The following is a 52,343-nucleotide window of genomic DNA, read 5'->3' on the forward strand; positions in this document are numbered from 1 at the left end:
GGCATGCAAGGCGCCTCGCATCGTTCGCGGGGTTGAAGTGGTAGGTAGGCGTGTCGATATGAAATTGCTGCTTGTAGATGGCCCGTGAGCACCGCTCTTTCGGAGGATCGGCTACTTCGACCAGTTCTTCAACGCCCTTCTTGTACTCAATCAGCTCCTGTTGCACCCAAGCGCGCAGCTGCTGCGCCGTCGGGCTGAGGTCGGATTTTTCGGGGTCCCACGAGAAGTAGATGCCGACGTCAACGTCATACTCCTCGCCGAGGTGGACCGGCTTGATGAGCGTGCCGTACTTGTACGACCCCTGCAGCCAGGTAGAGATGGGATAGCCCCAGGCCGTTAACCGCGCCTTAAGGTGATCGGCCATCGCATTCCACTGATCCTGCAGAAACTGCCGCTGCTCTGGCGTTGGTGTCACACGCGAGTAGAGCGTCTGCTCAGCTCCGCCGTTGAACAGTCGAGCTGCTTTCCCCATATCGGCCTCCCTGCCGTATTTTTCCTGAGCTTATCGGCTTAATCCCGCTTCCGGCCGCGCCTCAAACGCGACCGTGCACAGCTGCAAACCGAGCCCCGAGGCAATCAGCGCCGGCGGCATCGTGGAACGGTTGGTCCGAGCGACCATATCAGCCTAGCTGAGCTTGCCCCGGTCGGCGCATGGATGACTGGGATGCGGTTATTACCGGTCGCAAGACGCGCGGCGCCCACCGACCGCGAACGCTGCAAAGCCGACGTACCCCTCCATTGATTTCCTGACTGCTGCCGGTGCTCACCATCGCGATGGCGTGCATCTTCACGACCAGTGGAATACGCGGGTGGCCGAGCTATGAAGCTTGCAGCCGCTCGGCCAAGCGCCTCCCCGCACGTATGCCTTGGTCCTCAAAGTTCACGTTCACAACGACCTGGACCTCAAATGCCTTTTCGGCAATCTCTTCGGTTCGAGCAGCTATCTGCGCGAGCTCCGCATCGCTGTACTCGTAGTTGAACCGCTCGGACGCTGCCTTCAGACCTTTGGCCTCCCAGGTGTCCTCGTTGTTCCCATGCAGACGAACTAAGGCCAAGTCGGGTGTCGTCACGGCCCAGACGCCATGCGCGAAATTGCCCACCTGAGGGCCATCGACGATGACATGGGTAACGCCCAGAGCCTCCTCCCAGGCGAGCGTCTGCTCTGCCCTGCCTTCGCCTCCGAATCAACTCGTGTTGCGAAACTCAACGGCGAGCCGGAAGTCCCCCATACGGGCCACGCACTCTTCTACATGAGCGCGCCACTCGTGGGCGCTAGTGACCCACGGGGCGAACTGAAAATGGACGGCTCGGAGCTTGCCGGCCGCCTTGAGAGGCTCGATGGCCTCCTTGAATCGCTTCCAAACCTCATCAACGATGACAGGCGGTAGGTCTGCGTAGTAGTGATTCTTGCGCCTTCCGGTAAGCGCTGGCAGTTCCGTCTTGATGTCCGGCGGGAAGACCTCAGGGGGCGTTTGGTGGCCGGTGAGGAGCCTGAACGATTTGATGTTGAACCGGAAGTCCTCCGGCGTCCTCTCAGCCCACAGCGCTGAGTTCGCTGGCGTCGGTAATGCGAAGAAGCTGGAGTCAACCTCGACCATCGGGAATTGCGAGGCGTAGTACCGGAGCCGCTTTTCGGGTGTCGAGCATCCGCGTGGGTAGAACCTCTTTGTCTTGATGAGGGAAGGGTCGCTCCAAGAGGCCATGCCGATTGCGACGTTCCGGCGAGAGCCCACCAGACCCAACGTCCGGTCGTCGGGGATCGGCGCTTCAATCTCATCAAACAGGTCGTTCATGCCGTGCTCCTCACCGCGAAGGGCAAGCTGCGTTCCAGATGCGTCTCTCCCCCAAAAGGGGGATGCATTGGGGGGTGGAGAGGGGCGTATCCCCCGGCGCTCCCCCTTGGGGGTGATGGCATCGTCACAGGCGGAAGCCGAGACTGCGTCATCAACACCGGAGAGCGACATGCAGACCATCACGACCCGCACGGCCTCGCTGCTCGAGCGCATGCCTCGTTGGTTCACGATACAAGCGGTGGCAGCCCTGAAGGTCGAACATGTCGAGGGAGAGGCCCGGCGCAAAGCGGAGGCAGCCGATCGACGCCGCAGACTCGGTGACAGCAACCGCGAGTTGGAGTTCTTGTGTGCCATTGAGGTCGCGGAGTCGGACTTTGGCGAGTGGCTCGACACGGTGGCAGCCTTCAGCGCGAAGTGAGCCTATCTGCCCCCTTAGGGATGCGGCTCCCGTACATCAACCAACCGGCTACGCCGCAGCGGCAAGCTCCTGCCAGCGAAGTTCGAGCGACGATTTGTCGCTGACCAACTCCGCTTCCCGGGCCTCACGCGCACGGCGGGCCCTCAGGGACTCCTCGCGAATGGTCTTCAGTTCGGGATTTGTCGCGATGAGCCGCTGCGCTTCGCGAATGCCCGGCGCGAACTGGGGGCTCGACCTCAATTTGTGCATCAGGAACTCGCCATGGCGTTCGGGCCAGACGCGCCACCAAGCCACGATGCTCGTCGGGTCGTTGAGGTCCAGCAGCATGCGGTTCTCCTTAAGCCGACCGTCTGTGCAGGTTCCGCCGGGCGTTTCTCACGACCGACTTGTAACCGGCTCGACAGGTCCATGGGCTCGATGGTACTGTATAAAACAACAGCATACCCACCATGAACCTGCAGCACCCCTCCCAAAACACGGCCGCCGATTTCGCGGAGCCGCTGCCTGCCCACGTAGAGGCAGCTCTGTGGCGAGGAGGCGAGCTAAGGCCGCCCCCAACGGCGGTCTACGCCAGCGGATGGACGGAACTCGACGCGGAGCTTCCCGGAGGCGGCTGGCCAGGCTTGTGCGTCACCGAACTGCTTGTCGCCCAGCCGGGCATCCTCGAGTGGCGCCTGCTTGGGCCAGCGCTCAAGCCCATCGTTGCCAGGGGCGGCGAAGTTGCCGTCGTCGGGCCTGCGCGGCCGCCGGGGATGGCCGGTCTGGTTCAAGACGGCATCAACCCAGACACGTTCTGGCGCTACAACGTGGACGAGCCCGCGCGCCGGCTATGGGTGACCGAGCAGATGCTCAAGTCAAACGGCTGCGACGTGCTCCTGGCCTGGCTGCCGCAGGTTCGTAGCGAGCAACTTCGTCGCCTGCAGACCTGCGCCACCGGCTTTGAGGGCCTGTGCATTCTCGTCCGACCGGCTCACGTTCTGCGCGATTCCTCCGCTGCACCACTGCGCGTCAGCGCGACATTGGGACCAGACTGGGACTTGCGAGTCCGCATCGCGAAGCGCCGGGGTCCAACCCACGACCAAGACCTGCTACTGCCCGCGTTCTCCGGCGGCATCGCCAACGTACTGACCCCAGAGCTGCTGCAACCAAGCAGGCTCGACGACCAACCGATTCCCTCCGAGGTGCCCCATGCTGTGGGCAGCACTCAGAACGCCGCCAGCGCCCGACACACCGCCTCCCACTGATGTACAGCGCCACCTTGCCAACTGGGCCCTGCAGTTCACACCGCGGGTCGCCCTTCTGGAAGAAGCCGTTGTCATGGAGGTCGCGGCGTCCGTGCGCCTGTTCGGCGGCAAGCGATCCCTTCGCGACAGGGTCGTTGCCGAGTCCAGGGAACTGGGCTGTACTGGCGTCGCGTGGGCAGACAACAGCTTTGCGGCGCTGTGCCTGGCGCGAGCAGGCATCGAGAACGGGTTCAAACGGCCGCTGCCCGAGCTGCTCGACGGGCTTCGCCTCCATGTCCTGACGGCGACCCATCCGCACGCCACCGCTCTGAGCCATCTGGGTTGTGAAGTGCTGGGCGACCTGAGGAGGTTGCCGAGGGGTGGCCTGTCGCTTCGCTTTGGCGATGGCTTGGTTGTGGCCCTGGACCTTGCATATGGAGGTCGAACAAAGGGCCACGCTTGGGTTGAGCCGCCCGAGCAGTTCTCGGCACGGCTTGAGTTCTTGTCTCGGGTCGAGCTGGCTCAGGCCCTGCTTCAGGGCGCCAGTAGGTTGCTGCAGCAGCTCGGCTGGTGGCTTTCCGCTCGGCATGCCGGTGTCACGGCTATCACGTTCGAATGGGCGCACGACGTCATGCGAGCCCGGCACGTCGAAGCGACTGGTTCGCTGACGATTCGGACGGCCGAACCGACAAGAAACATCGAGCACCTTGAAGGCCTGCTCGCAGAGCACCTGGCTCACGTGGTCCTCGAGGCCCCCGCTGGCGAGGTCATGCTGACGGCCGACGAGTACGTCCTCCTTGAGGAGACGAGCGCCTCGTTTCTTCCGGACGTCGTCAACCGCAAGCAATCTCGTGCGCTGCTGCGAGAGCGCGTCGCCGCACGCATCGGGCCAGAGAACGTCCAACGGCCGGTGTTGCTCGAGGACCATCGAACGGAATGGACGCAGCACTGGCTCCCGATGGACAAGGAGCCGCCCAAGCGCAAGGCCGCGAGCCCGTCGTTCCCGGCTCCTACGTGCGTGCTCGACACGCCGGTACCACTTGCTGTCCGCAACCGTCGTCCGTATTTCCAAGGGCCGCTGAAGTTGTTGCTCGGTCCGCACCTCGCGGAAGGCGGCTGGTGGCACCGGACCGGAGAAGGCGCTGAACAGAAACACTTGCATGTTCGGCGCGATTACTACGTCGCGATGAGCACCCACGCCGGCGTGCTGTGGATATTCCAGGAAGGCCAGGAGAAGTGGTTTCTTCATGGGAGCTTCTCATGACTGGGCATGACGGCCAGCTCGACGGCGAACTGCAGTACGCGGAGCTTCGTTGCCTCACGAACTACACATTCCTCACCGGTGCGAGCCATCCGCACGAGCTCGTTGAGCGCGCCAAGGAGCTGAAGTACGAAGCCCTTGCCATCACGGATGAGTGCTCGCTCGCTGGCGTGGTTCGGGCTCACGTTGCGGCGAAGGAGGCGGGACTCAAGCTACTCATCGGCGCGCAGTTCCGCGTTCAGTGCGATTCGCCATTCACGCTGGTGGTGCTGGCTCAGGACCGGCTGGGCTACGGCAACCTCTGTGAGTTCATCACCGAACTGCGCCGAGCGTCGCCCAAGGGCACCTACAGACTGACGCTCGACGCCATCCGGCCAGCGGCTCTCGACAACTGCGTCGTCATCGCTTGCCCGGAGCGCACATGCGATGCCAGCCAGGTTGAAGCGGTGGCGGCCTGGCTGCTCTTTTCGTTCCTCGGGCGGTGCTGGTTGGGCGTCGAGCAGCTCCGTCAGCTTGACGACGCGATGTGGCTGCACAAGCTCCGGCGTGCGAGCGCGGAGACCGAGGTTCCGCTCGTTGCCGTCGGCGACGTTCACATGCATGTCCGCTCACGGAAGGCGGTGCAAGACGTCATCACTGCCGTCCGCCTCGGCAAGCCGATGACGGAGTGCGGCTATGCGCTACAGCTGAACGGGGAGCGCCACCTTCGAACCAAGTTTCGGCTGTCCGTCACTTTTCCGCCGGAGCTGCTGCGCGAGACGCTGCGGGTGGCCGAGCAGTGCACGTTTTCGCTCGATGAGTTGAAGTACTGCTACCCGGCGGAGGTGGTACCGGAAGGTGAGACTCCCGTCGACTATCTGCGGCGTCTGACGTACGAAGGCGCCGGGACCAGGTGGCCCAACGGCGCTCCTGCGAAAGTACAGGGCCTGATCGAGCACGAGCTGGCGCTGATCGAGGAACTGCACTACGAGCACTACTTCCTCACCGTCGCGGACATCGTTCGCTTTGCCCGCAGCCGGAACATCCTGTGCCAAGGCCGCGGCTCGGCCGCGAACAGCGTCGTTTGCTACTGCCTGCACATCACCGAGGTCGACCCGGAACGGATGAACGTGCTGTTCGAGCGCTTCATCAGCCGAGAACGCAACGAAGCGCCAGACATCGACGTCGACTTTGAGAACGCCCGTCGTGAAGAGGTCATCCAATACCTCTACGAACGCTACGGTCGGCACCGCGCCGCGCTCACCGCCACCGTCATCAGCTACCGCTCGCGCTCGGCGTTCAAGGACGTGGCCAAGGCGCTCGGGTGCTCGGTTGACGAAGCTGATGCGATGGCCAAGGCGAACCAGTGGTGGGACGACCCTGACGCGCCGAAGGCAAGGTTCGAGCAGATGGGTCTGGACATGCAGGACCTGCGCATTCAACAGTTGTTCAAAGTCACTGGCGAGCTGCGCGGTTTCCCTCGGCACTTGTCGCAGCACACTGGCGGATTCGTTCTCACCGGCGAGCCGTTGTCGCGGACAGTGCCCATCGAGAACGCCTCGATGAAGGACCGGACCGTCATCCAGTGGGACAAGGATGACCTTGACGCCCTGAACATTTTGAAGGTCGACGTGCTCGCACTCGGCATGATGACCGCGATTCGGATGGCGCTTGAGTTCGTTGGCCAAGTGAAGGGCTATGACTTCGCGGTGCAAGACATCCCGGCCGAATGCCCTGAGGTCTACAAAATGCTGTCAAAGGGGGACTCGGTTGGCACCTTTCAGGTGGAGTCGCGCGCTCAGCGGTCCATGCTCCCCCGGCTTAAACCGCAGTGCTACGAAGACCTGGTCATTGAGGTTGCGCTCGTGCGGCCAGGGCCGATCGTCGGTAACGCCGTCCATCCGTACCTCGACCGCCGCGCCGGCCGCGTGCCGGTGACGTACCAGAACGAGGCGTTGAAGGCGGCCCTAGAGCGGACGCTCGGAGTGGTCATCTTTCAGGAGCAGGTCATGCAAATTGCCATGATTGCCGCTGGCTTTACGCCCGGGGAGGCGGACCAGCTTCGTCGCGCGATGGCGGCCTGGAAAAAAAAGGGCGGGCTCGAACAGTACCGCGACAAGCTGGTTAACGGAATGACGGCGCGCGGATACGAGCCCTCGTTTGCCGAGACGATTTTTCAGCAGGTGAAGGGGTTTGCTTCGTACGGCTTCCCGGAGTCGCACGCCGCTAGCTTCGCGCTGCTCGTCTACATCAGCTCCTGGCTCAAGCGGTGGCACCCGGCCGAGTTCCTCGCTGGCCTTTTGAACGCCTCGCCRCTGGGCTTTTATACCGAGGGCGAGCTCATCCAGGATGCCATCCGGCATGGCGTTGAAGTTCGACCCGCGGACGTCCTCTACAGCTACTACGACAGCACGCTCGAGGACATCGATACCAAGCCCGCCGTGCGGCTGGGCCTGCGTCTTATCAACGGCATGCGGGAGGACGTGGCGCAGCGCATCGTCGCCGCGAAGGCGGAGGCGCCGTTCTTGAGCGCTGAGGACTTGTGCTTGCGTGCACGACTCGACACGCCGGTCATGAAGCGCTTGGCGGGCGGCGACGCGCTCCAGAGTCTCAGCGGAAACCGGCGTCAGCAGATGTGGGACGCGGCTGGCCTCGGTACACAGCCAGAGTTGCTGTCGGATGCGCCCATTCGAGAGGCATTTCTCCAGTTCGTCGCAGCGCCTGAGGGCCACGACGTAGTCCACGACTACCGATCGCTTGGCTTCACTCTTCGCACACATCCACTGAAACTGCTGCGGCCGCGGCTCGACGGACTGAACCTCGGGCTTCGCAGTTTTGGTCAGCTGGAGCAGTGCCGCGATGGCACGAAAGTGCGGACCTGCGGTCTGGTTAAGCGGCGCCAGCAGCCGGAGACCGCCAGCGGCGTGACCTTCGTGTCGCTCGAGGACGAGGATGGCGACATTCAGGTCGTGGTTTGGAAGACGCTTCGGGATGCTCAGGAGTTGGTGCTGCTGGATTCGCGGCTGATGGCTGTGGAGGGCGTCTGGCAGTCGCGAGACGGCGTCACGGCACTGGTGGCGCACAAGATGCGCGACTGGACCGAGATGCTTGGCCGGCTGCGCGAGTCGGCGACGAGCAGGGACTTCAGGTAGCTAATGCGCACGAGCCGCCATGTCGGCGCTACAGTTCTTTGCGGCCTCGATGGCCAGAGGCGAAAGAGGGAGCACCATGAACGTGAACTCAGTGCTTGCGGTGGTGGGCACGCTTGTTTTTGCGGCTTCCGCCAGCGCGCAGTCGTCGAAGGAGTACGCCGTCATGGGCCGCACAACTTGGGCGGCGTTCGAGTGCTCCGTGCTGGCGTCAAAGATGAGGGACCAACCTGAGCAAGAACGGTTGTTCAACACCGGCTACAGAGCCGGGCTGGCCTTCATCGCTGCCGCCCAGGCCAAGAAGGTTGAGCGGGCCGACCTGTCCTCGGAAGTTCCACTTGGCCTCCTGCTCTTGTTGCWGGGACCGACGCCGGATTTCATGCTGGGTCGTGTGTTTGAGGCGGCCCAGGACGAAGCGCTGAAGGGCATCCAAAAGTCAGCGGACCAAGTCAACCCGGACGACGTTCAACGGACGCTGGCGCAGTCGAAGTTCGGGAAGCAGAACTGCCGCTTGATCGGGAACGGTCGGTAAGTACGGGGGCATACCGGTAAATTCCGCATGCCCAACTCGAACACTGCACTCCAACAACACCGCCGCATCGGCAGCCTGCTGCACCGCATGGCCTGCCGCGCTATCCGGTCAGGTACGTGCGCGACGGTGACCTTGAAGCGCAGCTTTTGATGCATATTCCGACGCGACCTGAGCACCAGGTCTAGCGTCTTCTGGGCACGGAATCCGGCGCCTGATGAGCACCTTGTCCGGAGGTGTCGCGCAGGGCAGCCTGTCCGGCGACTTGACCACTCGATCCAGTGCCAAATGGGGAGATGCTGGCCGCCTTAGGCTGGACAGGCTGGTTGCTGCCGCTCGGCTTCATCAGCCGTGGGGCAGCAATGTGCCCAAAGCCGAAATTGATCGGGTGGCCGCAGGAGGCTGGCTGCGGCCGCTCGTATTCCAGCGGCTGCGCGGCAGCAACGTGCCCAAAGCAGACCTCGGTCGAACTGCCAGCAATACGCCCACGGTTTAGTGCGACTTCAGCGTACCGGCTTGCGCGAAACGCCCAGATCACTAGACTGGCTGCCATGTATTCGATCCCTCACACCGTTGCCCAGCACTGCGCTCCGCGCGCCGCGGCGGCGAATGGCGCGCGCCTGCTGGTCAGGCACGTCGTCGTGAAACGGCGAACGCATCAGCCGGTCGCACATCACTGAGCCCGGCGATCACCTTCCACTATTTGCGCAACTTCAGATCGCCGGGCCACTAAGCCCGCGCGACCGCGCGTGTCCGCATTGGATGCGCGCATGGCTGAAGGACCGCGTCATGGAAGTGATGAGCCTTGAGCGCACGCTCACTGAACTGGACCACGTTCGCCTGTTGAACCTGATGCGCCGCGAGGCGCAGGCGGAAGACATCGCAGCCGCTGACGTCATGCACGACGTGCTCGCCGACTGCGACGTCGTGCCCTCCCGCAAGGTCGATCCTGACGTCGTGACGATGGGCTCCAAGCTCTTGCTGCAAGAGCCGCGCACCGGCCAGCAGCACGCCCTCACGCTGTGTTACCCCGCCGATGCCGAGCCCGCCGTGGGCCGCGTGTCGGTGCTGTCGCCAGTGGGCAGTGCCCTGCTCGGCTTGCGTGTCGGCAGCACCGCGCGCTGGCTGACGCCGGACGGCGAGCCGAAGGCGGCGTACCTGATGGCCATCCTTTTCCAGCCCGAGTCGAACGGCGACTACGCGATGTAGATGTGAGGCGCAGCGCGCGCCGTCCTTCGACGACCTCTTGCGATGAAAGGCATCCCATGACGAAGTTCAACAACATCTTGGTTGCGACCGACTTTTCCGTCGACGGCAACAACGCCGTGCGGCGTGCCGCGCTGCTGGCGCATACCCACAGCGCGCGGCTACACATCCTTCACGTGCTCAAGCCCGCAGGAATCCGGCCGCTGCGCGAATGGCTTTTGCCGATGATCAACCTCGACCTGAAGGCCGCGCTCGCACGCGCTGCGCTGCGTCGCGTGGCCGTCGAGATCACGGGCGCCTACGACGTCAAGACGAAGGTCGAAGTCCAGATCGGCGATCCGCTGATCGTGCTGACGAAGGCATCCGAGGGCGCGGACCTCGTGGTGCTCGGGCGCCGCGGCCATCGCCGGCTGGAGAGCCTGCTCGTGGGCAGGACGGTTGACCGCATGCTGCGCATCTCGAGGCGGCCGGTGCTGATTGTCAAGCGGCCCGCCGTCGAGCCCTACCGGCACTTGCTGATGCCGATGGACTTCACGAGTGGCTCCGACGCCGCAGTGCAGACGGGCGCCTATCTCGCGGTCGACGCCCGCCGCCATGTCATCCATGCAACGGACAGTTATGTAGAGTCGATGCTGAGACGCGCCGGCGTGGCGGAAGCGACCATCGCTAGTGTGCGCACGCGAGCCGAGGCCGGTGTGATAGCGCGCATGCGGCGCAGCCTCGGCAGGCTCGGCGCGGACCGCAACCGCACCACCTTCTCGGTCACCCGCGGCCCGGCGCATTTGGTGGCGCTCGAAAGCGCCCGGGCGCTGGGTGTCGACCTCATCGTCGCCGGCAAGAATGGCCAGTCGACCTTCGGCTTCATGCTGGGCAGCGTCAGCAGCAGCGTGCTCGAGGACGCCGACTGCGACATGCTGATCGTGCCGCGGCCGCGCAGTGCGCCGCCGGTTGCGGGCGCCGCGCTCGCCGGCCCGCCCGCAGATGCGCCCTGGCTGCACAAGGCACCCAGCTTTTCCGCGCAAAAGGCGTCCTGACTGGCCGCACGGGAGCGCGCGAAGGGAAACCGTCCGTAGACTGCGGCGATGTCCCTTCTTGTGCTGCTCCTGCTGCCCTTCATCGGCAGCGCCGTCGCCGCGGTGCTGCCGACCAGCGCGCGCAACGTCGAGTCGCTGTGGGCAGGGCTGGTGGCGCTGTGCGTGGCCGTGCCGCTGGCGCTGATGTACCCGGAGGTGCGGGATGTGGGCGTCGTGGTCGAGCGATGGGCCTGGCTGCCTTCGCTCGGCCTCGATCTCGTCGTGCGCATCGACGGTTTCGCATGGATGTTCGCGATGCTCGTCACCGGCATGGGCGTGCTGGTGGTGATGTATGCGCGCTACTACCTCTCGCCCGAGGACCCGGCCGCGCGCTTCTATGCGCTGCTGCTGGGCTTCATGGGCTCGATGCTGGGCGTGGTGGTGTCGGGCAACCTGTTGCAGCTGGTGCTGTTCTGGGAGCTCACCAGCGTCTTTTCCTTCCTGCTGATCGGCTACTGGCATCACCGCCAGGATGCCCGCCGTGGCGCGCGCATGGCGTTCACCGTCACGGCCACCGGGGGCCTCGCGTTGATGGCCGGCGTGCTGCTGCTGGGGCACATCGTCGGCAGCTACGACCTGGACCGCGTGCTGGCGGCTGGCGACCTTGTCCGCGGCCATGCGCTGTATCCGTTGACGCTGGGTTTGATCCTGCTCGGCGCCCTCACCAAGAGCGCGCAGTTCCCCTTCCACTTCTGGCTGCCGCATGCGATGGCGGCRCCAACGCCGGTGTCGGCCTACCTGCACTCAGCCACGATGGTGAAGGCCGGCGTGTTCCTTCTGGCAAGGCTGTGGCCGGTGCTGGCGGGCACGGACGAATGGTTCTGGCTCGTTGGCGGGGCGGGACTGGTCACGCTGCTGCTCGGCGCTTATGCGGCAATGTTCCAGAACGACCTCAAGGGCCTGCTCGCCTATTCGACGATCAGCCACCTCGGCCTCATCACGCTGCTGCTGGGGCTGAACAGCCCACTGGCCGCGGTGGCCGCGGTCTTTCACATGATGAACCACGCCACCTTCAAGGCGTCGCTGTTCATGTCGGTGGGAATCATCGACCACGAGACCGGCTCGCGTGACATGCGCCGGCTGGACGGCCTCTTCCGCTCCATGCCCATCACGGGCACGCTGGCCATCGTGGCCTGCGGCGCGATGGCCGGCGTGCCGCTGCTCAACGGCTTCCTGTCCAAGGAGATGTTCTTCGCCGAGACGGTGTTCATCACCTCGCACCCCTGGGTGGAGCTCGGCCTGCCACTGGCGGCCACGCTGGCCGGTGTGTTCGCCGTCGTCTATTCGCTGCGCTTCGGGCACGACGTTTTCTTCGGCCCGCCCGCCGAGGGGCTGCCGCGGCGGCCGCACGAGCCCGTGCACTGGATGCGCGTGCCGGTGGAACTGCTGGTGCTGGCCTGCGTGGTAGTGGGCACCACGCCGGGCTGGTCGGTCGGCCCGTTGCTCGCCATGGCGGCGCTGCCGGTCGTGGGCGGCACGTTGCCGGCCTACGACCTGGCCGTGTGGCACGGCTTCAACACACCGCTGGTGATGAGCCTGCTGGCGATGGTCGGCGGCATCGCGATCTACGCGCGCTTCGCGAAGCGCTTCAAGCGGCGCGAGCTGAGGCGCACCCCCGGCATTCACATGTTTGACGGCAAACGCCTGTTCGAGCGCAGCCTCGCCGTGGCCACGGCGTCGTCGCGCCAGGCGCTGCGCCGCATCAGCACACGGCGCCTGCAACCGCAGCTGCTGTGGATGCTGGTCATCGCCGGCGCCACGGCGCTCGGCTCGGCCCTCGTCGTGCCATTGGCCTGGGGCGACCGCGCGCGCGTCCCTGCCACGCCGGAGTTCGTCGTCCTGTGGCTCATCGGCGCAACCGCGGCCATCGGTGCGGCCTGGCAGGCCAAGTTCCACCGCCTCGCGGCGCTGGCGCTGCTGGGCATCGTCGGGCTGGTGATGTGCCTCACCTTCGCCTGGTTCTCCGCGCCCGACCTCGCGTTGACGCAGCTCGCCGTGGAGGTGGTGACGACCGTCCTCTTTCTGCTCGGCCTGCGCTGGCTGCCCAAGCGGCTGGCGCAGGACGACCCGCTCACGCGCCGCCGTGCCCGCTGGCGGCGCAGCCGCGACTTCATCCTGGCGCTGCTGATCGGCGCGGGCCTGGCCGCGCTGTCGTACGCCATGTTGACCCGCCAGGCGCCGCAGAGCATCGCGCCCTTCTTCATCGAGCGTGCGCTGCCCGAAGGCGGCGGCACCAACGTCGTCAACGTCATGCTCGTCGACTTTCGCGGCTTCGACACGCTGGGTGAGATCACCGTGCTCGGCATCGTCGGCCTGACGGTCTATGCGCTGCTGCGGCGCTTCCGGCCACCCCGCGAGGTGATCGAGGCGCCGCCGCAGCAGCGCGCGATGGCCGTGTCTGATGCGGATGATTTCACCGACCGCCCCGACACCAGCAACGCCGCCGAAAGCTATCTGCTCGTGCCGGCCGTGCTGGTGCAGCTGCTGCTGCCGGTGGCCGCCGTGGTCGCCTTCCATCTCTTCATGCGCGGCCACAACGAACCGGGCGGCGGCTTCGTCGCGGGGCTCGTGATGGCCATCGCCTTCATCGCCCAATACATGGTGAGCGGCACGCGCTGGGTGGAGTCGCGGCTGCCGCTGCAACCGCCGCGCTGGATCGCGGGCGGGCTGCTGCTGGCCGTGGCTACGGGGCTCGGCGCCATCGCGGTCGGCCATCCATTCCTGACCACGCACACGGCGCATGTCACCGTGCCCGCCATCGGCCTCGTGCACCTGCCAAGCGCCGCGCTGTTCGACCTCGGCGTGTTCGCCGTGGTGGTGGGCTCCACGCTGCTGTTGCTGACGGCGCTCGCCCACCAGTCGCTGCGCGTGCGCAGGCCGGTCGCGGCGCCCCAGGTTGGCGAGGAGGGCGGCTGATGGAAATCGTCATCTCCCTGGTCATCGGCGTGCTCGCCAGCGCGGGCGTGTGGCTGCTGCTGCGGCCGCGGACCTTCCAGGTGCTGGTCGGCCTGTCGCTGCTGGCCTACGCCGTCAACCTCTTCATCTTCAGCGTGGGCAGCCTGTCGATTGACAAGGAGCCCATCGTCAAGCCCGGCCGCACGCCGGACCTGCACCAGTACACCGACCCGCTGCCGCAGTCGCTCGTCCTGACGGCCATCGTCATCGGCTTCGCGACCACGGCGCTGTTCCTCGTCGTGCTGCTGGCCCTGCGCGGGCTGAGCGGCGGTGACCACGTCGACGGCGAAGAGGAGCGCCCGTGACCGCGTTGCTCGACCTGCTGCCCATGCAACAGCTCGTCGTCGCGCCGGTGCTGCTGCCGCTCGTGACGGCAGCGCTGCTGCTGTTGCTTGGCGAACAGCGCCGCTTGAGCGCCGCGGTGCTCAACGTCGTCTCGACGTTGGCGGGCCTGCTGCTCGCCGTGGCGCTGCTGGCCTGGGTGGACCATCACGACGCGCCGAGCGCCTTCGGGGTCTACCTGCCCGGTAACTGGCCCGTGCCGATGGGCATCGTGCTGGTGGTGGACCGGCTGTCGGCGCTCATGATGGTGCTGGCCGGCAGCGCGGGCCTGGCGGCGCTGCTGTTCTCGCTGGCGCGCTGGCACCGGGCCGGCGTGCACTTCCACCCGCTGTTCCAGTTGCAGCTGATGGGGCTGTACGGCGCCTTCCTCACGGCCGACCTGTTCAACCTGTTCGTGTTCTTCGAGGTGCTGCTGGCAGCGTCCTACGGGCTGCTGATGCATGGCGGCGGCGGCGCGCGGGTGCGCTCGGGGCTGCACTACATCGCCATCAACCTGGTGGCGTCGCTGCTCTTCCTGATCGGCGTCGCGCTCATCTACGGCGTGACCGGCACGCTGAACATGGCCGACATCGCGCAGAAGCTCGCGCAAGTGCCCGAGAGCGACCGCGGGCTGCTCGGCGCGGGCTCAGCCATCCTGTCCGTCGCCTTCCTCGCCAAGGCCGCGATGTGGCCGCTCAACTTCTGGCTGCCGCCGGCCTACACCGCTGCGGGCGCGCCGGTGGCGGCGCTGTTCACCATCCTCACCAAGGTCGGCGTGTATGCATTGCTGCGACTGTGGACGCTGTGCTTTCCCGCCAGCGCCGGCCCGTGGGCGTCGTTCGGCGGCGAGGTGCTGGTGTGGGGCGGCCTGGCGACGCTGGCCTTCGGCGCGGTGGGCATGATGGCCTCGCAGCGGCTGGACCGCCTGGCCGGCTTCAGCGTCATCGCGTCGTCCGGAACCCTGCTCGCCGCCGTCGGGTTCGACAGCCCTGCGCTCAGTGCCGGTGCTTTGTTCTACCTCGCCAGCTCGACGCTCGCCGGCTGTGCGCTGTTCCTGATCGTCGAACTGGTCGAACGGGCGCGCCAGGTCGAGGTCGCCCCGCCGGCGGACGACGACGACCACCTGCCCGACTTCGTGGTGGCCGCGCCGTCAGAAGACACCAACCTCGACGACGAGCAGCAGGCGCTGATCGGCCGCGCCATCCCCGCGGCGCTTGCCTTCCTGGGCCTGGCCTTCGTGCTGTGCGCCCTCGTCGTCGCAGGCCTGCCGCCGATGTCGGGCTTCATCGGCAAGGTGGCGATGCTCAGCGCGTTGCTCGACACGCCGGCGGGTCCGGCCGGCGCCGCGGCGAAGCCGACGCTCTTCGCGCTGCTGATCCTCGCCGGCCTGCTGTCTACCACGGCCCTGCTGCGCGTGGGCATCCGCCAGTTCTGGGCGCCGCAGAACCGCCCGGCGCCGCGACTGCGGGTGACGGAGGGCGTGCCCATCGCGCTGCTGCTGGGCGGTTGCCTGATGCTGGTGCTGCACGGCGAGGCGGCGCTGGCCTACGCGCGCGCCACGGCGCAGGCGCTGCACCAGCCGCAGCACTACATCGCGGCGGTGTTCCGCGCCACGCCGGTCACCCTCCCTGCTCGTGAGGTGTCGCCATGAAGCGCTGGTTGCCCGCGCCGCTGCTGTCGGCCGGCCTGTTCGCGCTGTGGCTTCTGCTGACGCAATCGCTCGGCGCCGGCCAGTTATTGCTCGGTGCCGTCGTGGCCGTCGTGATGCCTCTGTTGATGGCGCCGCTGCGCCAGCCGGCCGGCCGGATCAAGCGGCCGGACGTGCTGCTGCGGCTGGTACTGACGGTGGGCGGCGACGTGGTGATGTCGGCCCTGGACGTGGGCTGGGGCGTGCTGCGCGCGGGCCGGCGCCCGCCGCGTGGGCACTTCGTCACCGTGCCGCTGGCGCTGCGCGACCCGCATGGGCTGGCGGCGCTGGCGATGATCATCACCGTCGTGCCCGGCACCGTGTGGTGCGAACTGGCGCCGGACCGCAGCGCGCTGCGGCTGCACGTGTTCGACCTCGACGAGGCGGCCGCCTTCGTCGCCCACTTCAAGGCGCGCTACGAGTGCCCGCTGCTGGAGATCTTCCAATGAGCCCGCTGCTCACCCTGGCCATCACGGTCACGCTTTGCCTTTACGCACTGGCGATGGTGCTCGGCCTGCTGCGCCTGATGCGCGGGCCCACCGCGCAGGACCGCGTGCTGGCGCTGGACTTCCTGTTCGTCGTCGCCATGCTGGCGATGCTGGTGCTGGGCATCCGCTACGACAGCGGCATGTACTTCGAGGGCGCGCTGCTGATGGCGCTGTTCGGCTTCGTCAGCTCGATGGCGTTGGCCAAGTTCCTGCTGCGCGGGGAGGTAATCGAATGAGCGACATCGTCGTTGCGCTGCTGCTGCTCGCCAGCGGCGCGCTGGTGCTGACGGCAGCGCTCGGACTGCAACGGCTGCCGGACTTTTTCCTGCGCATGCATGCGCCAGCGCTCGCCTCCACGCTGGCCGCCTGGCTCATCACGTTGGCGTCCATCGTGCACTTCTCGGTGCATGGCCCGGCACTCTCTCTGCACGTGTGGGTCATCATCGTGCTGCTGTCCATCACCGCGCCGGTGACCACGCTCGTGCTCGCACGGGCGGCGCTGTTCCGGCGCCGTCAGGCGGGAGACCCGCTGCCGCCGCCGCTGGGTAGCGTGCAGGACGGGCGCTGAATCCGCCGCTTAGCACCCGCTGAGCCGGAAGCGCCAGCATTGACAGCGCGAACACCAACGCCAACGCGCCAGAACAGCGGCCAATGCCGCTCCTGCAACGGTATGCGGTCCTGCTTCATAAGCACTGGCGCCGGCGCGGCTGTGGGCCTTGCTGCGCACCGGCCGGTTACGCCATGGACGCGCTGCTGCCGCGGCAATTGGCTGCCGCATAGCAGCTCGACACCGGTGCCCGCTTCTGGCCGAAGGCCATCTAGGCGGACGCGTCGGGCGGTAGCAATCGCTGCGGTGCTGTCCTCCTTCGTCGGCGGGCTTCCGCTTCGGGCGGCGGATTCAACCGGTCAACGCAACACATTCGCTGAATCGTTCAGCAGGCGTCTGAAAGCCAAGCGTCTTGCGCGGCCTCTCGTTCAATTGTCTCGCGATCGAATGGAGCTTGTGAGAGTAGCCCGAGATGTCGATGCCCTTCGGCAGGTATCCACCCGGTTGCGTTGGTCCCCGGGCCAGAGCCAAGCGCAGGCAGTGCGAGGTGACAACTATTGGCTCATTGGTAAGCCTGCAGCGTTGGACTGCAGTCCAAGCCGCTGAACGTGCCGATGTTGAGGTAGCCGCTGGCGGCGGCTCTCAGCGTTTGGCCGCAGTAATACGCCAGACCGCATTGCCGACGTCATCGGCGACGAGCAGCGCGCCCCCTTGATCCAGTGCCAGCCCAACGGGAGCGCCGTACAGCTGTGATTCATCGGGCGAGAAGAAGCCCGTGACCACCGGTTCTGGCTTGCCAGTCGGCATGCCTTGCCGGAAGGGCACGAAGACGACTTCGTAGCCACTGAGCGGCGAGCGATCCCAGCTGCCGTGTTCGCTGATGAAGGCGCCACCGCGGAACTTCTCCGACAGGGTGTTGGTGTTTGCAATCAGCAGGCCCAGCGGCGCGACGTGCGACCCCAGTGAATAGTCGGGTTTGATCGCCTGAGCCACCAGGTCGGGCCGCTGCGGCATGACGCGGCTGTCCACATGCTGACCGTAGTAGCTGTAGGGCCAACCATAGAAGCCACCCTCGCGCACAGAGGTCAGGTAGTCGGGCACGAGGTCGGCACCGATCTCGTCGCGTTCGTTGACGATGGCCCAGAGCTTGCCGCCCTGCGCATCCCATTGCAGGCCTGTAGCGTTACGCAGGCCCGAAGCGTAGATGCGGCTGGCGCCGCTGGCCACGTCCACTTCGAGCACCGCTGCGCGGCGGTACTCCACCGCCAGGCCATTCTCGGTGATGTTGCTGTTGGAGCCCACGCCAACGTAGAGCTTGCTTCCATCTGCGTTGGCCTGCAGCGATTTGGTCCAGTGGTGGTTGACGGTGCCGGGCAGGTCGGCCCAAGCCACGCCTGGTGCCGTGATTTGAGTCTGTCCGCTCACGTAGGGGAACCGGACGATGGCGTCCGTGTTGGCGACGTATAGGAATTCGCCGATCAACTGCAACCCGAAGGGAGAATTCAGCCCGGTGAGGAAAACGTGCTTTTCCCAGTCACCTGCAGCGCCGCTTTTGCGCAGCAGAGTGATGCGGTTGCCACCCTTGGCTCCCTTGCCCGAGCTCGCCTTGACGAAGCCGGCGATCAGCTGCTTGGGCGTCGTCACCGGCTCGGTGCCAGGACCATTTGACTCGACCACCAGCACATCGCCGTTGGGCAACGTCAAAAGCTGGCGCGGGTGCAGCAAGCCGCTGGCGATGCGCTCGATCTTCAGCCCAGCGGCCACCTCCGGCATCTGGCCCTGCTTCCAACCCACCCCTTTGGGCACCTGCATCGGTGGCACGAGGAAGTGTTGGGCCGCAGGCAATGTCGGGTCTCGCCCCGACTGCTCTGCCGGGTTCAGGGTGGCCTTGTCGTTGCATCCGCACAAGAGGCCAATCAGTGTGAGCGCCAGAGCGCTGTGAAGTACGCTTTTACGCATGAGCCAGACTCCCCGCCCTGGTGCGGTGCACCGAGACCAGCATGTTTGCGATGGCGAGCAGGATCACCGTGCACGCCGAGAGCAGTGCGCCGGCAGGCACCACGGCATAGGCGTCGCGGCTGTGCACAAAGGAATTGACGATAGCTGCCACTACGGCCAGCAGGTTCAGCCAGAAGTCCAATTTGTCCGGCGCGTGCGATGCCTGCCGGGAGGTCACCCACACCTGTGCGAGGTTGATCAGCCGGGGGATCACCGCGAACACCAGGCCCATGGCGATCAGCCATGCAGCCCCTTTGTCCCAGATCAGCTCGCCACTGCGGGCGTAGACCACATCGAAGATCAATGCGGCCACGAAGCAGCCGAACGGAATTGGGTTGAGCAGACCGTAGACCGCGTTCACGGCGACAGTGGGGGCGGACGTGGTGTTCATTCGACAAGGCTCCGTGCAAATTCCGGGGCAGTCTGCGGCTCGCTTACACAGCCGCTTTTACACCTGTTGTCTTCCATTGGATGCTCCAGATGAGGAGAACAGAATTTAGACCGAAATGCGTGGCGACAGTGTCGGACGACTCCTCTTTACATCGGAGCTCAACGCCGTTTCATTGGGCGGCCCGGCAACGAGTGCAGTGATGTTGCGAACGGTCTTGCTGTGGCTGGGACGTCGTCGCCTACGCCAGCGATCGCGTCGGTCGCCACCGCGCCCCAAGAAGCCCCAGTGCTGGGTCGAGGGGGACTTGTCGGGGAATCTTCTCGCGGTGGGCCGGGGAATCGGCTCGTTGGTGTGCTGCTCAAGACAACCCCCACGCATCCAAAACTCTTCCCGTACGGGATCGAAGCGCCTGGCCAGCACGTTGTCGCAGACGGGCAGCGCGTGGCCACTGTCGGTGGTGTGGATGAACTTGCGCCGCCACAGCGCGCGCAGGCGGTGCTCGCGCATCAGGCGACGCACGCGATGTCGGCCCAGCCGCAGGCCTTTGGCGCGCAGTACCGCGCACAGCCGGCGGCTGCCGTACACCCGGCCGCTGGCAGCAAACTCCGCCTTGAGTTGCGTGCTGGCCAAGCAGGCTGCAGGCGCAGCCCGAGCGCGCTGGCGCGCCCCGTAGTAGCCCGAACGGCTGACGCCCAGCACATGGCACAGGCGGTCCACAGCGACGGCCTTCTTGCTCAGCTGCTCGACGAGTCGGTGACTCAGCGCAGTTCCCGGGCGAAGAAGGCCGATGCTTTTTTTAGGATGTCGACATCGCCTCGCAGTTGCTTGTTCTCGGCTTCAAGCTGACGGATGCGCTGCTGCTCCGCAGTGAGCGGCTTGCCGATGCCAGGTCGGCCGGCCGCCTCCTCATCGAGTTGGGCCAGCCACCGCCTCACGGCGGTCTCGCCCAGCTTCATGTCGCGGCAGACCTCGCCAACGCCAAGGCCTTGCTCGCGAATCATCTGCACGACCTGCAGCTTGAACGCCGCGTCGAAGTGCCTTCGTTGTCTCTTGGTCATGTTCCTCGTCCAGGTGGATTCCACCTATCGAGGTGTCCGTGGAAATTAGACCAGCACAAGCTGAAGCGCATACTTAGCGCCCCCCATCGCTGGAGAATGCTCCATGACTGCCGTAGCTGCAACGTACGCTGGGAGGTCTTTCATGCACAAGGTCTGCGGCACCGGGCCTTACTTCGGACACTACAAGCTCGGCGATGAGTTGGATGCGGAGGCCGCTTGGGTGGAATTGCTGAAGTCTTGGCCTCTCCACGCATTGGCGAGTGATGACGCAACGCGCGCAGCGCACTTCGCCATTGACGTGCAGAACTACGGAGACGCTGCGGCAGAAGCTATCGAGGCTGCGGCTCTTGTCATGACGTTAAGTGACACGGTGGCGGGCTGGCCGGCAGCTGTCCACGCCGAACGAAGGGCGGTCGCCAAACGCGACGTCCTCGAGGCGAGATTGCTGGGAGGCAAAGAGGGCCATTGGCCCGACGCCAACATTCATGGGCCCCGGTCCGAAGTTGGGCGTTGCCAGTGATGGTGGCATCGCTTGCGGATTTCATCGATTCGAACCTTGAATCTATTCTTTCCGATTGGGAAAATTTTGCCGGCACATTGACGCCGGCAGCGGCCGGTTTGGACCAGGCGGCCCTCCGAGATCATGCTGTGCAGATTCTTCACGCAGTCGCTCAGGACCTGAGAACGCAACAAAGCTTTTCGGAGCAGATTGCGAAATCCCGCGGCGAAGCGATCCAGGCGCTACTGCGGCCAGAAACAGCAGCTGAAACCCATGGCTTTCTGCGCGCGACGAGCGGCTTCACGCTGAAGCAACTGGTCGCGGAGTACCGATCGCTTCGAGCAACAGTGCTGCGCTTGTGGTCGGAGGTGCATGTCCCCGGCGTCGACACGATCAACGACATCACCCGGTTCAACGAAGCGATCGATCAAGCGATTGCGGAGTCGGTTCAGTTTTTCGCTTCTGAGACAGAACGGTGGCGAAGCGTGTTCCTAGGCGTGCTCGGCCATGACCTGCGCGGGCCCCTCAACGCCATCTTGCTGACGTCGCAGCTCGTCTCTCGCCTCAACGACGGGACGCCGACGAGCAAGCTCGCCGAACGGCTCATCAACGGCGGGGAACGCATGAAGCATCTGCTCGACGATCTGCTGGATTTCAGCAAGGCGTCGCTGGGCATCGGCATTCCGGTCTTGCCGGCCAACACGAACCTTGCACGAGTCTGCGAGGAGGAAATCGAGCTTCAACGTGCTGCCTGGCCGGCACACACCATCGAATTGGAGCAGCAGGGGGAAACGCAGGGCTTGTGGGACGCAGACCGGCTGAAACAGGTAATCGGCAATCTCGTCTCGAACGCGGCCAAGTACGGTGCTGCAGGCGCTCCTATACGCGTGGGTCTATTGGGGAATGAGACCGATGTGGTGCTTTGCGTCGAGAATGAGGGCTCCATTGCAGAGGGCTCGATGGACGTCCTATTTGAGCCCCTCAGGCGCGAGGCGCACAGTGAGCTTCCAGACGCGGAGAGAGCCAGTTTAGGACTAGGTCTGTTCATCGTGCGGCATATCGCTACCGCCCATGGCGGCACGGTTTCCGTCGCATCGTCAGCCGGCAGGACGGTGTTCAGCGTCACATTGCCACGTCAACGCGTCTGATTGCACCGTTTCCGGCGGAAACGTCAAGTGCGACACCCGACCGGTTCAAACGCGTCGAGCTTGCGGCCGCCTTTCATTTCCAAATTAGCCGCGGGTAAGCCCTTCCCCAGTCTCTCGGCGCCGCGGCTTGGCTGCTTGGGCTAGTCTCGTCGGACCAACTTGAGGCCAAGCATGCAGTTCTCCGAGCTGTTCACCCAAGGCGCCAGGCTGGTCCTGCCGATCGCCTGGGCCAAGGGTTTGACTTCGTACTTCGACTATTCAGGGGCGAATGTCGAAGTGCTTGTGCCCGACGCCGGCTTGCGAGCCGCCATCCACCGCATTTTGTTGGGGATGACGGATTGCTTCGATTCTGGCTTCCTGATGTTCACCAGCGAGGCGGCGGTACCGGCAGACGGCATGAGCCTACTGGTGATTCGCGCCGCCGGTACGGGCGCGGTGTCAACGGCGCTCGACGGTGTGCTCCGACGCCTGCAACTGCAAGCCGAGTCTATGGCGACAGTCGACGGCAAAAGTCGCACGGTGAAGGCTCATGGCGTCTGCCCTGCTACGGGTGGCCGCGTCCAGTTCACCGATGCTGGAAGGGACGGCCTGGCCCTGTCTGTCGAAACGCGCGTGCAGGTTGCCCTCCTGCCAGACACCGCCGAACACCACGCATATGCAGGCGACGCAGGTGCTTGGCTCGTAAGTGCCCGACCAGGCCGGCTGGACTCCGTTGACCGTCGCTTGAGGCGACATGGCTGGCAGACGAGAAAGTTTCCATCGCTTGAGGATGCGACCGCGCTTCTATTGAGCGGAACTCTCGCCAAAGAGACCGTGCCGATGTTGCTCGTCGCGGCAGAAATTGACGGCCATGAACTGTCGTTCATGGAGAAAGTGGCCATGACATTGCCAAGCGTCAGCACAGTTCTGGGAGTGCTTGCCGGATCAGAGTCCCTCAAGGCTCGCGAGCGCACCCCGGTGGACATTCGTGTGCTGCCCCTCAGTCCGGCAGAACTCGAGCGCTTCACTTTGCGTGCCGATCGCGCTTTGTCCAATGACGAAGCGCGTCAGACCGCGCCGAGCCCGTTCTATGTGCAAGATATCAAGCGTGTCTTGGTCGTCGATGACAGCACGGTGAACCAAATATTGTCGAGGGCGCAGCTCGAAATGCTCGGCTACAACGTATCGGTGGCGAGCGACGGGGAGGAATCGATCAAGGTTTGCCTGGAAGACCCGCCTGACGCGGTGTTGATGGATGTCGACATGCCCGTCTTGGATGGATGCGGAGCCACGCGTCGCCTACGCGAGTTGCAGCGCCTCGGTCTGCTTGCACCGTTCCCGATCGTCGCGTCGACCAGCGCCGAGGAAGCGGGCGCTCGGCAACAATGTCTCAACGCCGGCATGGACGGCTTCCTGCCCAAACCGATGGACGTGGCTCTCCATGCCGATGAACTGCATCGCCTCTTGCCGATGCAACCCGTCCTCGGTCCTTAACACTGACGCCGGCATACATCGCGCTGAGGCGAGTTCTCAGAAACTTTCTCAGCTGTAAGTTCTTGCTGAATCCGGTAGGTGGCTACAGCGACGTCACGTCCTCAACGTCTACCGGCCCTTCAAACTTCGTGCATGCGATCTCAGCCCTGTTGCATGCAGCGTAAGAGTTCGGCGAAGACATCTTGACCCAGCACTCAGGTGCTCAAGCCGCCGTTGGCGTCACGCGCTGCGTGGCCCGACCATGATGATGGCCATCCCTGCCAAGCTGACCGCAACCCCCACCCAATCGGACGTCGAGGGCTGGACGTTGTCGACCAGCATCAGCCACACCACGGCCACGCCGATGTACACGCCACCGTAGGCCGCGTAGACACGCCCTGAAGCGGTCGGATGAAGCGAGAGCAGCCAGGCAAATAGCGCCAGACTCGCAGCCGCCGGGATGAGCAACCAGATGGTCTTGCCTTGCTTCAGCCACAGGTAGGGCAGGTAGCAGCCGACGATTTCCGCGACAGCGGTGACGACGAACAGCGCCAGGGTCTTCAGAAGGTCCATCCAGGAATTGTGATCGTACCCCTTGCCCCTCAAGCTACTTGAGGTTCTACCTTTGCGATGTGGGCGTTGTGCCCAAGCATCGGAGGCGGACATGAAACCTTGGAAGGCTGTTTTGGGCGCCGGCGTCGGCTTGGGCGCCGCTTGCGCCGCATGCTGTGCAGTCCCGCTTCTGGGAGGCGCCGCATCGCTGATGGCGGGCACCACAGCGCTTGCAGCCGCCGGCTCCGCGTTGCTGGCCTGCGCTGATGAACTGGCATACCTTGGGGCCGGGCTGCTAGGGTTGGCTGCGGCGGTAGGCGCCGTGGTCTGGTGGAGGCGCCGCGCTCGGCGTCAGGCTCAATCAACTGTTGGCTGCGGGGGGAACTGCAATGCAAGTCGCGCCTGACGTGCCCATCGCCTGCACGCCGTCCTCTGCCGGGTTGCCTAAGCGGTTGGCCTGGATACGGCAATTCACAGCGCTGGCGCACCGCCTGGAAGGACCGATCTTGCACCTCACCTATGCGCGCATGCTCGGGCGCAGTTGGAGCGCATCGTCGCGACTGAACAGCAATGCTGCGGCTTCCTTCGCTTCGACCTGCACGACACCCCAGGGGCCATCGAACTGACCATTGAGCCCCCTGCTGAAGCCGGTGCCGATGCACAGTGGCTGTTCGACCAGTTCCTCCCGCAGCCGGATGCCGCGAAGGCGTGTGGCTGCTCGCCGGGCGCGTGCGGGGGAATGGCTAGGATGGCGGCATGAGCGCAAGACTCTCCATCGGGCTTGTTGCCCGGCGCACCGGTGCAACGGTGCCCACGGTGCGGTACTACGAGGACATCGGGCTTTTGCCGCCCGCCGCGAGAACCGAGGCCGGTCAGCGTAGCTATGACGAGGCCACTATCCGGCGCCTGGTCTTCATCCGCCGCTGCCGAGACTTTGGCTTTTCCATCGAGCAGGTGCGGGAGCTGGTCGGGCTCGTCGATGAGCCCGACCGCCCGTGCGCCGAAGTTCGCGACATCGCTGCCGCCCACCTCGGGCAGGTACGGCAGAAGCTTGAAGAACTGAAGGCGCTCGAAGCCAGCTTGAGCACGTTCGTCTGTAGCTGCGACACCGCCTGTTCAGGCGGCCCGGCCGTCGACTGCACCATTCTCGAGGACTTGGCATTGCCGGCAAACAAGGTCCAGGTTGTGCGCGCAGCAAGTTGCTGCGGATAGCAGCCCGCGAGTGACCGCTCCCGGGCCGTCTCTTGCGGCCGAGCCCGACATTCCGCTTTGGGCACATTGCTGACAGCCAACTCAGCAGAGCGACGGGCGGCAACCGCTGCAAAGGCGTCCCTTAACTTCTTGGCTGAACCCTGTTGCTTGTCGCCCTCGCCGGCTCGGAAGCCTCATGCAGGCTGTCGTCACGAAGCAGCTCAAAATGCCATGGCAGTGCGCAGAGGGTCGTTCGGGTCGCGTTCCGGCATATCTTTGCCGGAAAAATATTCCGGCATAACCTGATCAAACGGCCAGGAATTGCCGGAATCCAAATACGTGTAGCCGCTTTTTACCCATGAAGACTGGTCCCTCCGGCGGGAATCGAACCCACATTTGCCGCTTAGGAGGCGGCCGTTCTATCCATTGAACTACGGAGAGCAGCACCCGCGCGGCAGCTGCCGTGCGAGGGCGCGGATTCTCGCATGCACGGCCGCGCAGCCCGGCCAGCGCCGCGTGAGCATTTCAGACCGCAGTTTTGGCTATCGCTGCCATTGGGACGATTTCATTGATCCTCGCTGGGTCGACTCCTAGACTGCCTCGCACCGTACACATCCCTGGAGGCAACGATGTCCAACGAACCCAAGTGCCCGTTCTCGGGCGACGCCCCGAAGCGCCACAAGCACACCTCCGCCGGCTCGCCGGGCAACCGCGACTGGTGGCCCAACCAGCTGAACGTGGCCATCCTCCACCAGCACTCGCCGCGCGCCAACCCGATGGGCACGGCCTTCAACTACACCGAGGCCTTCAAGACGCTGGACCTCGACGCCGTCGTCAAAGACCTGCACGCGCTGATGACCGACTCGCAGGACTGGTGGCCGGCCGACTACGGCCACTACGGTCCCTTCTTCATCCGTATGGCCTGGCACGCCGCCGGCACCTACCGCACGGCCGACGGCCGCGGCGGCGCGGGCACCGGCGCCCAGCGCTTCGCGCCGCTGAACAGCTGGCCGGACAACGGCAACCTCGACAAAGCCCGCCGCCTGTTGTGGCCGATCAAACAGAAGTACGGCAGCAAGATCTCCTGGGCCGACCTGGTCGTGCTGACCGGCAACGTCGCACTCGAATCCATGGGCTTCAAGACCTTTGGCTTCGCCGGCGGCCGGGCCGACATCTGGGAGCCCGAGGTCGACATCTACTGGGGCCCGGAGAGCGCCTGGCTGGCGACCAGTGACAAGCCGAACGGCCGCTACAGCGGCGAGCGCGATCTGGCCAACCCACTGGCCGCCGTGCAGATGGGCTTGATCTACGTGAACCCCGAAGGCCCGGACGGCAACCCCGACCCGGCCGCCTCGGCGCGTGACGTGCGCGAGACCTTTGCCCGCATGGCCATGGACGACGAGGAGACCGTGGCGCTGGTGGCCGGCGGCCACACGTTCGGCAAGGCGCATGGCGCGGGCGACCCCAAGCACGTTGGTGCCGAGCCCGAGGGCGCGGACCTCATCGAGCAGGGCCTGGGCTGGTCCAACAGCTTCGAGACGGGCATTGCAGGTCATGTCATCACCAGTGGCCTGGAAGGCGCCTGGAAGCCCAACCCGACGACCTGGGACAACGGCTATTTCGAGACGCTGTACGGCTTCGAGTGGGAGCTGACAAAGAGCCCCGCTGGCGCCCACCAATGGCGGCCGAAGAACGGCGCCGGTGCCGACGCGGTCGTCGACGCCCACGACCCGAGCAAGCGCCACGCGCCGATGATGTCCACCGCCGACATGGCCTTGCGCGTGGACCCGGCCTACGAGGCCATCTCGCGTCGCTTCCTGGCCAACCCGCAGCAGTTCGCCGACGCCTTTGCCCGCGCCTGGTTCAAGCTGACCCACCGCGACATGGGCCCCATCGCGCGCTACCTCGGCCCGCTGGTGCCCAAGGAAGAACTGATCTGGCAGGACCGCGTGCCGGCGGTCGACCACGCGCTGGTCAGCGAGCAGGACGTGGCTGCGCTGAAGGCCCAGGTGCTGGCCTCGGGCCTAAGCATCTCCGAGCTGGTCTCCACCGCCTGGGCCTCGGCCTCGACCTTTCGCGGAAGCGACAAGCGCGGCGGCGCCAACGGCGCGCGCATCCGCCTGGCGCCGCAGAAGGACTGGGCCGTCAACGAGCCGGCGCGGCTGGCCAAGGTGCTGGCCAAGCTGGAAGCCATCCAGCAGCAGTTAAACGCGGGCGGCAAGAAGATCTCCTTGGCCGACCTCATCGTGCTGGCCGGCGGCGCCGCCGTCGAGGCTGCGGCGAAGCAGGCCGGCCAGACCATCGCCGTGCCTTTCACGCCGGGCCGCACGGACGCGTCGCAAGACCAAACCGACGTTGAGTCTTTCGCCGTGCTGGAGCCGGTGGCCGATGGCTTCCGCAACTACCTGAAGCCGGGCGTGGATGGCGCGCTGGCTGCGGAGCTGCTGCTGGACAAGGCCCACCTGCTCAACCTCAGCGCGCCGGAGACGACGGCGCTGATCGGCGGCCTGCGCGTGCTGGACACCAACTTCGGGCGGTCGAAACTGGGCGTGCTAACCACGCGACCCGGCGTGCTGACGCAGGACTTCTTCGTCAACCTGCTCGACATGCGCACCAAGTGGCGCCGCTCCGAGACCTCACCCGAGGTCATCGAAGGCTGCGACCGCAGCACGGGCGAAGTGAAGTGGACGGCCAGCGTGGTGGACCTGGTGTTTGGCTCCAACTCGCAGCTGCGCGCGATTGCCGAGGCGCTGGGCGCCAGCGACGCCAACGCCGCCTTCCTGCGTGACTTCGTCGCGGCCTGGGTGAAGGTCATGAACGCGGACCGGTTCGACCTGCGCTGAGGCGCACCCACTGTCTGGTGCCCGCGGGGCCCGTGCGCTGATTTGGCGCACGGGCCCTTCTTCATTGCCGGCTTGACAAACGGCGGCGCGCGTCAAATACTAAACCAAATGGTTAATCAAACAGATGCCGCCCTCGACTTCGTGTTCGCCGCCCTGTCGGACGCGACGCGGCGCCGCGTGCTCGAGGAGCTGGACGCGGGCAGCGCCAGCATCAGCGAGCTGGCCCAGGCGCACGACATGTCACTGCCCGGCTTCATGAAGCACCTCGCCGTGCTCGAAGCCGCCGGCCTCATCGTCCGCGCCAAGGAAGGCCGGGTCGTGCGCTGTGAGCTCGACGCCCTACCCATGCAGGCCGCTGCGGCCTGGATCTCGCGCTACGAGCGCTTCTGGAACGAGCAGCTCGATGCGCTCGGCCGCTATCTGCACCACCAAGAGGAAATCACGCCATGCAAAGCACCCAGGAACAGCGGGCGCCCGCCCAGGTCCGCCTCGAGCGGCACTACCCCGTCGCCGTCGAAAAAGTCTGGCGCGCCTGGACCGAGCCGCAAGCGCTGAGCCGCTGGTTCAACGCCGGCAAGCCCGGCGCTGTCTCCGAGGCGGAGATCGACCTGCGCGTGGGCGGGCGCTACCGCATCGTCACGCGCATGGCGGACGGCCAGACCAACGACGTCGGCGGCGAATATCTGGAGATCGCTCCGCAACGCCGTCTCGTCTTCAGCTGGGCCTGGCACAGCACGCCCGATCGCGTGTCGCGCGTCAGCATCGACCTCTCGGCGCAGGACGGCGGCACGACGCCGCTGTTCGTGCACGATCGCTTCTTCGACGAGCAGGCCCGCGTCAACCATGAGCGCGGCTGGCTGATGGCCTTCGAGCACATCGACCGCCTGCTCACCACACCCCAGGAGGCCTGACGATGAAACACGAAGGAAGCTGCCACTGCGGCCGCATCAAGTTCGAGGTCGAAGGCGACGTCGATTCCGGACTGTCCTGCAACTGCTCCATCTGCCAGCGCAAAGGCTCGCTGCTGTGGTTCGTGCCGCGCGCCTCGCTGCGCCTGTTGACGCCCGAGAGCGACACGGCCAGCTACACCTTCAACAAGCACGTCATCCAGCACGTCTTCTGCCCCAACTGCGGCATCCACCCGTATGGCGAAGGCAAGGCGCCGGACGGCAGCGCGATGGCGGCGGTCAACATCCGGTGCATCGAGGGCATCGACTTGGGGGCGGTGCCGGTGCATCACTACGACGGGCGGTCGAAGTAGCTGACGGAACTTAGCCCTTCATGCGGATGCGCATGAAACCGCGGACCGGCGCCGGGCCGTCCCAAGCTGGCCCGCAGGCGATGTGCTTGCGGCTCAATGCCGCAAGCATCGCCGTCCCCTCGGGGGACCGACCAGGCTTGTCCGCGTTCAGCGGGGCAAGACTGGGCGAGGGGCTTCAGTTCCACTTCCACTGCCAGATCAAGTCGAGCGCGTTGTCGTCCCCGCTCTGCGCCCGCAGCGTGAAGCGCTGGGCGACGCGGTAGATCAGCTGCCAGGAACCGGTCGTCGCGTTCAGGCTGCGTTCGTAGCCCACATACCAGCGCCGCGAGATCTGCTTGCCCAGGCGGACTATTGTTGAACGCGTGTCGCCATCGCTCTGCGACAGCGACAGCTCGTCCAGCCCCAGCTGTCGCAACGCCTTGCCGGTGGCGCCTTCGCCTTCGCCACTGAGCAGGGCCAAGGCCGCGCGTTGCAGCAGGGCCGTGTCGGTGCGGCCCAGACTGTCGGGCTCGCGGCCCAGCAGCAGCCAGGAGAGCTTGTCGGTGTCGCTCATCTCGGGCTCTGAATACAGGCTGATGCGCGGGGCCAGCGCGGTGCCGCCGACGTAGACGCCCACGCGCACATCGAGGTTGGGCCGCACGGCCAGCAGGTCCAGTGACGGGTTGTCCAGCGAGCCGGTGAAGGTGATGTCGCCGCGCTCGATCTCCAGCTTCTGGCCATAGGCCGCGTACTGGCCGCCGTCGGCGTCAAGCTTGCCGGTGACGCGCAGCGGCCCGTCGCTCTTCTGCGTGATCTGCAGCTGGCCGCGCAGCGTCGTCGCCAGGCCGCGGCCCCGCACCTTGAAGTCGCGACCGAAGTCCAGCGCCACGTTGACCTGCGTGCTGCGCGCCGCCTTGGGGGCGGGCGGGGCGACCGGGCCGGTGTTGCGGCTGCTGCGCACCACGGTCACGTCGTCGGCCAGCGTCGGTGCGTCGCCGCGCGTGAAGTCGAACAGGCCTTCGTCAGCGCGCAGCTTGCCGGCGAGCTGCAAGCCCTTGTCGTCGAGGTCGAGCGTGGCCTCGCCGCTGGCAACGATGCGGCGGTCCACGCGCGACAGCACGCGCAGCTTGTCGGCCTTGATCTCAACGTGGGCAGCGGGCTTGGCGCCCAGCTCGGCGCGGCCGGAGGCGCGCAGCCAGCCGTCCCCTGCGCGCGCCTCGAGCATGGTGAGCTCGGCATGCTGGCCCTTGAGGTCCAGCGTGAAGCGGCCTTCGTTGAAGTCCACGCCGTAGAGCAGGTGCCGCAACGCGATGGCCTCGCCCTCGGCGCGGCCGGTCAGGTCGGGGCCGCCGAGCTTGCCGCCGATCTGCACGGTGGCGGACGCGCGGCCGCCCAGGCGCCAACCGGCCGGCACCCAGCGACCCCAGGTGGCGAGGTCGGCCACATTGGCCTGCAGCACGCCTTCGACGGGCGTGGCGGCGTCAGGCCAGAGTTTGGCCGGGCGCAGCGTCACCGCGCCGCCCAGGCTGCCCAGCTCCTTGCCGGCCAGGCCTTGCGCGACCTGCCAGACACCGTCGCGCACGTTCAGCGCCAGGCGCAGGTCGGTGAGGCCCAGAGGCCGGGTGCCGAACTCGTCCGTCACGCGCAGGTCGCCGCTCTGGCGCTCCAGCAGCACCTCGGCGGTCAGCCTGTCGTTGAGCAGCAGCGAGGCGTGGCCGCTGATTCGCAGGTCGCCGCTCCAGCCGAAGTCGGGCTGCCAGCGTGCCATCAGCGGCGCCACGGCCAGGTCGTCGAGCAGCAGGTCGGCGCGCGCCTCGGGCCGCTCGCCGCCGCGACAGCTCAAGGCCTGCCAGCGAACGAGGGCGCCGCCCACCTCGGCTCGGCCGGGCTCGGCGGTGACCTGCAGGCCGGTGTCGGCCAGGGCCACGCGCAGGGCGACGTTGCTGGCCGCCAGCGTGGCCGGCGTGTTGGGGCGCAGCGGCGCGATGTCCAGCTTGACCAGCTTGCCAGCCCAGGCCTGACCATTCCAGCCGCCCTGGGCGTGCAGCGTGGCGCCGAGGTTGTAGTCCTGGTCGGCGCGCGGCAGGCGGCCGGCGAGCTGGGCCTTCAGTTCGTGGGCGCTGCGCCGGCCCTGCAGATCCAGCTTGACGAGCTTGAGCTGCACTTGGCTGTCGCGCACGCCACCGGCTTCCAGCTGCAGGGACAGCGGGGCATCGCCATCGGTGCCCGGCGTTGGCAGCGCCCAGCGGGCCTTCGCGCTGTCCACCGAGATGCCGTTGGCGCTGAGGCCCTTCAGCGTCGCGTTGCCGCTGCCGCCCAGCTGCCAGACCGCCGCGGGCATCGTCTTGGGTGTGGCCTTGCCAAGCGACACGGGCTTCACGCGCAGCAACTGCAGGTCGCCGTCGCCATCGGCCTGGCCGGCGATGGGGCCCTGGCCGAACAGCGCCAGCAGCGGGTTCAGCTCGGCCAGCTTGGGCGCCTGCAACTTGAGTTGGGTGGTCACGGCATTGGGCTGGGCCTGGCCGTTGGCCTGCACGTGGTTCTGCCCCAGGCGCGCGTCGATATCGAAGGCGGCGGCGTCGGCCGCGCGCGGGCGCTTGACGCTGAACTGGCCTTGCGCGGCCAAGCCGGCAAACTGGCTGGGCAGCAGCTTGGCGTCGGCCGTGCCGGCCAGGTTGTCCAGCGTGCTGCCGCGCAGGTCGAGCTGGGTATCGGCGTTGAGCCGGGTGGTGCCCGGCAGGCGGGCCCAGGCCGAGCCCGGCTCGCCGCGCCAGAGCAGATGCGGGTCGAACTGGCGCAGCTGGGCCTTGAGCTTGGCGGCGGGCGGGCCCGCGTGCGGCGCCTCGATGCTGCCGCTGGCTTGCAGCTCGGCATCGCCGCTGCTCAGCCGCGCGTCCTCGATCTGCCAGCTGCTGCCCTGCTCATGCAGGCGCCCCTGCACGCGGGCCTGCACGCGCAACGGGCGTTGCTCCAGCGTGCCGCGCAGGTCCAGTTTCGCGGCCAATGGCAGGTTGGGGCCGCCGGAGAGTGCCAGCGGCCCGTCCAGCTTGGCCGGTGCGGCACGCGCGTCCAGCAGCTCGGGGCGCAGGCCTTGCACGCGGGCGTCGAGCTGCCAGCGGCCGTCGGCGCCGCGCTGGCCCTGGCCTTGCACGCGAGCACCGCCGTTGAGTTCGGCGTCCAGCGTCGTCAGGCGCAGGCTGGTGAGCTGGTCGGGCCGGCCGGCCAGGGCCAGCTTGAGCTGCCTGACGGGCAGGGCGCCCTGGTCCCAGCGGCCGGCGCCGTCGTTGCGGAGCTCGGCCTGCAGCGTGGCCTCGGCGTCGCGGGCGGGCGCGGCCAGCTTGGCACTGCCGGTCAGCGCCGTGCGCGGCAGGCCGGGCATGACGGCGGACAGGTCGAATTTGTCGGCCTGCAGCAGCAGCGCGTTGACGGGCCAGGGCGAGAAAGGCTGCACCTGACCTTCGGCCTTCAGCGTCTGGTGCGCGGCCTCCAGCTCGGCCTTGGCCGTTAGCTTGGCCAATGGCCCGCGCGCAGCGGCAACGGCCAGCCAGGGCAGGTCGGTCGCTTCGTTCTGTTGAATGGTTAGCGTGGCTTCGGTCTGCAGCGGCGCGGCCGTCTCGATCTTCGCCTCGCCGGCCAGCAACAGGTGCTGCCAGCGCGCGCCGGTCAGCTTGATGTGGTGGGTACCTCGGCGCGGCAGGTTGATCTCGGCAGCGAGGTTTTGCACGGGCGGCTGGTCGGGCGACCAGCTCAGCTTGCCGACATGGAGCTTGGCGATGTGCACGCCCAGCGGCAGGCTCAGCTCTGGCGGCTCGAGGGTCGGGCTGGTGCTGGGCTGGGTGCGGATGAGGACCTCGTCCACCGCTAGCTCCTGTGCGGCCAGCACGCCCAGGCTGGGGCTGACGCCCAGGCCCGACCAGCGCAGCCCGCGCAGCTCGGCCTCGCCGCCCGGCCATTTCAGCAGCAGGCGGCGAGCGCTGAAGTTGCCCATCAACGAGCCCTGGGGTTCCTCGATCTGCACGCCGGGCAGATGGGCCAGCAGCCAGGCGCCGCCGGAGGGCCGCTGCAGCAGCCAGGCGATGAAGGCGGCGGCCAGCACGACGATGGCGGCCAGCGCTATCAGCGTGGCCCTCAGGATTCGCACGGAGCGCCTCACAGCGTGATCCCCACCGAGAAGTGCAAACGCCACTTGCCGGTTTCCTGCGCCCGCGCCAAGTCCACACGCAACGGGCCGACTGGGCTGCGCCAGCGCACGCCGGCGCCGTAGCCGATGACGGGTCGGAACTCCTGCCAGCGCGAGGCGGCATTGCCGGCGTCGACAAACACGGCGCCCCACAGTGCCGGGAAGCTAGCCATGATGGGCCGCGCGACTTCCAGGCTGCCGGTGGCCATGACACGGCCACCCACGGTCAGGCCGTTCTCGACCGGCCCGAGGCTGCGGTAGGCATAGCCGCGCACCGACTCGTCGCCACCTGCCAGGAAGAGCAGCTTCTCGGGCACGCCCACCTGCTCCTTCGCAAGGACCTGGGCGACCTCGGCGCGTGCCGAGGTGAACCAGCCACCGAAGGGCTTGTAGACGCCCAGCTTCACCTGCATGCGGCCGAACGGCCCGCTGTCGTCGCTGCCCCCGCCGCGCACCTGGCCCAAGCCCACGAGCAGCAGGCCCTGGTGGCCGTCGGTGGGCAGCAGCGTGCTGTCCAGCCGGCGGCGAATCCATTGTTGATTGATGGACACGGCCAGGTTGGTGTTCACCTCGCTGCCAGTCGTCTCGCGGGCGCGCAGCAGCTCGACATAGCTGAGCCGGTCGTCGCGGGTGGATTCATAGATGCGGCCCAGGCGCAGGCCCAGGTTGGTGGCGATGGTGTCGCCGCTGCGGTCCTGCTCGAACTGGACGGACGCGAGGTTGCGCTTCAGGTCGGGCTGGGGGTGGGAGCTCAGCTCCAGCTCGACGCCGCGCAGGTCGCGGCTGAGTTGCACCTTGGAGCGCGCCCGCAGGCCCAGGCCGAAGGGCTGGCGGTGCAGGTGCTCGACGCTGATGCTCTGGCCGTTGTTGGCGTGATAGCCCACCGCCACCGTGGCCTGTTGCAGCGCCGATTCGGTCAGCGTCACCAGCACGGGGCTGCTGCCATCGGCCTCGACGGTCTCGGGCTGCAGCTGCACGCGCACCGAGTCGAACAGCTGGGTCTTGGCCAGCCGCTCCTGGAACTCGGTGAGCTGTTGCTCGGTATAGGCGTCGCCGTGGCGGAAGCCGGTCAGGCGCTCGACGGCCTGGCGGTTCTGGCGCTTCAGCCCTTCGATGCGCAGCGTGCCGAAGCGCGCGCGGTTGCCGCTGGCGAGCACCAGGCGCAGCTCGGCGGTGTGCGCGTCGGCATCGACACGCGCGGCCGTCTCGCCCCAGCGCGCCAGCGGGAAGCCGTCGGCGCGCGCCCGCAGCAGCAGGTCGTTCTTGGCGGAGGACCAGTAGCCCTGCGTGAAGGGGTCGCCTTCCTCCAGCGACCAGGCCTTGCGCAGGTTGTCGCGCAGCGCCTTGGCGTCGTCGGCGGCCAGGCCTTCCTGGAACTCCAGCTCGATCTTGGTCACGCGTGTGCGCGGGCCCGGCTTGACGATGAGGCGCAGCGCCGAGGCGTCCTCTGCCTTGCGCTCGACGTCGGCCGTCGCGCTGAAGTAGCCCAGCGTCTCCAGCAGCGTCGCGGCCTGGGCCGGCGCGGCAGCGGCCAGGCGCGCCAGCTCGACGCGGCTCAGCGCGGCCTCGCTGGCGCGGTAGCGGGCGATGTCCAGGTGTTGCTGCAGCAGGTCGCGCAGCCGGTTGTCGCGGTAGTCGTCCTCGACCTCGATGGCGAGGCTGTAGACGGCCGGGGCGTCGGCTGGCACATCGGGTGCGGGGACTGGCGCCGGCGTTGGCGCTTTCGTCGCACAACCGCTCAGTACCGCCACGAGCAGCAGGGCGAAGGGGAGACGCATCATTTACTGAGGAGCCGCATCGCGCCTTCGAGGCCGGAGAGCGTCAGCGGGAACATGCGCTGCTGCATCAGCTGCTGGATCAGCGCGATGCTCTGCCGGTACTGCCAGACGCCTTGCGGCTCGGGGTTGATCCAGGCGTATCGGGGGAAGGCGTGCGTGAGCCGCTGTATCCACTCGGCGCCCGGCTCGTCGTTGTTGTACTCGACGCTCCCGCCGGCCTGCAGGATCTCGTAGGGGCTCATGGTCGCGTCGCCGACGAAGATCAGCTTGTAGTCGCGGTTGTACTTGCGGATCAGGTCGAAGGTGTTGAGCTTCTCGGCAAAGCGGCGCCGGTTGTTCTTCCAGACGAAGTCGTAGACGCAGTTGTGGAAGTAATAGAACTCCAGGTGCTTGAACTCGGTCTTGGCGGCGCTGAAGAGTTCTTCCACGCGGCTGACGTGCTCGTCCATCGTGCCGCCCACGTCCATCAGCAGCAGCACCTTGACCTTGTTGTGGCGCTCGGGCTGCATGCGGATGTCCAGCATGCCGGCGTTGGCGGCCGTGCCGTGGATTGTGCCGTCCAGGTCCAGCTCAAGGTCTGACCCCTCGCGGGCGAAGCGGCGCAGCCGGCGCAGSGCSACCTTGATGTTGCGCGTGCCSAGCTCSAGCSYRTCGTCGTAGTCSYKGTAGGCGCGCTGSTCCCAGACCTTGACGGCGCTCTTGCCGCCGCTCTGGCCGCCGATGCGTATGCCTTGCGGGTTGTAGCCGCCGTTGCCGAAGGGGCTGGTGCCGCCGGTGCCTATCCAGCGGTTGCCACCCTCGTGGCGCTCCTTCTGTTCCTCGAAACGCTTCTTCAGCGTCTCCATCAGCTCATCCCAGCCCATCTTCTCGACGGCGGCCTTCTGCTCGGGCGTCAGGTTCAGCTCCAGGTTCTTCTTCAGCCACTCCAGCGGCACTTCGGCGGTGAAGTCGGTCAGCATCTCCACGCCCTTGAAGTAGGCGGCGAAGGCGCGGTCGAACTTGTCGTACTGGGTCTCGTCCTTGACGAGGCAGGCGCGGGCCAGCGTGTAGAAGTCGTCGATGCTGGCCACGCCACCGTCCTCGGGCGAGGCGATGACGCCGGCCTGCAGGGCTTCCAGCAGCGTCAGGTACTCCGGGACGGTGACCTTGAGCTTGGCGGCGCGCAGTGTGTAGAAGAACTGGATCAGCATGGCCCGCAGATTATGCGGAGTCGGGCCATGCGTTGTTGTCAGCGCTTGTGGCGACGTCGTGCGGCCGCGCCGACGCTGATCAGGCCGGCCAGCATCAGCGCGTAGCTGGCGGGCTCTGGCACGGCCGTGGGTACGTCGACGACGGCGTAGAGGTTGGGCGTCAGCGACGTGACGGTCCAGCCTTCGGCGCGCATGGCGGTCCAGTCGTTGGCGGTGAAGAAAGTGCGGCCGTCGCTGACGTAGGGGTACATCGAGTCCCCTGCGACGCTGCTGTGGTTCAGCCCGAACGCGTGGCCCATCTCGTGCATCGCAACGGTGGCGAAGTCGAGCTGGCTCAGGTTCCAGTACCCGTTGGCGGGGTGTGCAGGGTCCACGGGCAGGTGCGTGCTGCCCATCGCCTCCACGGTGCGGATGTCGGCATCGGCATACCAGTCACGGGCGCGCGTCTGGCCGGTGTAGGGATACGTACCGTTGTAGCCGAGGCTGGACAGATCCTGGGTCGTGTCGAACAGGATTTCGCCACCCCAGCCGGAGCCGAAACTTTTGCCGTTGGCGCTGCGGCCGGGATAGGCGGTGCCCACCCAGGCCAGACCAACGGCGCTGTCGCGCAGGTCGGTGGCGCCAACGTAGAAGACCAGCGTGTCAGCGGCGATGTTGAGGTGCGTCGTCGGGATCGCGCTGCCCGGGTAGATTGTCGTCTGGTGGGTGTAGTCGTCGGTGTAGCTCATGCCCGACGTGGCCACGTTCACGTTGGTCAGTGCCGCCAGATGGGTGGTGATGTTGTTCTCGAAGATCGAGGCCACCTGGTCCAGCGTGCGGCGCTTGTCGGCGGTGAAGAAGTTCTGCGTGTCCAGGCTGTAGTCGAAGACGATATTGAGCGCGTTGGCGGCACCGGCGCCCAGGCTCAGTGCGGCGGCCGCGATGGCGGCCAGGCAGTTGTTTTTCATGTGGATCCCCCCGAAGTTGATAAGGGCCACGCCCTAGGGATGGCCTTTGCTCCGGATTCTCCGTCTGTAGGACGTTGCCTACACACCCTCGTCTGCGGGGAGCGTTGCGCCGCCGCCGCTGCGCCGCGACTTGGCGGCTACAGCTTGTCCACCATGACGGGCTTGCCCGTGAGATAGCCCTGGATCAGGCGGAAGCCCATGTCGCGGCAGATCTGGGCCTCCTCCTCTTGCTCCACGCCCTCGGCCAGGGGCACCGAGCCCAGCTCCAGCACCATGCGCACCAGGTCACGCACCATGCGCTGCTTGCGCTCGCTGGCCTTGTGCAGGTTGCGCACGATGCCCATGTCGAACTTGACGAAATGCGCCGGCACCTCGGCCAGCTCGTTCAGGCGCGCCTGGCCGGCACCGAAGTCGTCGTAGGCGAACTTCACGCCGATGCTGCCAAGGCGCGCCGCCAGCTCGCGCATGCGCTCGACCTCGACCACCGCGCTTTCGTGCACCTCCACCACCAGATGCGGGCTCCCGGGCAGGGCCAGCAGCCCATGCAGGGAGTCGAAGAACTCGTCGGTGAAGGTCTCGGTCGGGTGGGTGTTGACGAAGACGCCCAGGCCCTGGGCCTTGGGCGCGAGCGCCTCCACGCCATAGGACCGGAACGCCGCGCTCAGCTCGGCCTCGCGCCGCAGCGCCGCGGCCATCATGAACAGGTGCATCGGCGAGCCCGGCAGCTCGGGGTGCGTGCAGCGCCCCAGCAGTTCGTAGGCGAGCAGCTGGCCCGTGTGGGCGTCGACGATGGGTTGCGCTGCTGCGGCCATGCCGCGCCCGGCCAGGAACTCCAGGAACTGGGCCTCGTGGCGAACGAAGTTCTGGCTGAGCTGGCTGACGTTCTGCGCCACCATCCTGGTGGGGTCCGGGACCGGCTCCGTCAAGGTGGCCGCTGCCTGCGCCTCGCCGTGCGTCAGGCGGAACTCGGCATTGCAGAAATGGATGATGTCGTTCGGCGCCAATGGCCGCGGGGCCGCCAGCCGCTCGCGGTTCACGAAGGTGCCGTTGGTGCTGCCCAGGTCGACCAGCAGCAAGCCACCGGTGTCGTCCGCCTGCAATTCGGCATGCCGCCGCGACAGGCCGGCAGCCTCGATGGTCAGGTCATTGCCCGCGTCGCGGCCGACGCAGAACGGCAAGCGGTCGATGCGATGCGTGACACGCGAACCGCCTGCGGCCACGCTTTCCAGAAACCAAGGCGTACTGCCCATTCATCCCCCCAAGCCCCTCGCCACAGTGCGTGCGTCAGGGTGGGAACATTCTGAAACACATCGCTGACGCTGGGCATCCGACCTTCCCCTGAGTTGAGGGTCGGCGTTGCCTTCTGGCGGAGCGCCGGGCCGTCAGGCGATGTGCATGCCGGCCGATCCGGCAAGACCGGGCGAGGGGCTCGTCAACGGCAGGGTTCTACGCGGAATTCGACACGCCGGTCCAGTGCATCCACCGCGTTGTCGCTGCCGCTGCCGACCAGGTTCTCGCGCCAGCCCATGCCGCTGGCCTTGATGCGCTGGGCCAGCACCGAGGTTTCGGACGCCAGGCGCTGCTGGATGAAGCTGGCGCGTTGTAGCGACAGCGCATCATTGGTTTGCTCCGAGCCGGTGTGGCTGGTGTGCCCGACGATGACCATGCAGACCCGCGCGCCGGCGCTCTCCTTGGCGATCTGCCTGATCCACATCGGATACGCGCCACTCACCTTGGCGTCGGACCAGAACTCCGAGCTGCTGCCAGGGCTGAAGAGGAATTTCACGTCCAGCTTGTTGGAGCGCAGCCCGTAGGCCACGATCTGGCCAAAGGCGGCCTCGGCCTCGGCGGTGCGCCCAAGCCGGACATAGTTGAGGTAGATGCCATTGAGGGTGCGCAGCTGCTCGCCGCCGGCTTGGGTGCGGGCCTCCTGGTACTTGGACAGAGATTCCGGGTAGCGCTCGGCGTTGTAGAGGGTGCCGGCCTCGTTGATGACGCTGGCCACCGCGACGCGTTCCATGTAGAGGCTGTTGGCTGCGCCGCCCGGCGCCGTCAACGCCGTGCTGATGTAGCCGTCGACCACCTTGTCTTTCACCAGCACCGGGCTGTCCTGGTAGATCGCCAGGGGCGTGTGGTTGAGGCCGTCATCGCGGGCCAGCGCCGAGGCCTGCGCCACCACACGGCCTGTCTTGATCTCCACCAGCGCCAGGTTGATCTGCAACGACCGCTTGCCTGGCACGTCCAGCAGCCGGGTCAATGTGCCGGTCAGCAGGTATTGAACCTTGGACAGGTTCTCGGTCTTGAAGGGCAACAGCTCAAAGCTGCCTTCCGTGCGTGCTGCCAGGCGCTCGCCGATGCGGCGTTCAAGCAGTTGCGTGGCCTGGGTCTGCTGGCCGCTGGTCGCGTCGATCGTCGGATCCACGACGACACTCTTCTTGGCAATCTTGGACTCCATCTTCGCCAGGAAGGCAGGCATCTTCTGCGTCTGGGCCACCAGGCCATCGGTCGCGACGACGATGGCCTCGCTGAAGGACAGCTCGTTGGTCGATACCGTGGGTTGTTTCGGTGCCGTCTCAAGGCAGCCGGCCAGCAGGGCCGTCAGGGTCAGGCAGCCGAGCAGGGCGGCACGCCCCAGGCTCACTGAAAAATTGAAGCGATTCGTGTGGCCGGCGCGACTCATCGACATTCCCTCTTCAGGTAGGCGGCCTCACTCGCTGTCAGCGGCTCCAGTGAGGCCTTTTGCAGAATATCACTGCACCTTGCGCCTTTCATGGCGGCGGGAGCAGCCACGGCGGCGGCGCGTGGCTTGGGCGCTGCCGGTGCTGGAGCGGGTGTCGGCACCGAGGCTGCGGGTGTGGGTGCCGGCGCAGAAGCCGGCGTGGGTGCGGGCGGCAGCAAGGCGGCGGAGGAGGCGGGGGTGGCCGCGGCTGAGGCCGCAGAGCTTGGCTGGGGGGCGGAGGCGGCCGGCGCCGTTGCGGGAGCCGGCGCGGCTGATGCCGCGGGTGCGGGTGATGGCGGCAGTTGCGAGGGTGCCGGTGTGGAGAGCAGGGCATAGCCGCCCCAGGCCACCAAGGCCAGGCCCGCCGCGCCCGCCAGGCTCAGGACGAGGGTGCGGCGCTGCATGGGCGGCGCGGGCACAGCGCCAGATGCAGGGCGAGGCGCAGGCGCGGCGGGCAGCACCGGGGGTGGGGGCGGGACCGCAGGCGCGAGCTTGGGGGCAGGGGCGGGCGGTGGCGGCCGGGGCGCGGGTGGCGCGGGTGCCGTGGGCTCCCGCGGCATCAGCAAGGGGTTGCCCGTCACCGACTGGGTCGGGTCGAAGTCGGGCATCAATATCGTTGCTTCGCTGCCCGATGGCGCGCCCAGCGCCCGCAATTCGAACAGATCGAGCACCTGCGTGTCGTCGGCGGTGAGCAGCGCGCGGAACTCGGCAATGGATTGCGGGCGGTCCTTGGGGTGGATGGCCAGCGCGGTGTCGATGGCAGCGAGGAAGGCGTTGCCGCAGCGACCAGCCGCCACGGTGGACAGCGGGCGCAGCCCGTCGTTGAGCAGCCGCTCGACGGAGGCCACCGTGCGGCCGCCGCTGATGGCCGCGTAGAGCACGCTGGCCAGCGCGAAGATGTCGGTCCAGGGGCCCTGGCTGATGCCGGGCATGTCGCCGTATTGCTCGATGGGCGCAAAGCCCGGCTTGAGCATGGCGGTCAGCGCGTGCGTGAGATCGCCGATGACGCGACGTGCGGCGCCGAAGTCCAGCAGCAGCGGCCCGTGGTCGGTGAGCAGGATGTTGTCCGGCGCGATGTCGCGGTGGTAGCAGTGCTCCTTGTGCAGCACCTCCAGCGCATCCAGCAGCGGCATCAGCCAGGCGCGCACCTCGCTCTCGGTCGGCAGCCGTCCGAGCTTGGTCAGCGCGGCCTTCAGTGTGGGCCCCTGGTAGTAGGGCATGGCCATGTAGGCGGTGCCGTTGGCCTCCCAGAACTGATGCACCTTGACCAGCGCCGGGTGGTCGAAGCGGGCCAGCAGCTTGGCCTCGTTGACGAAGCTCCTCAGGCCGATCGAAAAGGTCTCCTGGTGGCTGGGCGACTTGACCAGCACCGTCAGCGACTGGCCGGCGCGTGTGGCCATCGAAAAGGGCAGGTATTCCTTGATGGCGACCTGTCGCTCCAGGGCGATGTCGGTGGCGAGATAGACGATGCCGAAACCGCCTTCGCCCAGCACCCGGTCGATGCGGTAGTCGTGCAGGCGCGTGCCGGGCGGGAGGGTGTGCCCCGGCGTCAACTTGGCCGCCAGGATGACGGTGGGCTCGTCCGGCTCTTCCGGAGTTTCCGGTACGTTCGGGGCGTTATGCCCGGACGGATCGCCAGCCGCGTCGCTCATTGCCGCGCCCGGCCGGACGGTGGCGCCTCATGGAGGCTCGGGGACCCGGGCAACCCCACCTCGAGCTTGGCGGCATGCAGCGTGTAGCGGAACTGGATCGGCATGGAGCAGGGCTGGGGTCGAGGTTCTGCTGATTATGCAGAGCCAACCCCGCCGCTGGCGCGGGGGCCGGGCGCACGTTGCCCGGCGGGCGGCTGACCGGCGTAACGCGCCAGCCAGGCAAAGAACTCGCCGTACCAGAGCCGGCTGTTGCGGGGCTTCAGCACCCAGTGGTTCTCGTCCGGGAACCACACCAGGCGGGACGGTACGCCCAGCGACTTCAGCGTGTTGTAGTAGGCCAGGCCCTGGGCATCGGGTACGCGGTAGTCCAGCGCGCCGTGGATGACCAGGGTGGGTGTCTTGAAGTGCTGCGCGAACGTGTGCGGGCTCTGCGCGGCGATGCGGGCCGGGTCGTCCCAGTAGGCGCCGCCCAGCTCCTTGCGGTGCCAGCTGTAGGCGTCGTCGGCGTACATGGCCTGCCAGTCGTAGCAGCCAGCGTGGCAGACATAGGCCTGGTAGCGGCCGGCCTTCACATGGCCGTTCATCCACGCCACCATATAGCCGCCGTAGCTGCCGCCGGTGGCGACGATGCGCTTCGCTGCAACCCAGCGCTTTTGCAGCAGCCAGTCCGTGCCGGCCTCAACGTCCTGCAGCTCGTACTCGCCCCAGTGGCCGGTGATGCAGTCCAGGAACTCGTGGCCGAAGCTGGACGAGCCGTGATAGTTGACGCAGGCGACGACATAGCCCTGGCCCGCGAACACCTGATGGTTCCAGCGCCAGTGCCAGCTGTCGCCGAAGGCGGTGTGCGGGCCGCCGTGGATGGCGTGCATGACCGGGTGCTTCTTCTTGGCGTTGAAGCCCGGCGGGTAGATGAGCCACATCTGCACGTCGTCGCCACGTGCGCCCTTGATCGTCACTTCTTCGTGGCGACCGAAGGCATGGGCGGCCAGGCGCGCGTCGTTGAGCGACTCGATACGGCGCAGGCCGTCCTCGCCCAGCACCGAGAGCCGTGGCGGGAACTGCACGCTGTCGTGGTTGACGACGACGAAGTCTGCCGTCAGCGAGAAGCTGCCGACATGGCCGCCCTCGAAGATGGGTTCGGCCAGGCGCTCGCCGAGCACGAACTGCCACAGGTGGCGGCGGCCGCGGTCCTCGGCGGCGAACAGCACCGACTGATCGTCCGCGGCCCAGCGCAGCGGCGCGCTGACCTCGTGGTCCCAGTCGTCGCTGAACACGGCCCAGTTGCCGCGCTGGTCCAGCACGGCGAGCTGGTCGGGCCGGTTGTGGCCCAGCGCCTGGTGGCTGGCGAGGAAGGCGAGGTGGGCGCCGCCAGGGCTGTAGCGCGGCGCGGCGAAATGCCAGTCGCCGTCCTGCAACAGCGTCTGCACGCGGCGCGTCCTCAGGTCGATCTCGGCCAGCGCGTAACGGCCGTCCAGCTTCTTCTCGGCCGCCGGGTCGAAAGCAAAGACGATGCGGCGACCGTCGGGCGAGATGTCGAAGGTGTTGACGTCCGGTTCGGCGCGGCTCAGCTCCAGGGCCGTGCCCTCGAACAGGTCGCGCGCCTTGCCCGTGGCCACGTCCATCACATGCAGATGCGGCACGCGGTCCATCGGGATGTGGTGGTCCCAGAAGCGGTACAGCGCCTCGTCGGTGACGTAGGCGGTTTCCTTGCGGGCCTTGAAGTCGCGCAGCATTTGGCCTTGAACGGCGGCCTTGCGGTCGGGCCAGACCCATGAGACGAAGGCGATGCGCCGGCCGTCTGGAAACCATTTGAAGGCCTCGACACCAGTCGGCACCTGACCCACGCGCCGCGCCTCGCCGCCGTCCGGCGCGATGACGTAGAGCTGTGGCTCTTCATCGCGCTCGCCGCCTTGATCGCGCTTGGCCGTGAAGGCGATCAGTTCACCCGTGGGGCTCCATTGCGGGTTGCCATCCTTCTCGCCGGCTTCGGTCAGCCGCCGGGGCTCGCCGCCCAGCGTCGAGAACAGCCACAGGCTGGTCTGCGCCTTGTTGCTGTCCATCGAATGGCGGGTGACGCCGGCCACGGCCTGGGAGCCATCGGGACAGAGACTGGGCTCGCCGATGCGATCCAAGGCCCAGAGTGCATCGACATCGAAGGCCTTGGTCTTGTTGTTCATGTTCGCTGTCGGCTCAGTTGCCAATTTAGGTGTGCCTTGACCTCGGGCCATTCGCCCACGGTCAGGCTGTACATCACGGTGTCGCGCACCGTGCCGTCGCGGCGCAGCGCGTGGTGGCGGATCACGCCGTCGCGCTTGGCGCCCAGGCGCTCGATGGCGCGCTGCGAGGCGTGGTTGAAGTTGTCGGTGCGCCAGCCCACGAGCTTTGCGCCCAGTGTCTCGAAGGCATGGGTCAGCAGCAGCAGCTTGGCCGTCGTGTTGACGGCGCTGCGCTGCACCCGCTGGGCATACCAGGTGTAGCCGATCTCGACGCGCTCGACGGCCGGCACGATGTCGTGATAGCTGGTCGAGCCCAGCACCTCGCCGGTGGCCGCGTCCAGCACGGCGAAGGGCAGGCGGTGGCCGGCGGCTTGGGCCGCCAGGGCGGTCTCGACGTAGGCGCGGGTCTCGTCCGGCGCCGGCACGCTGGTGAAGCGCAGGTTCCACAGCTCGCCGTCTGCGGCGGCGGCGTGCAGGCCGGGCACATGGTCCAGCGTCAGCGGCACCAGGCGTATCGGGCCGGCCGCCAGCGTGACCGGCAGCACGGGCTTCATGGCCGGTCTTTCAGCATCACCTTGCGCGCCGCCCAGCGGCCCACGCCGCAGCCCACGACGATGAGCACCAGGGCGCCCATCTGCTGAGCGTTCCATTCATCGCTCGTGATGAAGTCGACGCCGAACAGGCGGCCCAGCCACCAGCCGGCCAGCGCCCCACCGACGAAACCGACGGCGTCGGCCAGTCCTTCGCGCAGCGCGCGATCAAAGTCTTGTGACATCAGCGGTTGTTTTTCTGCATGAAGACCAGCTTCTCGAAAAGCGTCAGGTCTTGTTCGTTCTTCAACAGCGCTCCCACCAGCGGCGGGATGCTGACCTTGTCGTCCTTGGCCTGCAGCGCATCCACCGGCACGTCCTCGGCCACCAGCAGCTTCAGCCAGTCGATCAGCTCCGAGGTGCTGGGCTTCTTCTTCAGGCCGGGCAGGTTGCGCACGTCGTAGAAGTTCTTCAGCGCCGCCGCCAGCAGGTCCTTCTTGAGCGTCGGGAAGTGCACGTCGACGATCTTCTGCATCGTCTGCGCATCGGGGAACTTGATGTAGTGGAAGAAGCAGCGACGCAGGAAGGCGTCCGGCAGCTCCTTCTCGTTGTTGGACGTGATGAACACCAGCGGCCGGTGTTTGGCCTTGATGAGCTGGCGCGTCTCGTAGACGTAGAACTCCATGCGGTCGATCTCGCGCAGCAGGTCGTTCGGGAACTCGATGTCGGCCTTGTCGATCTCGTCGATGAGCAGCACGACCGGCTCGTCGGCCTCGAAGGCCTGCCACAGCACGCCCTTGACGATGTAGTTCTCGATGTGGCGCACGCGGTCGCTGCCCTCGATGCCAGCGAGCTGGCTGTCGCGCAGCCGGCTGACGGCGTCGTACTCGTACAGGCCCTGCTGGGCCTTGGTCGTGCTCTTGATATGCCACTGCATCAGTGGCATGCCGAGGGCGCCCGCCACCTCCTCGGCGAGCATGGTCTTGCCAGTGCCGGGTTCGCCCTTGATGAGCAGCGGCCGCTGGAGCGTGGCCGCGGCGTTGACCGCCAGCATCAGGTCGGCGGTGGCAACGTATTGGTCGGAACCTTGGAATTTCATGGGGAAAACCGGGGCTGGGGGGAGTCCGATTCAGTATAGGAGGCCTCCTATAATCGCCGCCGCTACCAGAACCCGACCTCCATCGAGACATGAAAAAACTGCTGCAGATCTCGCTTGCCCTGGCCGCCGCTTTCGGTGGTGTTGCCGCCCAGGCGCAGGACGTGAAAGCGGGCGAGAAGAAGATCGCGATGTGCATCGGCTGCCATGGCATCGTTGGCTACCAGGCCAGCTTCCCCGAAATCCACAAGGTGCCGATGATCGCGGGCCAGAACGCGAAGTACATCGTTTCGGCACTGACTGCCTATGCCAAGGGCGAGCGCAAGCACCCGACCATGGGCGGCATTGCCGGCTCGCTGAGCGAGCAGGACATGGCCGACGTGGCCGCCTTCTACGAGCAGCAGGCCAAGAAGCCGGCCGTCGCCGACAGCGTGCCCGCCGCGCCCGCCAACGTCGCCGAACTGCTGACCAAGGGCGCCTGCATCTCCTGCCACGGCGCCAACTTCAGCAAGCCCATCGACCCGAGCTATCCCAAGCTGGCTGGCCAGCATGCCGACTACCTGAGCGTGGCGCTCAAGTCCTACAAGACCGAGAAGAACAAGAACGTCGGCCGCAGCAACGGCGTCATGGCGGGCCAGGTCAAGCAGTTCAGCAATGCCGAGTTGAAGGCCATCGCCAGCTACATCAGCACGCTGCCGACCGAGCTGGCCACCGTGCCTCAAGCCAAGTTCCGCTGAGCCGGCACCTTCCGTCCAGAAGCCGCCCTTTGAGGCGGCTTTTTGTTTTGCGCGCGAATTGACCTAGCGCAAACCCCGTGAGGCTGCCCCTGCCTAAGCGTGCAGGGCTGCACAGTGGCCGTGCCGGGCGCCTGTGATACTGGGTGTTACACAGACAGCGTGGTCATGTTGAAGAAGATCCCGACCGACGAGGTGAGGCTGGGCATGTACCTTCAGGCGATGGAAGGGGCATGGCTGTCGCATCCGTTCTGGAAGACCAAGTTCGTGTTGACCGACCCAGCCGACCTGGCCGCCCTCAAAGCCAGCGGCGTGCCGGCCGTGTGGATAGACGATGCCAAGGGCGCCGACCTGACCGTCGCCGAACCAGCCAGGAGCAACCCCGCCATGACGACCGCCGCGCCGGTCGCTGTGCCGGCCACCGCTCCCGCACGAACCGCCCCGCCGCAGCGCGTCAGCTTGGAGGCCGAGCTGGACCGCGCCGCCCAGGTGCTGGGGCGCGCCAAAGTCGCCGTCATCGCTCTGTTCGGCGAGGCGCGGCTGGGCAAGGCCATCGACAGCGAGGTCTGTCTGCCCATCGTTGACGAGGTCACCTCATCCCTCGCGCGCAACCCTTCCGCCTTCGTCAGCCTGGCCCGGCTCAAGACACGGGACGACTACACCTATATGCACTCGGTCGCCGTCTGCGGCCTGATGGTGGCCCTGGGTCGCCACATGGGCCTCAGCGATGAGGCCGTGCGAGAAGCGGGCCTGGCCGGCCTGCTGCATGACGTGGGCAAGATGCAGATGCCGCTGGAGGTGCTGAACAAGCCCGGCGCGCTGACCGATGCCGAATTCACCGTCATGCGCAGCCACCCCGAGCGCGGCTTCGAACTGCTGAAGGACGGCGTCAAGGTGCCGGCGTCGGCGCTGGACGTCTGCCTGCACCACCACGAGAAGATCGACGGCACCGGCTACCCGCACAAGCTGGCCGGTGACCAGATCAGCCTGTTTGCGCGCATGGGCGCCGTCTGCGACGTCTACGACGCCATCACATCCACGCGGCCCTACAAGAACGCCTGGGACCCGGCCGGCTCGCTGCAACGCATGTCGCAGTGGAAGGGCCAGTTCGACCCGGTCATCTTCCAGGCCTTCGTGAAGAGCGTGGGCATCTACCCGACGGGCACGCTGGTGCGCCTGCAGTCCGGCCGCCTGGCCGTCGTGGTGGACCAGAACCCCGCCGCGCTGGTGTCGCCGCGGGTCAAGGTGTTCTATTCCACCAAGTCCGGCATGCCGATTCCGCTGCAGCTGCTGGACCTGTCCGCCTCCGGCACGACGGACCGCATCGCCGGCCGGGAGCCGCCGGAGAACTGGAACTTCCCGCACCTGGAAGAACTCTGGAACCCCAACACCAAAAGGTGATTTGAGGCCTCCTAAACTGCCGCTTCCATGCAGTTCGGAGATCGGCAATGAAGCGATGGTTAGGTGTGGCCCTGTTGGGCTTGGCATGCAGCGTGTCCGCGCAAACCTTGCGCTGGGCCGGCCAGGGCGACCCGCAGACCATGGACCCGCACTCGCAGAACGAGACGCTGACGAACAACGTCAACTCGCAGGTCTACGAGCGCCTGATCGCCCGCGATGCCAAGCTGGCCCTGGTGCCGGGCCTGGCCACCGAGTGGAAGCAGACCGGCCCGCTGACCTGGCGCTTCAAGCTGCGCCCGGGCGTCAAGTTCCACGACGGCACGCCGCTGACGGCCGATGACGTCGTCTTCTCCATGCAGCGCGCCAGGGAGCCGACCTCGCAGGTCGCCGTCTACGCCAATGCGGTCGGCACGCCCAAGCGCATCGACGACCTCACCGTCGACTTCCAGCTGAGCGCCTTCGACCCCATCTTTTTGCAGCATGTCGAGCAGCTCTGGATCGTCAGCCGCAAATGGTGCGAGGCCCACGGCGTGACCAAGCCGCTGGACTTCAAGAACAAGGAAGAGAGCTTCGCCGCCGTCAATGCCAACGGCACCGGCCCCTTCACGCTGGTCAGCCGCCAGCCGGGCATCAAGACCGTGCTCAAGCGCAACCCGAACTGGTGGAACAAGTTCAGCGGCAATGTGCAGGAGGTGGTCTACACCCCCATTGCCAGCGACGCGACGCGTCTGGCCGCGCTGGTATCTGGCGAGGTCGACCTGGTCAACGACCCCGCGCCGCGCGACGTGGCGCGGCTGCGCAACACGGCCGGCGTGAAGGTCATTGACGGCCCGGAGAACCGCCTCGTCTTCATCGGCATGGACCAGGCGCGCGACAAGCTGCTTTACGGCAAGGCGCCGGGTGACAAGAACCCCTTCAAGGATGTTCGTGTGCGCCGCGCCCTCTACCAGGCCATCGACATCGAGGCGCTGAAGACCAAGCTGATGGCGGGGCAGTCCGTGCCCACCGGCGGGATCACACCCTCGGCCAACGCCTCCTTCGACGACCCGGCGTTGCAGACCCGTCTGCCCTACGACCTCGCCAGCGCGCGCAAGCTGATGGCGGATGCCGGCTATGCCGACGGCTTCGAGGTGACGCTGGACTGCCCCAACAACCGCTACGTCAACGACGAGGAGATCTGCACCGCGTTGGCGGCCATGTGGGCGCAGCTGAAGGTCAAGGTCAAGGTCAACGCGATGCCGCGGGCGCTGTACTTTCCCAAGCTGGAGAAGCTGGACGCCAGCCTCTTCATGTACGGCTGGGGCGGCAGCATCACCGACGCCGAGGTCATCCTCACGCCGGTGTTCCGCAACCGCGGCGCCAAGGCGGTGGGTGACTACAACTATGGCAACTTCCGCAACGACAAGGCGGACGCGCTGGCCGCGCAAAGCAGCGTCGAGCAGGACCCCAAGAAGCGCGAGCAACTGATCCGCGGCGCGCTGGCCGAGCTGCGCGAGCAGGTCAACATCATCCCGCTGCACCGCCAGGTCATTCCCTGGGCGGCGCGGGCCAATGTCACGCCGGTGCACCGGCCGGACAACTTTGTCGAGCTGTCCTGGGTGCAGATCAGCCGCTGATTTCTGCCGCTTAACGGCCCACTGCGGGCCGCCGCGGCGCGGCACACTGGCCTGAGCCCAGTTTCCGACCGCGCCATGCCGTACCGCCTCGCCGCCCTTGTCCTGACCTTGCTCCTCACCGCCTGCGGTGGCGGAGGGGGGGGTGGTGACACCGGCACGCCCCCGCCGACGACACCGCCCACGCTGCGCGGCGTGGCCGCGACCGGCGCGCCCCTGGTCAACGCGCAGATCAGCGTCGTCGACGGCCAGGGCAAGGCGGTCGGCACGGCCACCACGCATGCGGCGGACGGCAGCTACAGCCTCACGCTGTCCGTCATCAGCCCCGCCGCGCCTCTGTTCATCCAGGCACGCGGCATGGACGCTGCAGGCAGCATGCAGGTGCTGCATTCCACGGTGCCGACCATCAGCGCCGCCATGGTCGGCCATGTCACGCCGCTGACCAATGCCGTCGTCGCGCTGGCCCTGGGCACCGAGCCCGCACCGGTGTTCACCGCCGCGGCCACCAGCACCAGTCAACTGACCCAGATGGCCACCGCCACGGCGGCCGCTGGCGACTTCCTGAAGACGCTGGTGAAGACCCAGGTCTCCGACCTGAAGATCACGACGCTGGACCTGCTGGCCGACGCCAGCTTCGCCGCCAACAAGGGCAGCCACGACTTGCTCATCGAGAGCGTGCGCGTGGACCTGGCACGCTCGAAGCTGAATGTCCCGGTGCTGCAGATCGGCAACAAGTTCCTGGCCGGCCCGACGGCCGAGGTCGTTGTCGACCTGCCCACCGCCCAGACCGAGCTGCTCAAGACGACCGGCGCCACGCCGGCCAACGCCATCACGTCCACGCTGAAGGCCGCCACCAGCGCGAGCACGCTGCTGGGCAACCTGCCTTTGCTGGACGACCTGGGCGCCGCACTGAACCAGCTTATCGCCCAGGGCCGCGACGTCAGCACCATCCTGATCAACCCGCTCGTGACGGGCTACGACAAGCACAACGGCCGCGTCAACACCGACCTCGCCGCCATCCTGTCCACCTACACGACCGCCAACCGGCAGTTCGGCCGCTTCCAGCTGCTGGGCTGCGCCGATGACGCGCCGGCCACGGGCAACTGCAGCAAGCTGCTGGTGGGCGCTCTCATCAGCGATTCGACCGGCACGGTGGTCGACCAGTTCACCGACGTGGTCAGCTACAACAAGGCCGCGACGACGACCAACAAGTGGAACCTGGTTGGCAACGGCAAGAAGCTGTCCGTCGCCGTCTACCCGCTAGCCTTTGCCGCCAGGAACGGCGACGGCACGGCCGACACCAGCCTCTCGCCCAACCCGGGCATCGGCCTGCAGATCGAGATCCAGGCGCAGGCGCCCGACCCCATTCCCGTCAACCCGCCCGTGCAGCTGCTCAGCTCGGCCACGGTGCAGATGCCGGGCAACTACAGCGTCCCCTTTGGCTACTGCAGCCGGCCGTGGCTGTGCGTGTCCGGCACGGCAGGCGCCACCAGCTTGATCCCGACCGGCGGTGTCGGCGACCTCGCCATCCAGCGCGCCGCTGTCGGCTGGGTCGGCACGGCCGACAGCGTGCGCGGCACCAAATACCTCGTGAACTACACGATCGCCAGCGTCAGCGAGACCCGCAGCGCCTACTTGCGCGCCGACGTTCTCGGCGACCCCGCGGCGGCACGCTTCCCCGTGCTGGACGGCCTCTCGAGCAACTTCGCGCTGCGCGCCGTCGACCTGCAGGCCGGCACGCTGCACAGCGCCGCCTCGAACTTCATCTGGACGACCTGGGCTGCCGCCAACCCCGACCTGCGCCTCATCGAGATCAAGCGCGTCTTCACGCCTACGGCCGGTGGCGCGCCCACCGTGCTGGACACCATCGTGCCGCTGCCACCCAAGACCACGCTGAGTTCACTCGGCGCGGCCTACACGCCCACCGTCGCCGGCAAGGCCGAGCTGTGGCTGCAGGCGATGGACGCGCAGGGGCGGCGCTTTCATACGCGGTACACGGGCCAGCCCTGAGGGGGCGCTGACAACTCGGCGCGCTTGGCTGGCTAGCTCAAGGTCACCAACAGCACGGCCTGGATCAGCCAACGTCGGCGGTCGGCCAGCGCGGCGGGGCTCCGCCAATTCTTGGCCACCTGAAAGAGCCAATGCTCTCGCCCGGACAGGCCGTTGTGCATCGTCAGGTTGCCGGCCTGGGCCAGGCGCTTGACCATGTCCGAACTGATGCCCTGGCACTCCACGGTGTCGTAGAGCCGTCCCAGCAAGCGGCCGATGTCGGCCAGCTGCTGCGCATTGCCCTCGTCCTGCTCCGTGGGCGGTGGGATCAGGGAGACGTGAGCGCCCAGGCCCCGTGCGGCCTGCTCGAACAGTTGCGCATCCTCGCCTTCAGGATGGGTGGTCATCAGGCCCAGCCGCTTGCCCAGCAGCAGTTGCTGGTGCTGGGGAGCGCCAAGCTGCAACGCCTGGGCCCGCTGGAGCAGCGCCTGCAGGTCGTCGGTGGTGGGTGGGTCGGTCGATGTCAGATGACTCGGCCAGGAGGCGGGATACATGGAAGGAGCCCTGGAGGCGATCGCGTCTATGCGATGGACCGAAGCCTAGTCAGCCTGCCGAGCGTTGCCTTGACCTTGATCAAGGACTCAAGCGGCCGGCGGTGCCAGCAACACGGCGCGACCGTCGGCTTACGCGCCGTTTGCAATCCATTCACACAGCGTCACTGAGCGACGTTCGCCATTGCCATGGCATTTGCAGCCGCTGCCTAGCATGACCTCATTCCATAACCAGGAGATGGCCATGCTCAGCAGCAACACAAGCTTGTCGCCCACCCCGTCCAGCCCCGTGCTTGCCGCGCTCACGCCCAGCCCTGCCCAGGACCACGGCGCCAACCGCCGCGCCGGCCAGCGCATCGCGGAAACGCTGCAGCTGATCGCGACGACGCTCAACCCGCAGCGCCGCATCGTCCATGCCGGCGAGGCCATCTATCGGAGTGGTGAGCCCTTCAGCCACCTGTACGTCCTCAACTCCGGCATGTTCAAGCTGCTGAGCCTGTCGGCCGATGGGCGCGAGCAGGTCGTCGGGCTGAAGTTCCGTGGCGACTGGCTGGGTTTTGCCGGCATCGCCAAGGGCCGCTATGCCTGCGATGCGGTGGCGATGGACACCGGTGAAGTCTGGGCCATCCGCTACGACGCGCTGCTGCCGGCCTGCGCCCGCCATCCCGAGCTGATGGCCCTGGTGCACGAGGCCATGAGCGGCGAGATCATGCGTGACCGTGATTCCATGATGTCGGTCTGCACGC

At 66.8% G+C, this 52,343-nt stretch carries 47 protein-coding genes, 1 tRNA gene and 2 pseudogenes; 28 read left to right on the forward strand and 22 right to left on the reverse strand.

Annotated features, from left to right (window positions below; genetic code table 11):
* Together ACXRVZ_RS19600 and ACXRVZ_RS19605 are read right to left on the reverse strand one after the other, a co-directional pair.
* On the reverse strand, positions 1–472 hold a 472-nt coding region (locus tag ACXRVZ_RS19600; RefSeq protein ID WP_458232728.1), incomplete at its 3' end, for a cyclic GMP-AMP synthase DncV-like nucleotidyltransferase.
* Positions 473–818: 346 nt separating this feature from the next.
* A pseudogene (locus tag ACXRVZ_RS19605) lies at positions 819–2,006 on the reverse strand (DUF72 domain-containing protein).
* Between ACXRVZ_RS19605 and ACXRVZ_RS19610 the strand changes: the two are divergent.
* Positions 1,963–2,211 carry a hypothetical protein gene (locus ACXRVZ_RS19610; RefSeq protein ID WP_458232729.1) on the forward strand — a complete coding sequence of 83 codons (249 nt, stop codon included), beginning with the start codon at positions 1,963–1,965 and terminating at the stop codon, positions 2,209–2,211. The pseudogene ACXRVZ_RS19605 and the gene ACXRVZ_RS19610 sit on opposite strands and share 44 nt — an antisense overlap.
* A gap of 48 nt (positions 2,212–2,259) precedes the next feature.
* Here the strand turns inward: ACXRVZ_RS19610 and ACXRVZ_RS19615 are convergent, their stop codons facing one another.
* A complete protein-coding gene (locus tag ACXRVZ_RS19615; RefSeq protein WP_458232730.1) occupies positions 2,260–2,538 on the reverse strand; it encodes a hypothetical protein in 279 nt (92 codons plus the stop codon).
* A 122-nt stretch (positions 2,539–2,660) separates the two neighbouring features.
* On the opposite strand from ACXRVZ_RS19615, the gene imuA reads away from it, so the two are divergent.
* From imuA to mnhG, 13 genes are all read left to right on the forward strand, one after another.
* Positions 2,661–3,455, forward strand: a complete 795-nt coding sequence (gene imuA, locus ACXRVZ_RS19620; protein ID WP_458232731.1) for a translesion DNA synthesis-associated protein ImuA — start codon at positions 2,661–2,663, stop codon at positions 3,453–3,455.
* Positions 3,400–4,698 (forward strand): Y-family DNA polymerase, encoded by a 1,299-nt coding sequence (locus tag ACXRVZ_RS19625; RefSeq protein WP_458232732.1) that lies wholly within the window; start codon positions 3,400–3,402, stop codon positions 4,696–4,698. The genes imuA and ACXRVZ_RS19625 overlap by 56 nt, the downstream gene beginning before the upstream one ends.
* Positions 4,695–7,826 (forward strand): error-prone DNA polymerase, encoded by a 3,132-nt coding sequence (locus ACXRVZ_RS19630; protein ID WP_458232733.1) that lies wholly within the window; start codon positions 4,695–4,697, stop codon positions 7,824–7,826. Before ACXRVZ_RS19625 ends, ACXRVZ_RS19630 begins: the two co-directional genes overlap by 4 nt.
* Positions 7,827–7,902: 76 nt before the next feature.
* On the forward strand, positions 7,903–8,355 hold the full coding sequence (locus ACXRVZ_RS19635) for a hypothetical protein (RefSeq protein ID WP_458232734.1): 453 nt from the start codon (positions 7,903–7,905) through the stop codon (positions 8,353–8,355).
* A 214-nt stretch (positions 8,356–8,569) separates the two neighbouring features.
* Positions 8,570–8,848, forward strand: a complete 279-nt coding sequence (locus ACXRVZ_RS19640) for a hypothetical protein (protein WP_457425934.1) — start codon at positions 8,570–8,572, stop codon at positions 8,846–8,848.
* Positions 8,849–9,114: 266 nt separating this feature from the next.
* Positions 9,115–9,561, forward strand: a complete 447-nt coding sequence (locus ACXRVZ_RS19645; RefSeq protein ID WP_457425932.1) for a GreA/GreB family elongation factor — start codon at positions 9,115–9,117, stop codon at positions 9,559–9,561.
* Positions 9,562–9,617: 56 nt separating this feature from the next.
* Complete coding sequence (locus ACXRVZ_RS19650) at positions 9,618–10,592, forward strand: universal stress protein (protein ID WP_458232735.1); 975 nt, start codon at positions 9,618–9,620, stop codon at positions 10,590–10,592.
* A 48-nt stretch (positions 10,593–10,640) separates the two neighbouring features.
* Complete coding sequence (locus tag ACXRVZ_RS19655; protein ID WP_457425928.1) at positions 10,641–13,547, forward strand: monovalent cation/H+ antiporter subunit A; 2,907 nt, start codon at positions 10,641–10,643, stop codon at positions 13,545–13,547.
* Positions 13,547–13,891, forward strand: coding sequence for a Na+/H+ antiporter subunit C (locus ACXRVZ_RS19660; RefSeq protein WP_457425926.1), 345 nt, complete (start codon positions 13,547–13,549; stop codon positions 13,889–13,891). Before ACXRVZ_RS19655 ends, ACXRVZ_RS19660 begins: the two co-directional genes overlap by 1 nt.
* A gap of 23 nt (positions 13,892–13,914) precedes the next feature.
* The gene (locus tag ACXRVZ_RS19665) at positions 13,915–15,558 is read left to right on the forward strand and encodes a monovalent cation/H+ antiporter subunit D (protein ID WP_457425940.1); all 1,644 of its coding nucleotides are present in this window, start codon (positions 13,915–13,917) and stop codon (positions 15,556–15,558) included.
* Positions 15,555–16,043: a Na+/H+ antiporter subunit E gene (locus ACXRVZ_RS19670; RefSeq protein ID WP_457425924.1), complete on the forward strand. Its 489-nt coding sequence runs from the start codon at positions 15,555–15,557 to the stop codon at positions 16,041–16,043. The genes ACXRVZ_RS19665 and ACXRVZ_RS19670 overlap by 4 nt, the downstream gene beginning before the upstream one ends.
* Positions 16,040–16,318, forward strand: coding sequence for a K+/H+ antiporter subunit F (locus tag ACXRVZ_RS19675; RefSeq protein ID WP_457425922.1), 279 nt, complete (start codon positions 16,040–16,042; stop codon positions 16,316–16,318). The genes ACXRVZ_RS19670 and ACXRVZ_RS19675 overlap by 4 nt, the downstream gene beginning before the upstream one ends.
* The gene (gene mnhG / locus ACXRVZ_RS19680; protein ID WP_457425920.1) at positions 16,315–16,650 is read left to right on the forward strand and encodes a monovalent cation/H(+) antiporter subunit G; all 336 of its coding nucleotides are present in this window, start codon (positions 16,315–16,317) and stop codon (positions 16,648–16,650) included. Before ACXRVZ_RS19675 ends, mnhG begins: the two co-directional genes overlap by 4 nt.
* A gap of 330 nt (positions 16,651–16,980) precedes the next feature.
* Here mnhG and ACXRVZ_RS19685 read toward each other — a convergent pair.
* From ACXRVZ_RS19685 to ACXRVZ_RS19705, 5 genes and pseudogenes are all read right to left on the reverse strand, one after another.
* A pseudogene (locus ACXRVZ_RS19685) lies at positions 16,981–17,124 on the reverse strand (IS30 family transposase); the annotation flags it as partial.
* 147 nt (positions 17,125–17,271) lie between these two features.
* Positions 17,272–18,588, reverse strand: coding sequence for a PQQ-dependent sugar dehydrogenase (locus ACXRVZ_RS19690; RefSeq protein ID WP_457425918.1), 1,317 nt, complete (start codon positions 18,586–18,588; stop codon positions 17,272–17,274).
* Complete coding sequence (locus tag ACXRVZ_RS19695; protein ID WP_457425916.1) at positions 18,581–19,018, reverse strand: DUF2231 domain-containing protein; 438 nt, start codon at positions 19,016–19,018, stop codon at positions 18,581–18,583. Before ACXRVZ_RS19695 ends, ACXRVZ_RS19690 begins: the two co-directional genes overlap by 8 nt.
* 105 nt (positions 19,019–19,123) lie before the next feature.
* Positions 19,124–19,648 carry an IS3 family transposase gene (locus tag ACXRVZ_RS19700; RefSeq protein ID WP_458232736.1) on the reverse strand — a complete coding sequence of 175 codons (525 nt, stop codon included), beginning with the start codon at positions 19,646–19,648 and terminating at the stop codon, positions 19,124–19,126.
* 128 nt (positions 19,649–19,776) lie between these two features.
* On the reverse strand, positions 19,777–20,100 hold the full coding sequence (locus tag ACXRVZ_RS19705; protein ID WP_457425912.1) for a transposase: 324 nt from the start codon (positions 20,098–20,100) through the stop codon (positions 19,777–19,779).
* Between the two features lie 118 nt (positions 20,101–20,218).
* Here ACXRVZ_RS19705 and ACXRVZ_RS19710 point away from each other — a divergent pair, with 118 nt between their 5' ends.
* The 3 genes from ACXRVZ_RS19710 (at position 20,219) to ACXRVZ_RS19720 (ending at position 23,196) form a co-directional block, all read left to right on the forward strand.
* On the forward strand, positions 20,219–20,596 hold the full coding sequence (locus ACXRVZ_RS19710) for a hypothetical protein (RefSeq protein WP_457425910.1): 378 nt from the start codon (positions 20,219–20,221) through the stop codon (positions 20,594–20,596).
* Positions 20,596–21,723, forward strand: coding sequence for an ATP-binding protein (locus tag ACXRVZ_RS19715; protein ID WP_457425908.1), 1,128 nt, complete (start codon positions 20,596–20,598; stop codon positions 21,721–21,723). The genes ACXRVZ_RS19710 and ACXRVZ_RS19715 overlap by 1 nt, the downstream gene beginning before the upstream one ends.
* 171 nt (positions 21,724–21,894) lie before the next feature.
* Positions 21,895–23,196, forward strand: coding sequence for a response regulator (locus tag ACXRVZ_RS19720; protein ID WP_458232737.1), 1,302 nt, complete (start codon positions 21,895–21,897; stop codon positions 23,194–23,196).
* 219 nt (positions 23,197–23,415) lie between these two features.
* Here ACXRVZ_RS19720 and ACXRVZ_RS19725 read toward each other — a convergent pair whose 3' ends face one another.
* Positions 23,416–23,748: a YnfA family protein gene (locus ACXRVZ_RS19725; RefSeq protein WP_457425904.1), complete on the reverse strand. Its 333-nt coding sequence runs from the start codon at positions 23,746–23,748 to the stop codon at positions 23,416–23,418.
* Positions 23,749–24,268: 520 nt separating this feature from the next.
* Here ACXRVZ_RS19725 and ACXRVZ_RS19730 point away from each other — a divergent pair.
* The gene (locus tag ACXRVZ_RS19730; protein WP_457425902.1) at positions 24,269–24,487 is read left to right on the forward strand and encodes a hypothetical protein; all 219 of its coding nucleotides are present in this window, start codon (positions 24,269–24,271) and stop codon (positions 24,485–24,487) included.
* Positions 24,484–24,939, forward strand: coding sequence for a MerR family transcriptional regulator (locus tag ACXRVZ_RS19735; RefSeq protein ID WP_457425900.1), 456 nt, complete (start codon positions 24,484–24,486; stop codon positions 24,937–24,939). Before ACXRVZ_RS19730 ends, ACXRVZ_RS19735 begins: the two co-directional genes overlap by 4 nt.
* 345 nt (positions 24,940–25,284) lie before the next feature.
* Here the strand turns inward: ACXRVZ_RS19735 and ACXRVZ_RS19740 are convergent.
* A tRNA-Arg gene (locus tag ACXRVZ_RS19740) sits at positions 25,285–25,359 on the reverse strand.
* 188 nt (positions 25,360–25,547) lie between these two features.
* Here ACXRVZ_RS19740 and katG point away from each other — a divergent pair.
* The 4 genes from katG (at position 25,548) to ACXRVZ_RS19760 (ending at position 29,022) form a co-directional block, all read left to right on the forward strand.
* Positions 25,548–27,761 (forward strand): catalase/peroxidase HPI, encoded by a 2,214-nt coding sequence (gene katG, locus ACXRVZ_RS19745; RefSeq protein WP_457425898.1) that lies wholly within the window; start codon positions 25,548–25,550, stop codon positions 27,759–27,761.
* A 108-nt stretch (positions 27,762–27,869) separates the two neighbouring features.
* A complete protein-coding gene (locus ACXRVZ_RS19750; protein WP_457425896.1) occupies positions 27,870–28,316 on the forward strand; it encodes an ArsR/SmtB family transcription factor in 447 nt (148 codons plus the stop codon).
* Complete coding sequence (locus ACXRVZ_RS19755) at positions 28,208–28,672, forward strand: SRPBCC family protein (protein ID WP_457425894.1); 465 nt, start codon at positions 28,208–28,210, stop codon at positions 28,670–28,672. Before ACXRVZ_RS19750 ends, ACXRVZ_RS19755 begins: the two co-directional genes overlap by 109 nt.
* A 2-nt stretch (positions 28,673–28,674) precedes the next feature.
* A complete protein-coding gene (locus ACXRVZ_RS19760; RefSeq protein ID WP_457425892.1) occupies positions 28,675–29,022 on the forward strand; it encodes a GFA family protein in 348 nt (115 codons plus the stop codon).
* A 175-nt stretch (positions 29,023–29,197) separates the two neighbouring features.
* Here the strand turns inward: ACXRVZ_RS19760 and ACXRVZ_RS19765 are convergent, their stop codons facing one another.
* From ACXRVZ_RS19765 to ACXRVZ_RS19815, 11 genes are all read right to left on the reverse strand, one after another.
* A complete protein-coding gene (locus ACXRVZ_RS19765; RefSeq protein ID WP_457425889.1) occupies positions 29,198–33,142 on the reverse strand; it encodes a translocation/assembly module TamB domain-containing protein in 3,945 nt (1,314 codons plus the stop codon).
* Between the two features lie 8 nt (positions 33,143–33,150).
* Positions 33,151–34,959 carry an autotransporter assembly complex protein TamA gene (locus tag ACXRVZ_RS19770; RefSeq protein ID WP_458232738.1) on the reverse strand — a complete coding sequence of 603 codons (1,809 nt, stop codon included), beginning with the start codon at positions 34,957–34,959 and terminating at the stop codon, positions 33,151–33,153.
* A complete protein-coding gene (locus tag ACXRVZ_RS19775) occupies positions 34,959–36,149 on the reverse strand; it encodes a vWA domain-containing protein (RefSeq protein WP_458232739.1) in 1,191 nt (396 codons plus the stop codon). Before ACXRVZ_RS19775 ends, ACXRVZ_RS19770 begins: the two co-directional genes overlap by 1 nt.
* 38 nt (positions 36,150–36,187) lie before the next feature.
* A complete protein-coding gene (locus ACXRVZ_RS19780) occupies positions 36,188–37,096 on the reverse strand; it encodes a matrixin family metalloprotease (RefSeq protein ID WP_457425883.1) in 909 nt (302 codons plus the stop codon).
* A 137-nt stretch (positions 37,097–37,233) separates the two neighbouring features.
* Entirely contained in the window at positions 37,234–38,346 is a 1,113-nt protein-coding gene (locus ACXRVZ_RS19785; RefSeq protein WP_457425881.1) for an EAL domain-containing protein, read from the reverse strand.
* 182 nt (positions 38,347–38,528) lie between these two features.
* Positions 38,529–39,776 carry an OmpA family protein gene (locus ACXRVZ_RS19790; protein WP_457425879.1) on the reverse strand — a complete coding sequence of 416 codons (1,248 nt, stop codon included), beginning with the start codon at positions 39,774–39,776 and terminating at the stop codon, positions 38,529–38,531.
* A complete protein-coding gene (locus tag ACXRVZ_RS19795; protein ID WP_457425877.1) occupies positions 39,773–41,467 on the reverse strand; it encodes a serine/threonine-protein kinase in 1,695 nt (564 codons plus the stop codon). The genes ACXRVZ_RS19790 and ACXRVZ_RS19795 overlap by 4 nt, the downstream gene beginning before the upstream one ends.
* A 134-nt stretch (positions 41,468–41,601) precedes the next feature.
* On the reverse strand, positions 41,602–43,644 hold the full coding sequence (locus ACXRVZ_RS19800; protein WP_458232740.1) for a S9 family peptidase: 2,043 nt from the start codon (positions 43,642–43,644) through the stop codon (positions 41,602–41,604).
* On the reverse strand, positions 43,641–44,237 hold the full coding sequence (locus ACXRVZ_RS19805; protein WP_457425873.1) for a GNAT family N-acetyltransferase: 597 nt from the start codon (positions 44,235–44,237) through the stop codon (positions 43,641–43,643). Before ACXRVZ_RS19805 ends, ACXRVZ_RS19800 begins: the two co-directional genes overlap by 4 nt.
* On the reverse strand, positions 44,234–44,458 hold the full coding sequence (locus ACXRVZ_RS19810; protein WP_457425871.1) for a hypothetical protein: 225 nt from the start codon (positions 44,456–44,458) through the stop codon (positions 44,234–44,236). The genes ACXRVZ_RS19805 and ACXRVZ_RS19810 overlap by 4 nt, the downstream gene beginning before the upstream one ends.
* Positions 44,458–45,312 (reverse strand): AAA family ATPase, encoded by an 855-nt coding sequence (locus tag ACXRVZ_RS19815; RefSeq protein WP_458232741.1) that lies wholly within the window; start codon positions 45,310–45,312, stop codon positions 44,458–44,460. The genes ACXRVZ_RS19810 and ACXRVZ_RS19815 overlap by 1 nt, the downstream gene beginning before the upstream one ends.
* An 89-nt stretch (positions 45,313–45,401) precedes the next feature.
* Here ACXRVZ_RS19815 and ACXRVZ_RS19820 point away from each other — a divergent pair, with 89 nt between their 5' ends.
* The 4 genes from ACXRVZ_RS19820 to ACXRVZ_RS19835 all read left to right on the forward strand — a co-directional run bounded on the left by ACXRVZ_RS19820 (position 45,402) and on the right by ACXRVZ_RS19835 (position 51,067).
* On the forward strand, positions 45,402–46,046 hold the full coding sequence (locus tag ACXRVZ_RS19820; protein ID WP_457425867.1) for a c-type cytochrome: 645 nt from the start codon (positions 45,402–45,404) through the stop codon (positions 46,044–46,046).
* 165 nt (positions 46,047–46,211) lie between these two features.
* Positions 46,212–47,444: an HD-GYP domain-containing protein gene (locus ACXRVZ_RS19825; RefSeq protein WP_457425865.1), complete on the forward strand. Its 1,233-nt coding sequence runs from the start codon at positions 46,212–46,214 to the stop codon at positions 47,442–47,444.
* A 47-nt stretch (positions 47,445–47,491) separates the two neighbouring features.
* Positions 47,492–49,060: an ABC transporter substrate-binding protein gene (locus ACXRVZ_RS19830; RefSeq protein ID WP_457425863.1), complete on the forward strand. Its 1,569-nt coding sequence runs from the start codon at positions 47,492–47,494 to the stop codon at positions 49,058–49,060.
* A gap of 75 nt (positions 49,061–49,135) precedes the next feature.
* Positions 49,136–51,067, forward strand: coding sequence for a hypothetical protein (locus ACXRVZ_RS19835; RefSeq protein ID WP_458232742.1), 1,932 nt, complete (start codon positions 49,136–49,138; stop codon positions 51,065–51,067).
* Between the two features lie 32 nt (positions 51,068–51,099).
* Here ACXRVZ_RS19835 and ACXRVZ_RS19840 read toward each other — a convergent pair whose 3' ends face one another.
* Positions 51,100–51,600 carry a hypothetical protein gene (locus ACXRVZ_RS19840; protein ID WP_457419847.1) on the reverse strand — a complete coding sequence of 167 codons (501 nt, stop codon included), beginning with the start codon at positions 51,598–51,600 and terminating at the stop codon, positions 51,100–51,102.
* 211 nt (positions 51,601–51,811) lie between these two features.
* Here ACXRVZ_RS19840 and ACXRVZ_RS19845 point away from each other — a divergent pair.
* Positions 51,812–52,343: Crp/Fnr family transcriptional regulator (locus tag ACXRVZ_RS19845; RefSeq protein WP_458232743.1), on the forward strand; the 532-nt coding region annotated here is incomplete at its 3' end.

Source organism: Roseateles sp. P5_E8 (genome assembly GCF_054177665.1).

Excerpts from the sequence above, each read along its gene's own strand:
- ACXRVZ_RS19610 (WP_458232729.1), top strand. The coding sequence starts at position 1,963 with ATGCAGACCATCACGACCCGCACGGCCTCGCTGCTCGAGCGCATGCCT.
- ACXRVZ_RS19615 (WP_458232730.1), bottom strand. The coding sequence starts at position 2,538 with ATGCTGCTGGACCTCAACGACCCGACGAGCATCGTGGCTTGGTGGCGC.
- imuA (WP_458232731.1), top strand. The coding sequence starts at position 2,661 with ATGAACCTGCAGCACCCCTCCCAAAACACGGCCGCCGATTTCGCGGAG.
- ACXRVZ_RS19625 (WP_458232732.1), top strand. The coding sequence starts at position 3,400 with ATGCTGTGGGCAGCACTCAGAACGCCGCCAGCGCCCGACACACCGCCT.
- ACXRVZ_RS19640 (WP_457425934.1), top strand. The coding sequence starts at position 8,570 with ATGAGCACCTTGTCCGGAGGTGTCGCGCAGGGCAGCCTGTCCGGCGAC.
- ACXRVZ_RS19645 (WP_457425932.1), top strand. The coding sequence starts at position 9,115 with ATGCGCGCATGGCTGAAGGACCGCGTCATGGAAGTGATGAGCCTTGAG.
- ACXRVZ_RS19650 (WP_458232735.1), top strand. The coding sequence starts at position 9,618 with ATGACGAAGTTCAACAACATCTTGGTTGCGACCGACTTTTCCGTCGAC.
- ACXRVZ_RS19660 (WP_457425926.1), top strand. The coding sequence starts at position 13,547 with ATGGAAATCGTCATCTCCCTGGTCATCGGCGTGCTCGCCAGCGCGGGC.
- ACXRVZ_RS19665 (WP_457425940.1), top strand. The coding sequence starts at position 13,915 with ATGCAACAGCTCGTCGTCGCGCCGGTGCTGCTGCCGCTCGTGACGGCA.
- ACXRVZ_RS19670 (WP_457425924.1), top strand. The coding sequence starts at position 15,555 with ATGAAGCGCTGGTTGCCCGCGCCGCTGCTGTCGGCCGGCCTGTTCGCG.
- ACXRVZ_RS19675 (WP_457425922.1), top strand. The coding sequence starts at position 16,040 with ATGAGCCCGCTGCTCACCCTGGCCATCACGGTCACGCTTTGCCTTTAC.
- mnhG (WP_457425920.1), top strand. The coding sequence starts at position 16,315 with ATGAGCGACATCGTCGTTGCGCTGCTGCTGCTCGCCAGCGGCGCGCTG.
- ACXRVZ_RS19690 (WP_457425918.1), bottom strand. The coding sequence starts at position 18,588 with ATGCGTAAAAGCGTACTTCACAGCGCTCTGGCGCTCACACTGATTGGC.
- ACXRVZ_RS19695 (WP_457425916.1), bottom strand. The coding sequence starts at position 19,018 with ATGAACACCACGTCCGCCCCCACTGTCGCCGTGAACGCGGTCTACGGT.
- ACXRVZ_RS19710 (WP_457425910.1), top strand. The coding sequence starts at position 20,219 with ATGCACAAGGTCTGCGGCACCGGGCCTTACTTCGGACACTACAAGCTC.
- ACXRVZ_RS19715 (WP_457425908.1), top strand. The coding sequence starts at position 20,596 with ATGGTGGCATCGCTTGCGGATTTCATCGATTCGAACCTTGAATCTATT.
- ACXRVZ_RS19720 (WP_458232737.1), top strand. The coding sequence starts at position 21,895 with ATGCAGTTCTCCGAGCTGTTCACCCAAGGCGCCAGGCTGGTCCTGCCG.
- ACXRVZ_RS19725 (WP_457425904.1), bottom strand. The coding sequence starts at position 23,748 with ATGGACCTTCTGAAGACCCTGGCGCTGTTCGTCGTCACCGCTGTCGCG.
- ACXRVZ_RS19735 (WP_457425900.1), top strand. The coding sequence starts at position 24,484 with ATGAGCGCAAGACTCTCCATCGGGCTTGTTGCCCGGCGCACCGGTGCA.
- katG (WP_457425898.1), top strand. The coding sequence starts at position 25,548 with ATGTCCAACGAACCCAAGTGCCCGTTCTCGGGCGACGCCCCGAAGCGC.
- ACXRVZ_RS19750 (WP_457425896.1), top strand. The coding sequence starts at position 27,870 with ATGGTTAATCAAACAGATGCCGCCCTCGACTTCGTGTTCGCCGCCCTG.
- ACXRVZ_RS19755 (WP_457425894.1), top strand. The coding sequence starts at position 28,208 with ATGCAAAGCACCCAGGAACAGCGGGCGCCCGCCCAGGTCCGCCTCGAG.
- ACXRVZ_RS19760 (WP_457425892.1), top strand. The coding sequence starts at position 28,675 with ATGAAACACGAAGGAAGCTGCCACTGCGGCCGCATCAAGTTCGAGGTC.
- ACXRVZ_RS19770 (WP_458232738.1), bottom strand. The coding sequence starts at position 34,959 with ATGCGTCTCCCCTTCGCCCTGCTGCTCGTGGCGGTACTGAGCGGTTGT.
- ACXRVZ_RS19780 (WP_457425883.1), bottom strand. The coding sequence starts at position 37,096 with ATGAAAAACAACTGCCTGGCCGCCATCGCGGCCGCCGCACTGAGCCTG.
- ACXRVZ_RS19785 (WP_457425881.1), bottom strand. The coding sequence starts at position 38,346 with ATGGGCAGTACGCCTTGGTTTCTGGAAAGCGTGGCCGCAGGCGGTTCG.
- ACXRVZ_RS19790 (WP_457425879.1), bottom strand. The coding sequence starts at position 39,776 with ATGAGTCGCGCCGGCCACACGAATCGCTTCAATTTTTCAGTGAGCCTG.
- ACXRVZ_RS19795 (WP_457425877.1), bottom strand. The coding sequence starts at position 41,467 with ATGAGCGACGCGGCTGGCGATCCGTCCGGGCATAACGCCCCGAACGTA.
- ACXRVZ_RS19800 (WP_458232740.1), bottom strand. The coding sequence starts at position 43,644 with ATGAACAACAAGACCAAGGCCTTCGATGTCGATGCACTCTGGGCCTTG.
- ACXRVZ_RS19805 (WP_457425873.1), bottom strand. The coding sequence starts at position 44,237 with ATGAAGCCCGTGCTGCCGGTCACGCTGGCGGCCGGCCCGATACGCCTG.
- ACXRVZ_RS19810 (WP_457425871.1), bottom strand. The coding sequence starts at position 44,458 with ATGTCACAAGACTTTGATCGCGCGCTGCGCGAAGGACTGGCCGACGCC.
- ACXRVZ_RS19815 (WP_458232741.1), bottom strand. The coding sequence starts at position 45,312 with ATGAAATTCCAAGGTTCCGACCAATACGTTGCCACCGCCGACCTGATG.
- ACXRVZ_RS19820 (WP_457425867.1), top strand. The coding sequence starts at position 45,402 with ATGAAAAAACTGCTGCAGATCTCGCTTGCCCTGGCCGCCGCTTTCGGT.
- ACXRVZ_RS19825 (WP_457425865.1), top strand. The coding sequence starts at position 46,212 with ATGTTGAAGAAGATCCCGACCGACGAGGTGAGGCTGGGCATGTACCTT.
- ACXRVZ_RS19830 (WP_457425863.1), top strand. The coding sequence starts at position 47,492 with ATGAAGCGATGGTTAGGTGTGGCCCTGTTGGGCTTGGCATGCAGCGTG.
- ACXRVZ_RS19835 (WP_458232742.1), top strand. The coding sequence starts at position 49,136 with ATGCCGTACCGCCTCGCCGCCCTTGTCCTGACCTTGCTCCTCACCGCC.
- ACXRVZ_RS19840 (WP_457419847.1), bottom strand. The coding sequence starts at position 51,600 with ATGTATCCCGCCTCCTGGCCGAGTCATCTGACATCGACCGACCCACCC.